General features: G+C 61.2%; 59 protein-coding genes, 1 tRNA gene and 2 pseudogenes (2 of these 62 only partly in view). 30 read left to right on the forward strand and 32 right to left on the reverse strand.

Going from position 1 to position 56,174, the window contains the following annotated elements; genetic code table 11:
* The 6 genes from H6851_02160 to miaA form a co-directional block, all read right to left on the reverse strand.
* A protein-coding gene (locus H6851_02160; GenBank protein MCB9942417.1) for a fused MFS/spermidine synthase crosses the window boundary here: on the reverse strand, positions 1-302 show its 5' portion. It extends 1,930 nt beyond the left edge of the window; the window shows 302 of its 2,232 coding nt (coding positions 1-302); it begins with the start codon at positions 300-302; the stop codon falls past the left edge of the window.
* Positions 303-501: 199 nt separating this feature from the next.
* Positions 502-1,089, reverse strand: a complete 588-nt coding sequence (locus H6851_02165; GenBank protein ID MCB9942418.1) for a J domain-containing protein — start codon at positions 1,087-1,089, stop codon at positions 502-504.
* Between the two features lie 133 nt (positions 1,090-1,222).
* Positions 1,223-2,242, reverse strand: coding sequence for a ketol-acid reductoisomerase (gene ilvC, locus H6851_02170; GenBank protein ID MCB9942419.1), 1,020 nt, complete (start codon positions 2,240-2,242; stop codon positions 1,223-1,225).
* Between the two features lie 70 nt (positions 2,243-2,312).
* A complete protein-coding gene (gene ilvN, locus H6851_02175; GenBank protein MCB9942420.1) occupies positions 2,313-2,825 on the reverse strand; it encodes an acetolactate synthase small subunit in 513 nt (170 codons plus the stop codon).
* 52 nt (positions 2,826-2,877) lie between these two features.
* On the reverse strand, positions 2,878-4,629 hold the full coding sequence (locus H6851_02180; GenBank protein ID MCB9942421.1) for an acetolactate synthase 3 large subunit: 1,752 nt from the start codon (positions 4,627-4,629) through the stop codon (positions 2,878-2,880).
* Between the two features lie 256 nt (positions 4,630-4,885).
* On the reverse strand, positions 4,886-5,851 hold the full coding sequence (gene miaA / locus H6851_02185) for a tRNA (adenosine(37)-N6)-dimethylallyltransferase MiaA (GenBank protein ID MCB9942422.1): 966 nt from the start codon (positions 5,849-5,851) through the stop codon (positions 4,886-4,888).
* Between miaA and serB the strand changes: the two genes are divergently transcribed.
* The 5 genes from serB to H6851_02210 all read left to right on the forward strand — a co-directional run bounded on the left by serB (position 5,839) and on the right by H6851_02210 (position 10,511).
* Positions 5,839-6,759 carry a phosphoserine phosphatase SerB gene (gene serB / locus H6851_02190; GenBank protein ID MCB9942423.1) on the forward strand — a complete coding sequence of 307 codons (921 nt, stop codon included), beginning with the start codon at positions 5,839-5,841 and terminating at the stop codon, positions 6,757-6,759. The genes miaA and serB overlap by 13 nt on opposite strands.
* Before the next feature lie 263 nt (positions 6,760-7,022).
* Complete coding sequence (locus H6851_02195; GenBank protein MCB9942424.1) at positions 7,023-7,466, forward strand: hypothetical protein; 444 nt, start codon at positions 7,023-7,025, stop codon at positions 7,464-7,466.
* 10 nt (positions 7,467-7,476) lie between these two features.
* Positions 7,477-7,626 carry a hypothetical protein gene (locus tag H6851_02200; GenBank protein ID MCB9942425.1) on the forward strand — a complete coding sequence of 50 codons (150 nt, stop codon included), beginning with the start codon at positions 7,477-7,479 and terminating at the stop codon, positions 7,624-7,626.
* A gap of 13 nt (positions 7,627-7,639) precedes the next feature.
* Positions 7,640-9,469 carry a carbamoyltransferase gene (locus H6851_02205; GenBank protein ID MCB9942426.1) on the forward strand — a complete coding sequence of 610 codons (1,830 nt, stop codon included), beginning with the start codon at positions 7,640-7,642 and terminating at the stop codon, positions 9,467-9,469.
* A 22-nt stretch (positions 9,470-9,491) separates the two neighbouring features.
* Positions 9,492-10,511, forward strand: a complete 1,020-nt coding sequence (locus H6851_02210; GenBank protein MCB9942427.1) for a hypothetical protein — start codon at positions 9,492-9,494, stop codon at positions 10,509-10,511.
* 19 nt (positions 10,512-10,530) lie between these two features.
* On the opposite strand, the gene H6851_02215 is transcribed toward H6851_02210, so the two are convergent.
* On the reverse strand, positions 10,531-11,850 hold the full coding sequence (locus H6851_02215) for a TRAP transporter large permease subunit (GenBank protein MCB9942428.1): 1,320 nt from the start codon (positions 11,848-11,850) through the stop codon (positions 10,531-10,533).
* A gap of 124 nt (positions 11,851-11,974) precedes the next feature.
* Positions 11,975-12,757, reverse strand: coding sequence for an enoyl-CoA hydratase (locus H6851_02220; protein MCB9942429.1), 783 nt, complete (start codon positions 12,755-12,757; stop codon positions 11,975-11,977).
* 109 nt (positions 12,758-12,866) lie between these two features.
* Here H6851_02220 and H6851_02225 point away from each other — a divergent pair, with 109 nt between their 5' ends.
* From H6851_02225 to H6851_02240, 4 genes are all read left to right on the forward strand, one after another.
* On the forward strand, positions 12,867-13,595 hold the full coding sequence (locus tag H6851_02225; GenBank protein ID MCB9942430.1) for a ParA family protein: 729 nt from the start codon (positions 12,867-12,869) through the stop codon (positions 13,593-13,595).
* Between the two features lie 161 nt (positions 13,596-13,756).
* Positions 13,757-15,211 (forward strand): S8 family serine peptidase, encoded by a 1,455-nt coding sequence (locus H6851_02230; GenBank protein MCB9942431.1) that lies wholly within the window; start codon positions 13,757-13,759, stop codon positions 15,209-15,211.
* Between the two features lie 5 nt (positions 15,212-15,216).
* Complete coding sequence (locus H6851_02235; protein MCB9942432.1) at positions 15,217-15,528, forward strand: hypothetical protein; 312 nt, start codon at positions 15,217-15,219, stop codon at positions 15,526-15,528.
* 644 nt (positions 15,529-16,172) lie between these two features.
* Positions 16,173-16,796: a hypothetical protein gene (locus H6851_02240; protein ID MCB9942433.1), complete on the forward strand. Its 624-nt coding sequence runs from the start codon at positions 16,173-16,175 to the stop codon at positions 16,794-16,796.
* A 238-nt stretch (positions 16,797-17,034) separates the two neighbouring features.
* Here the strand turns inward: H6851_02240 and rpsA are convergent, their stop codons facing one another.
* The 3 genes from rpsA to aroA form a co-directional block, all read right to left on the reverse strand.
* On the reverse strand, positions 17,035-18,762 hold the full coding sequence (rpsA, locus tag H6851_02245) for a 30S ribosomal protein S1 (protein MCB9942434.1): 1,728 nt from the start codon (positions 18,760-18,762) through the stop codon (positions 17,035-17,037).
* Positions 18,763-18,837: 75 nt separating this feature from the next.
* Positions 18,838-19,476 (reverse strand): (d)CMP kinase, encoded by a 639-nt coding sequence (locus H6851_02250; protein MCB9942435.1) that lies wholly within the window; start codon positions 19,474-19,476, stop codon positions 18,838-18,840.
* Between the two features lie 41 nt (positions 19,477-19,517).
* The gene (aroA, locus tag H6851_02255) at positions 19,518-20,843 is read right to left on the reverse strand and encodes a 3-phosphoshikimate 1-carboxyvinyltransferase (GenBank protein ID MCB9942436.1); all 1,326 of its coding nucleotides are present in this window, start codon (positions 20,841-20,843) and stop codon (positions 19,518-19,520) included.
* Between the two features lie 176 nt (positions 20,844-21,019).
* On the opposite strand from aroA, the gene H6851_02260 reads away from it, so the two are divergent.
* Both H6851_02260 and H6851_02265 read left to right on the forward strand, forming a co-directional pair.
* The gene (locus H6851_02260) at positions 21,020-21,439 is read left to right on the forward strand and encodes a TIGR02300 family protein (protein ID MCB9942437.1); all 420 of its coding nucleotides are present in this window, start codon (positions 21,020-21,022) and stop codon (positions 21,437-21,439) included.
* Positions 21,440-21,495: 56 nt separating this feature from the next.
* Positions 21,496-21,571, forward strand: a tRNA-Ala gene (locus tag H6851_02265).
* Here the strand turns inward: H6851_02265 and H6851_02270 are convergent.
* Both H6851_02270 and H6851_02275 read right to left on the reverse strand, forming a co-directional pair.
* Positions 21,534-23,096, reverse strand: coding sequence for a recombinase family protein (locus tag H6851_02270; protein MCB9942438.1), 1,563 nt, complete (start codon positions 23,094-23,096; stop codon positions 21,534-21,536). The two genes, H6851_02265 and H6851_02270, sit on opposite strands and share 38 nt — an antisense overlap.
* Positions 23,093-23,455, reverse strand: a complete 363-nt coding sequence (locus H6851_02275; protein MCB9942439.1) for a hypothetical protein — start codon at positions 23,453-23,455, stop codon at positions 23,093-23,095. The genes H6851_02270 and H6851_02275 overlap by 4 nt, the downstream gene beginning before the upstream one ends.
* A gap of 410 nt (positions 23,456-23,865) precedes the next feature.
* Here H6851_02275 and H6851_02280 point away from each other — a divergent pair, with 410 nt between their 5' ends.
* Positions 23,866-24,153: a hypothetical protein gene (locus tag H6851_02280; protein ID MCB9942440.1), complete on the forward strand. Its 288-nt coding sequence runs from the start codon at positions 23,866-23,868 to the stop codon at positions 24,151-24,153.
* A gap of 11 nt (positions 24,154-24,164) precedes the next feature.
* Here the strand turns inward: H6851_02280 and tnpA are convergent, their stop codons facing one another.
* The 8 genes from tnpA to H6851_02320 all read right to left on the reverse strand — a co-directional run bounded on the left by tnpA (position 24,165) and on the right by H6851_02320 (position 29,104).
* On the reverse strand, positions 24,165-24,596 hold the full coding sequence (gene tnpA, locus H6851_02285; GenBank protein MCB9942441.1) for an IS200/IS605 family transposase: 432 nt from the start codon (positions 24,594-24,596) through the stop codon (positions 24,165-24,167).
* Between the two features lie 111 nt (positions 24,597-24,707).
* A complete protein-coding gene (locus tag H6851_02290) occupies positions 24,708-25,850 on the reverse strand; it encodes a type IV secretory system conjugative DNA transfer family protein (GenBank protein ID MCB9942442.1) in 1,143 nt (380 codons plus the stop codon).
* On the reverse strand, positions 25,843-26,172 hold the full coding sequence (locus H6851_02295) for a hypothetical protein (protein MCB9942443.1): 330 nt from the start codon (positions 26,170-26,172) through the stop codon (positions 25,843-25,845). The genes H6851_02290 and H6851_02295 overlap by 8 nt, the downstream gene beginning before the upstream one ends.
* The gene (locus H6851_02300; GenBank protein MCB9942444.1) at positions 26,169-26,543 is read right to left on the reverse strand and encodes a hypothetical protein; all 375 of its coding nucleotides are present in this window, start codon (positions 26,541-26,543) and stop codon (positions 26,169-26,171) included. The genes H6851_02295 and H6851_02300 overlap by 4 nt, the downstream gene beginning before the upstream one ends.
* A complete protein-coding gene (locus H6851_02305; GenBank protein MCB9942445.1) occupies positions 26,540-27,097 on the reverse strand; it encodes a hypothetical protein in 558 nt (185 codons plus the stop codon). The genes H6851_02300 and H6851_02305 overlap by 4 nt, the downstream gene beginning before the upstream one ends.
* Positions 27,094-27,393, reverse strand: a complete 300-nt coding sequence (locus H6851_02310; GenBank protein MCB9942446.1) for a hypothetical protein — start codon at positions 27,391-27,393, stop codon at positions 27,094-27,096. Before H6851_02310 ends, H6851_02305 begins: the two co-directional genes overlap by 4 nt.
* On the reverse strand, positions 27,393-27,917 hold the full coding sequence (locus H6851_02315) for a hypothetical protein (protein MCB9942447.1): 525 nt from the start codon (positions 27,915-27,917) through the stop codon (positions 27,393-27,395). Before H6851_02315 ends, H6851_02310 begins: the two co-directional genes overlap by 1 nt.
* A gap of 2 nt (positions 27,918-27,919) precedes the next feature.
* Positions 27,920-29,104 carry a hypothetical protein gene (locus H6851_02320; GenBank protein ID MCB9942448.1) on the reverse strand — a complete coding sequence of 395 codons (1,185 nt, stop codon included), beginning with the start codon at positions 29,102-29,104 and terminating at the stop codon, positions 27,920-27,922.
* Between the two features lie 264 nt (positions 29,105-29,368).
* Between H6851_02320 and H6851_02325 the strand changes: the two genes are divergently transcribed.
* Entirely contained in the window at positions 29,369-30,784 is a 1,416-nt protein-coding gene (locus H6851_02325; GenBank protein MCB9942449.1) for a hypothetical protein, read from the forward strand.
* Between the two features lie 76 nt (positions 30,785-30,860).
* The gene (locus H6851_02330) at positions 30,861-31,796 is read left to right on the forward strand and encodes a hypothetical protein (GenBank protein MCB9942450.1); all 936 of its coding nucleotides are present in this window, start codon (positions 30,861-30,863) and stop codon (positions 31,794-31,796) included.
* 22 nt (positions 31,797-31,818) lie between these two features.
* Here H6851_02330 and H6851_02335 read toward each other — a convergent pair whose 3' ends face one another.
* Together H6851_02335 and H6851_02340 are read right to left on the reverse strand one after the other, a co-directional pair.
* Positions 31,819-32,064, reverse strand: coding sequence for a toxin-antitoxin system HicB family antitoxin (locus H6851_02335; GenBank protein ID MCB9942451.1), 246 nt, complete (start codon positions 32,062-32,064; stop codon positions 31,819-31,821).
* Positions 32,061-32,483 (reverse strand): putative toxin-antitoxin system toxin component, PIN family, encoded by a 423-nt coding sequence (locus H6851_02340; protein MCB9942452.1) that lies wholly within the window; start codon positions 32,481-32,483, stop codon positions 32,061-32,063. The genes H6851_02335 and H6851_02340 overlap by 4 nt, the downstream gene beginning before the upstream one ends.
* Positions 32,484-32,962: 479 nt before the next feature.
* On the opposite strand from H6851_02340, the gene H6851_02345 reads away from it, so the two are divergent.
* The 4 genes from H6851_02345 (at position 32,963) to H6851_02360 (ending at position 36,750) form a co-directional block, all read left to right on the forward strand.
* Positions 32,963-33,874: a DUF1738 domain-containing protein gene (locus tag H6851_02345; GenBank protein MCB9942453.1), complete on the forward strand. Its 912-nt coding sequence runs from the start codon at positions 32,963-32,965 to the stop codon at positions 33,872-33,874.
* Positions 33,875-33,973: 99 nt separating this feature from the next.
* On the forward strand, positions 33,974-35,707 hold the full coding sequence (locus H6851_02350; protein ID MCB9942454.1) for a ParB/RepB/Spo0J family partition protein: 1,734 nt from the start codon (positions 33,974-33,976) through the stop codon (positions 35,705-35,707).
* 186 nt (positions 35,708-35,893) lie between these two features.
* A complete protein-coding gene (locus H6851_02355) occupies positions 35,894-36,097 on the forward strand; it encodes a hypothetical protein (GenBank protein MCB9942455.1) in 204 nt (67 codons plus the stop codon).
* Positions 36,097-36,750, forward strand: coding sequence for a zeta toxin family protein (locus tag H6851_02360; GenBank protein MCB9942456.1), 654 nt, complete (start codon positions 36,097-36,099; stop codon positions 36,748-36,750). Before H6851_02355 ends, H6851_02360 begins: the two co-directional genes overlap by 1 nt.
* 51 nt (positions 36,751-36,801) lie before the next feature.
* Here H6851_02360 and H6851_02365 read toward each other — a convergent pair whose 3' ends face one another.
* Positions 36,802-37,362: a recombinase family protein gene (locus H6851_02365; GenBank protein ID MCB9942457.1), complete on the reverse strand. Its 561-nt coding sequence runs from the start codon at positions 37,360-37,362 to the stop codon at positions 36,802-36,804.
* Between the two features lie 184 nt (positions 37,363-37,546).
* Between H6851_02365 and H6851_02370 the strand changes: the two genes are divergently transcribed.
* The 3 genes from H6851_02370 (at position 37,547) to H6851_02380 (ending at position 41,583) form a co-directional block, all read left to right on the forward strand.
* Positions 37,547-37,885 carry a hypothetical protein gene (locus tag H6851_02370; GenBank protein MCB9942458.1) on the forward strand — a complete coding sequence of 113 codons (339 nt, stop codon included), beginning with the start codon at positions 37,547-37,549 and terminating at the stop codon, positions 37,883-37,885.
* On the forward strand, positions 37,886-38,527 hold the full coding sequence (locus H6851_02375) for a hypothetical protein (protein ID MCB9942459.1): 642 nt from the start codon (positions 37,886-37,888) through the stop codon (positions 38,525-38,527).
* Between the two features lie 218 nt (positions 38,528-38,745).
* Positions 38,746-41,583 (forward strand): hypothetical protein, encoded by a 2,838-nt coding sequence (locus tag H6851_02380; protein MCB9942460.1) that lies wholly within the window; start codon positions 38,746-38,748, stop codon positions 41,581-41,583.
* Here the strand turns inward: H6851_02380 and H6851_02385 are convergent.
* Positions 41,580-41,906, reverse strand: coding sequence for an IS1 family transposase (locus tag H6851_02385; protein MCB9942461.1), 327 nt, complete (start codon positions 41,904-41,906; stop codon positions 41,580-41,582). The genes H6851_02380 and H6851_02385 overlap by 4 nt on opposite strands.
* On the reverse strand, positions 41,843-42,139 hold the full coding sequence (locus tag H6851_02390) for an IS1 family transposase (GenBank protein MCB9942462.1): 297 nt from the start codon (positions 42,137-42,139) through the stop codon (positions 41,843-41,845). Before H6851_02390 ends, H6851_02385 begins: the two co-directional genes overlap by 64 nt.
* Before the next feature lie 373 nt (positions 42,140-42,512).
* Between H6851_02390 and H6851_02395 the strand changes: the two genes are divergently transcribed.
* On the forward strand, positions 42,513-42,911 hold the full coding sequence (locus H6851_02395) for a hypothetical protein (protein MCB9942463.1): 399 nt from the start codon (positions 42,513-42,515) through the stop codon (positions 42,909-42,911).
* Between the two features lie 329 nt (positions 42,912-43,240).
* Positions 43,241-43,849: pseudogene (locus H6851_02400) on the forward strand (IS630 family transposase).
* Between the two features lie 48 nt (positions 43,850-43,897).
* On the opposite strand, the gene H6851_02405 reads toward H6851_02400, so the two are convergent.
* Entirely contained in the window at positions 43,898-45,118 is a 1,221-nt protein-coding gene (locus H6851_02405; protein MCB9942464.1) for an IS256 family transposase, read from the reverse strand.
* A 58-nt stretch (positions 45,119-45,176) separates the two neighbouring features.
* Between H6851_02405 and H6851_02410 the strand changes: the two are divergent.
* Positions 45,177-45,815 (forward strand): annotated as a pseudogene (locus tag H6851_02410) (transposase).
* Between the two features lie 121 nt (positions 45,816-45,936).
* Here H6851_02410 and deoA read toward each other — a convergent pair.
* From deoA to H6851_02435, 5 genes are read right to left on the reverse strand one after another with little or no spacing between them, the layout of a single operon-like run.
* Positions 45,937-47,235, reverse strand: coding sequence for a thymidine phosphorylase (gene deoA / locus H6851_02415; protein MCB9942465.1), 1,299 nt, complete (start codon positions 47,233-47,235; stop codon positions 45,937-45,939).
* A 21-nt stretch (positions 47,236-47,256) separates the two neighbouring features.
* Positions 47,257-48,039 (reverse strand): deoxyribose-phosphate aldolase, encoded by a 783-nt coding sequence (gene deoC, locus H6851_02420; protein ID MCB9942466.1) that lies wholly within the window; start codon positions 48,037-48,039, stop codon positions 47,257-47,259.
* Positions 48,039-49,262, reverse strand: coding sequence for a purine-nucleoside phosphorylase (locus tag H6851_02425; protein ID MCB9942467.1), 1,224 nt, complete (start codon positions 49,260-49,262; stop codon positions 48,039-48,041). The genes deoC and H6851_02425 overlap by 1 nt, the downstream gene beginning before the upstream one ends.
* Positions 49,259-50,233 carry an ABC transporter permease gene (locus tag H6851_02430; protein ID MCB9942468.1) on the reverse strand — a complete coding sequence of 325 codons (975 nt, stop codon included), beginning with the start codon at positions 50,231-50,233 and terminating at the stop codon, positions 49,259-49,261. The genes H6851_02425 and H6851_02430 overlap by 4 nt, the downstream gene beginning before the upstream one ends.
* Positions 50,234-50,235: 2 nt before the next feature.
* Positions 50,236-51,339, reverse strand: coding sequence for an ABC transporter permease (locus tag H6851_02435; GenBank protein MCB9942469.1), 1,104 nt, complete (start codon positions 51,337-51,339; stop codon positions 50,236-50,238).
* A 269-nt stretch (positions 51,340-51,608) separates the two neighbouring features.
* Between H6851_02435 and H6851_02440 the strand changes: the two genes are divergently transcribed.
* From H6851_02440 to H6851_02465, 6 genes are all read left to right on the forward strand, one after another.
* Entirely contained in the window at positions 51,609-51,785 is a 177-nt protein-coding gene (locus H6851_02440) for a Flp family type IVb pilin (GenBank protein MCB9942470.1), read from the forward strand.
* Positions 51,786-51,887: 102 nt separating this feature from the next.
* Complete coding sequence (locus tag H6851_02445) at positions 51,888-52,457, forward strand: prepilin peptidase (GenBank protein ID MCB9942471.1); 570 nt, start codon at positions 51,888-51,890, stop codon at positions 52,455-52,457.
* A gap of 6 nt (positions 52,458-52,463) precedes the next feature.
* Complete coding sequence (gene cpaB, locus H6851_02450) at positions 52,464-53,351, forward strand: Flp pilus assembly protein CpaB (protein MCB9942472.1); 888 nt, start codon at positions 52,464-52,466, stop codon at positions 53,349-53,351.
* Between the two features lie 14 nt (positions 53,352-53,365).
* Complete coding sequence (locus H6851_02455; protein ID MCB9942473.1) at positions 53,366-54,826, forward strand: type II and III secretion system protein family protein; 1,461 nt, start codon at positions 53,366-53,368, stop codon at positions 54,824-54,826.
* A 10-nt stretch (positions 54,827-54,836) separates the two neighbouring features.
* On the forward strand, positions 54,837-55,565 hold the full coding sequence (locus tag H6851_02460; GenBank protein MCB9942474.1) for an OmpA family protein: 729 nt from the start codon (positions 54,837-54,839) through the stop codon (positions 55,563-55,565).
* On the forward strand, positions 55,562-56,174 hold the 5' portion of the coding sequence (locus tag H6851_02465) for a pilus assembly protein CpaE (protein MCB9942475.1). It continues 602 nt past the right edge of the window; only the first 613 of its 1,215 coding nucleotides appear in the window; its start codon is at positions 55,562-55,564; the stop codon falls past the right edge of the window. The genes H6851_02460 and H6851_02465 overlap by 4 nt, the downstream gene beginning before the upstream one ends.

Below are 56,174 nucleotides of genomic sequence, written 5' to 3' on the forward strand. Positions count from 1 at the left end.
GCCGGCACCCACCCGGTGTCGGCGAAGGGATTGAGTTCGGGACGGGGCAGGATCGGTAACGCCAATAGTCCCAGAAGCAGTACCGTGCTGTGGACGATCAACTGGCGCCGGAGGGTCCAGCGCGCCGCCAGCAAATGCGCATAGAGATAGCCGGCCAGCAGTGCAGTCTGGAAGAACAGCATGGCCGTTGTCCATACCGCGGGACTTCCGCCATAAATCGGCAGGACCATTCGTGAGAACATAGGCTGAATGAGAAAGACGGCTACAGCACTGGTGAACAACGTGACGGCAAATATCTTCAACGGTCACCTCAACAGGTCCGACATACCCACGTAAAAGATGATCGACAAATGTCAAATTCATCTATTGGTTGAATATACCTATGCTCTTGCCTTCCGGTTTTGGCAAGAGTTCTGCGGTTGTGGAAATGGAGAAATTGGGAAAGAGCGACCGGCTGGATAAACCTCGCTCGTCACACGACCCGTCCAATCCGGTCCCCGATCAGAGATCGCGCAGGTATTGATAGGCCTCGATGATCGCGCGCAGACGCTCGCCAGCTCTCGCGTCGCCGGGATTGAGATCGGGATGGTTGGCCTTGGCCAGTACCTTGTACCGTCTCTTGAGTTCATCCTCGCTGAAGCCCTCGCGCAGGCCCAGCCGCGACATCATGTCCATGGTCGTGCGATCGGGCTGCTGTGCTGCCTGCCAGGCGGCCTGCTCCCGGGACTGCTGTCTCGTGCCCGGCTCCCTGAACAGATCGAACGGATCGTGGAAGATGTCGTTGAAGCTGCCCGATGCAAACGGCCAGCTCGGTCGATGCCATGTGGTATCCGCCCGCCGATGTTCCTCGACCTCTTCGTCACTCATCCCCTCGAAGTAATTCCACTTCAGATTATATTCCCGGACGTGGTCAAGACACAGGAGCATGAAGTCGCGAAGCTGGTCGCGGGTCCGGGGAGCGCGGAACTCGCCCGTCTCCTCACAGCCGGGCCAGTCGCAGCAATGCCGGGCCGTCTTGGACCCGGTTTCCTCAAGACGCAGGGCTTCGAGGCGCTCATGGAGGCGCGGACGGGCGTTTCGCGTAGTCATGGGCGGGAATATGCAATGCAGGGAGAGACGTTACAAGGCACGGAAACGCCGATCATGAACATGAACGCGAACCGCCCGGCACAGGCCTGTGCCGGGCGGTCGCTCGCAGCAGGAAAGCCGTCGCGGCGAAAGATCAGTCCTTCGTGCCGGCAACGAGCTTGTTCTGGCCGATCCACGGCATCATGCCACGCAGTTTCTTGCCGACCTCCTCAAGCGGGTGCTCGGCATGGCGGGCACGAATGGCCTTGAACGACGCCTGGCCGGCCTTGTTCTCCAGCACCCAGTCGCGAGCAAAACGGCCTTCCTGGATGTCCGCCAGCACCCGCTTCATCTCCGCCTTGGTCTCGGGCGTGATGATCCGCGGACCGGTCATGTAGTCACCATACTCGGCCGTGTTGGAGATCGAGTAGCGCATGTCGGCGAGCCCGCCTTCATAGATGAGATCGACGATCAGCTTCACTTCGTGAACGGTCTCGAAATAGGCCATTTCCGGCGCGTAGCCCGCCTCGGTCAGCGTCTCGAACCCTGCCTGGATCAGCGCGCAGAGGCCACCGCAGAGCACCACCTGCTCGCCGAAGAGATCGGTCTCGACCTCCTCCTTGAATGTCGTCTCGATGATGCCTGCCCGCGCGCCGCCGATGGCCGCGCCATAGGAAAGGCCGATATCGTGCGCATTGCCGGTGGCATCCTGATGGATAGCCAGCAGTGACGGCACGCCCGCTCCCTTCTGATACTCGGCACGGACAAGATGGCCCGGCCCCTTCGGTGCGATCATCAGCACGTCGAGATCGGAACGCGGCTCGATCAGGCGGAAGTGGATGTTGAGGCCATGGGCGAACATGAGGGCAGCGCCTTCCTTCATGTTCGGCTCAAGGTCTTCCTTGTAGATATCGGCCTGAAGCTCGTCCGGGGTCAGTACCATGACCACATCAGCCCACTTCGCCGCTTCGGCCGGGGTCATGACCTTGAGGCCGGCACGCTCAGCCTTGGCGCGGCTGGGGCTGCCCTCGCGCAGGCCGACCACAACCTCGGAAACGCCGGAGTCCTTCATGTTGTTGGAGTGGCCGAAGCCCTGGCTTCCATAGCCGATGACGGCGACCTTCTTCGACTTGATCAGGTTGAGGTCGGCATCGGCCTCGTAATAGACGCGCATCTTCGCTCCCATACGCTTTTGCTGTTCGGTATCGGGGACCCGCGCCCATGCGGGCCTCCCGGACAGTCGGTCAGTCTCCCCGGGGTTCCAGGATCCCCGCCCCGCGGCCGATGGCGACGACACCGGCGCGGCTCACCTCGGCGGGCTGAATCATGTTGATGAACGCATCGAGATCTTCGCTCGTGCCCGTCGCCTCGAAAATGAAGGATTCGACCGTGCGCTCGACCAGCCGCGCACCCATGAAGTCCGCGATGCGCAACGCGTCGATCAGTCGGTCGCGGTTGCCGAACACCTTGACGAGCGCGAGTTCGCGCTCGACGGGATGCCCTTCGATGGTCAGGTCACGGACCTGGTGCACAGGAACACACTTGTCCAGCAGAGCCTTGATCTGCTCGATCACGAACTCGGTGCCGGTGGTGACGATGTTGATGCGCGAGAGGGACCGGCCATGGTCGACCTCGGCCACGGTCAGGCTTTCAATATTGTAGCCCCGACCCGAAAACAGGCCGATGACGCGGGCAAGGACACCCGGCTCGTTGTCGACGAGAACGACAATCGTATGGCGTCGCTCGAATTCACTCATGATCTTCTTCTTACTCGGATTGGAGGTGATGACAGCTGGCGGCCCGCTTGTGTCAGACCAGTACCATTCCCGACTCCGAGATCGGTTCATGAGCTCCATTTTCCTCGGGACTCATCCGGATCTCATTATGCGCTGCACCACCCGGGATCATCGGATAGACGTTCTCCTTGCGGTCAACGATGACATCCGCGATCACCGGCTTCCTGATCTTGATCATTTCCCTGATCAGATCGTCGACATCGCCGGGCTTTTCCGCACGCAGGCCCACCGCACCGAAAGCCTCCGCGAGCTTCACGAAATCGGGCAGGCTCTCCATGTAGCTCTCGGCATGGCGGTTGCCATGGAAGAAATCCTGCCACTGGCGAACCATGCCCATGTAGGCATTGTTCAGTATGAACGACTTCACCGGCAGGCCATGTTGCATGCAGGTTGACATTTCCTGCATGTTCATCATCCACGACGACTCGCCCGCGATGTCGACGACCAGGGCATCGGGATGCGCGAGTTGCACGCCCATGGCCGAGGGGAAGCCATAGCCCATGGTGCCAAGTCCGCCGGAAGTCATCCAGCGGTTCGGCCGGTCAAACTTGAAGTGCTGCGCCGCCCACATCTGGTGCTGTCCCACCTCGGTGGTGATGTAGACGTCCTGATCGCGAGTGAGTTCGTAAAGCCGCTGGATTGCATATTGCGGCTTGATCGCCCCATTCATGTCCTGACAGAAGCGCAGCGAGTCACGCTTGCGCCATTCGTCGATCTGTCCCCACCAGCTTGCGATACGCGCAGGTTCATGGCTGTTCGACCGCCGCCGCCAAGCTGCCAGCAGGGCCTCCAGCGAACGCATCGCGTCACCAACGATCGAGATGTCGACCGCCACGTTCTTGTTGATCGACGAGGGGTCGATATCGACATGGATCTTGGTCGAAAGCGGTGAGAAACCGTCGATCCGGCCGGTCACACGATCATCGAACCGGGCACCGATATTGAGCATGACGTCGCAGCCATGCATGGCCATGTTGGCCTCATAGGTACCATGCATGCCAAGCATGCCGACGAACTGCCTGTCCGTGGCCGGAAAGCCCCCGAGCCCCATCAGGGTCAGGGTGACAGGATAGCCGGTCTCGCGAACGAACGCCGTGAGCAGTTCGGACGCCTTCGGCCCGGCATTGATGATGCCGCCACCGGCATAGATGATCGGCCGCTCTGCCTTGATCAGCGCATCGACAGCCCTTTCGATGGCATTCTGATCCGGCTCGACCCGGGGATTGTAGGTACGGCGATGGACCTTGTCTCTGCTGACATAGGGCGCCTCGCCCATCTGGATGTCCTTGGGCAGGTCGATCACGACCGGCCCCGGACGGCCGGAACGGGCGATCTGGAATGCCTCATGGACGACACGGGCAAGATCCCCCGGCTTCTTCACCAGGTAATTGTGCTTGGTGCACGGCCGCGTGATGCCCACCGTATCGGCTTCCTGAAAGGCATCGTTGCCGATCATGTGGGTCGGTACCTGTCCGGTCAGGCAGACGATCGGAATGGAGTCCATGAGAGCATCGGCGAGACCGGTGACCGTGTTGGTCGCGCCCGGCCCCGACGTGACCAGCACGCAACCGACCTTACCGGTACTGCGGGCATAGCCCTCGGCGGCATGGACCGCCGCCTGCTCGTGGCGGACGAGAATGTGGCGGATCTTGTCCTGCTGGAAAATCGCGTCATAGATCGGTAGTACGGCTCCTCCGGGGTAGCCGAATATGATTTCCACGCCTTGCTCGGCCAGGGCCGTGAGCACCACCTGCGAACCCGTCATCGACGGGGTGTCGACGGTTTTGGGCTCGGTCTTGTCGGCGGTCATTCTAGGTGCTCCAAAGCTGGGTTATTCGGGATTCCTTCTCACGTTCCAGCCTGGCCGTTGAATCCTGGGTATCGCATTCTGTCCTCATCCACAGGCTGAGACAGACCCTTGTTGCGGTGCGGCATTCCCCCGAGAAGGCCCCGCAACGTATACAGGAGACCTTGGTCGGTCAACACGAAGTGGGCGCATTCCCCGGCAGCCGGCAATCTTTTCAGGCAACACCACCATTTCCCGTCTTGTCCAGCCGCATCAGCACCTTATCGACCAGTCCCGGCGTGCCGCCAAATACTTCCATGACCACAAATTCCGGCATCTGGCGGCGAAACCACGTCGATTGCCGTTTGGCATACTGGCGGACACGGATCGAGGTCCGTCCGATCACCGCTTCGAGGTCCATGCGACCACCGACGAAGGCCGCAATTTCAGGAAGCCCGTGCGCCTTGCCGATCGGCAAGTCGAGCGCGTCCGGATAGGCTTCAAACAACGCCCGCGCCTCCTCGACGGCCCCGCCGGCGATCATGTTCCGCATCCGCCGTTCGATCAACCGGTGCAGAACGTCGCGAGGCGGCAGCAGAGCGATGCCGGCGATATTCACCGGATCGGTCGCGATGATGCGCACAGGGGCCTGCCGCTGCCATGCCGCCAGCGAACGGCCGCTCTGGCGGATCACCTCCAGCGCCCGCATCAGCCTCTGGGGATCGCCCGCATGCAGCCTCCGCGCCATGACCGGGTCCTCCGCCGCCAGTACCGCATGGAGCTCCGCCGGCGGGATGGCGCGCACCGCCGACCGCACCTCGCCGGCGATCTCCGGCATCCGTGACATGCCGTGCAGCAGAGCATGCATGTAGAGCCCGGTCCCCCCGACGAGGATGGGCAGGGCGCCACGGGCCTGAATGCCTGCGATGACCGGTGCGGCCAGTTCCAGCCAGCGCATCGCGTCGATCGGCTCGTCCGGCTCCAGAACGCCATAGAGGTGATGGACAGCCCTCGCCTCCTCGGCGGCATCGGGCCTCGCCGTCAGAATCGGTATGTGCCGGTAAAGCTGTACACTGTCGGCATTGACGATTTCCGCTATGACACCGCGCATGCGCAGGTGCCCGACCAGATCGATCGCCAGTGCCGACTTGCCGCTCGCGGTCGTTCCGCCCAGGACCAGCAACGATGATGACCAATCCACCAGCTTCCTCGATATCCGTTAGAGAACCCACCGCCATATGCCTCATACGGCCTTGCAGCGCAGAGCCTCTTTCGCATGAGCTTGTCAACAACGTTGCCCGGACCGCGCGCGGAAGGAGCCGCTGGCTGGCCGAGGGCATAGCAGCGGAAATCGTCACCGAAGCCATGACACCCCGAACTGCCCGCGACCTGTTCGGCCGCGATCTCGAAGCGCTGGGCATGGACGTCCTCGCCCTGCCGGCCAGACGCCGGCGCAAGAAACTGATCGTCGCCGACATGGACAGCACGCTGATCACGATCGAATGCATCGACGAACTCGCCGCATCCATCGGCATCAGGTCGGAGGTCGCTGCGATCACCGAGCGGGCCATGGCCGGCGCCCTCGACTTCGAGGCCGCCCTGACCAGCCGCGTGGCTCTGCTCGAAGGCGTCCCGCAGACGGCCATCGAAGAGGTGATCCGCGAGAAGTTGCGTCTGATGCCGGGCGCTCGCCGGCTCATGGCGACCATGCGCGCGCACGGGGCCACGACCGCGGTCGTCTCCGGCGGGTTCACCGCGTTCACCTCCCACGTGGCCCGGGTCCTCGGGCTGGACATCCAGCGCGCCAACAGCCTCGAGGTCCGTGACGGCCGGCTTACCGGACGCCTCGAAGGCCCCGTCGTCGGTCCGCGGGCGAAGCTCGACGTCTTGCGGGAACTGGCGGCCACCCATGGACTCTACCGGGAGGATACCATGGCCGTCGGCGACGGCGCCAACGACCGCGACATGATCGCCGAAGCCGGGCTTGGAATAGCCTACCGGGCCCGACCGGCCGTTCAGGCCGTGGCCGATCTCTGCGTCAATCATAGCGACCTCGAATCCCTGCTGTTCATCCAGGGATATAGCAAGGCGGAGATCTGCGAGGATTGATGCCCGTTCCGGGACAACCCGGTTCAGGGCCGGCCGGCGTGATATACATGGAACAACATGGACATCGGGCACGTTTTTGATCGTATCGAGATACTCTTGAATCGTTCCCGGCATAGGAGTAGATGTCGCCGCTTGATATTCTCAGGGACGACATTCTACCGAATTGGATCGGGAATGGTTGCGGGCATGACGGATCGTCGCGGACCGAGCGGTGATCAACCCGGTGACCGTCGGATTCGATCACTGCCAAGCAACCGGGGAAGATGATGTCCGCAACCCATGAAGCCTTGCGTGAACACGTCGAGGTCAAGAGTTCGTCCAACCGATCCTTCGGCCTCACCGTCGGCGGCATTCTCATTGTCCTGGGCCTGATTCGCGCGGCATTCTCCGATCATGGCCTCGATGTCTGGAGCATCCTCATCCTTGCCATTGGCGCGGCATTGCTCGCTGCCGCCCTGGTCGCACCCGACAGTCTCGCCGTCGCCAACCGCGCCTGGACGAAGCTCGGCCTGCTCATGGCCCGGATCATCAACCCGATCGTGCTCTTCGCGATCTTCGCGATCACCATCGTTCCCATCGGCCTGTTCATGCGGATGACCGGCAAGCGGCCGCTGGCGCTCAGCCCCGACCCGGAAGCCACCACCTACTGGATCGATCGCGGCAGGAGCGAGTCGTCGATGGCCGAAAGCCTGCGTAACCAATTCTGAGGTAAGATCTATGGATTTTCTCGCCGAGCTGTGGCGCTTCATGCGCGTCCGCAAGAAATTCTGGCTGCTGCCCATCCTCGTGGTCATGGGTGTGTTTGGCGGCCTGCTGGTCCTCACTCATGGAACAGCCGTCGCACCGTTCATCTACACCCTGTTCTAGGCGAAAGAGTTCCATGCATATTCTCGGCATTTCCGCCTTCTATCACGACAGTGCGGCAGCACTGGTGCGCGACGGCGAAATCGTTGCCGCGGCGCAAGAGGAACGTTTCACCCGGATCAAGCATGATTCCGCCTTCCCCACCCACGCGGCCGGCTATTGTCTCGAAGCCGCAGGCATCGACATGGGCGATGTCGATCATGTCGTCTTCTACGACAAGCCGTTCTTGAAGTTCGAACGGCTGCTGGAAACCTACCTGTCCTTCGTGCCGCAGGGCTTCACCTCCTTTCGCACCGCCATGCCGGTATGGGTGAAGGAAAAGCTCTTCCAGAAGAGCATGTTGAAGAAATTCATGGCGCAGCTCGCGGGAGCGGACAACTGGAACGGCAGCCTGCTGTTCACCGAACATCATCAAAGTCATGCGGCCAGCGCCTTCTTCCCCTCGCCCTTCGAGGAAGCGGCCATCCTGACGATGGACGGCGTTGGCGAATGGTGTACCACCAGCCTCGGCATCGGTCGCGACCGGCATGTCGAAATCACCCGCGAGATCCATTTCCCGCATTCGCTCGGGCTGCTCTATTCGGCCTTCACCTTCTACACCGGCTTCAAGGTCAATTCCGGCGAGTACAAGGTGATGGGCCTCGCTCCCTATGGCGAGCCACGTTTTGCCTCCACGATCCTCGAACACCTCGTCGACGTGAAGGAGGATGGCAGTTTCCGCCTCGACCAGCGTTATTTCGACTATTGTACGGGCCTGACCATGACCAACGGGGCCTTCGACCGGCTCATGGGCGGCCCGCCGCGCAAGGCCGATGAACCGCTGACCCAAAGGCATATGGATCTCGCCGCCTCCATCCAGGCGGTGACCGAGGAGGTCGTGTTGCGGCTGGCGCGCTCGATCCGCAAGGAAACCGGCCAGCGCCACCTGTGCCTTGCTGGCGGTGTCGCGCTCAACTGCGTTGCAAATGGCAAGATTCTCGCAGAAGGGATTTTCGACGATCTGTGGATCCAGCCGGCCGCCGGTGACGCCGGTGGTGCGCTCGGTGCCGCGCTCGCCGTCGCCCACGAGATGACCGACGCTCCCCGTCCCACCGGCCATGACCGCATGCGCGGCTCCTATCTCGGCCCCTCCTTCTCCAACGACGAGATTCGCGGCCGGCTGGAAAACGCGGGCGCACATGTCGAAATGCTCGACGATGCCGCCCTCATCGAGCGTACGGCCGAAGATCTGGCCCGGGGCCGGGCGATCGGCTGGATGCAGGGACGCATGGAATTCGGTCCGCGGGCGCTGGGCGGCCGCTCGATCATCGGGGACGCCCGTTCGCCCACCATGCAGAAACTGCTCAACCTCAAGGTCAAATATCGCGAGAGCTTCCGGCCGTTCGCTCCCTCCGTTCTGCGCGAGGATGTCGGCGACTGGTTCGAGCTGGATGCCGACAGCCCCTACATGCTGCTGGTTGCGGGCGTGAAGAAGGACCGGCGAAAGGCGATGACCGAGGAGGAACAGGCGCTGTTCGGCATCGACAAGCTCAACATCGCGCGCTCGGACATTCCCGCCGTGACCCATGTGGATTATTCGGCACGCATCCAGACCGTGCACGCCGACACCAATCCGCGCTACCATGCCCTCATCAGCCGCTTCAGGGAGCTCACGGGCTGCCCCGTGATCGTCAATACCTCGTTCAATGTCCGCGGCGAACCGATCGTGTGCACGCCCGAGGATGCGTTCCGCTGCTTCATGGGGACGGAGATCGAGCATCTCGCAGTCGGCAACTGCTACCTGTCCAAGCCCGAGCAGGACCCGTCGCTGAAGCTTGACTACTCCTCGGCGTTCGAACTCGACTGACAGCGGGTGGAATGAGATCGCGATGGGCCGCAAGGTTGCAACAGCCGCATTGGTGATCGTGGCGCTGGTGGCGAGCCTCGCCGTGGTGGAACTGGGCCTGCGGGCGATGGGACGGGTGCGCAATGTCGGCCCGAGCTTTACCGAATTCGATCCGGTCTACGGAAAGTGGCTGAAGCGAGATGCCACCATTCGTCGGACGACACCCGAATTCACCATGACACTGGTGACCAATGCGCAAGGGTTTCGCGGTCCCGATCTCCCGGAGAAGGTCTCGCGCAGTATCGTTTTCACCGGCGACAGTTTCACCATGGGTTATGGTGTGGATCAGGGACAGGACTTCCCCTCGCTGGTGCGCAAGGCGTTGATGGAGATCGACGGGGATCATACCCCAACGGTCATCAATACTGGCGTCGGGAATACCGGTAACGGGCGCACGCTTCGCTGGCTGCAACAGGATGCCGAACGCTACCATCCGGCACTGGTCGTCATTCAACTGACCGGGAATGATTTCGAGGACAACCTTGAAGAAGGAATGCTGTCACTTGGAGAAGATCGCCAGTTGCAGCAGCTCAGCCCCCACGACCCTGGAACCGCCCGCTCGGTACAGGCTGTGATCGACGATGTGCCGTTTCTGGCGGAACTGCACCTCGTCGGCTTCGCCCGCGAGGTGGTGCAAACCCTTCGCCAGTTCCGGGATATTGCCGACAATAGGAATATCCCGAATTCGAATAAATCCGCATCATCCGAAGATCCCGACAAGCTGACCTATGCCGCAGTGCGCGCAATCCTGTCACTATGCCACGAACGGGGATGGCCGGCGCTGGGCATGGCCGTCGACGTCGAGGAGCCCAGGCTGACACGCCTGCGGGCGCTGTTCGACGAGGACCGCACCGACCTGATCGTCATTCCGCTCAAGACTGCCCGGCCCGACCTGTACTACGTTCAGGACGGCCACTGGAACGAACAGGGACAGGCCTACGCAGCCGGACAGGTCCTCGACTGGCTTGCCGGCCATCCCGCCATCCTGCCTCCCCGGCCGTGACCGGGCAGGAGCTGCTCAGTCAGCCACCGGGTGTCTGGCGCATGTTGTCCGGCAGGAAGGTGGCAAGCTCCGGGAAGGCCACCAGCAGGGCGACCATCACCACCATGAGCAGGAAGAAAGGCAGGGCCGTCCGGGCAACATACGGGATCTGATGGCCGGTCATGCCCTGCATGACGAACAGGTTGAAGCCCACCGGCGGGGTGATCTGCGCCATCTCGACAACGACGACGATGAAGATGCCAAACCAGATCATGTCGATCCCGGCACCGCGAACCATGGGTTCGACGACTGCCATGGTCAGCACGACCGAGCTGATGCCGTCAAGGAAACACCCGATGACGATGTAGAACAGGGTGAGCGCCAGGATCAGCGCATGGGGCGACAGGTGCATGTCGGCGATCCATGCCGCCAGCGCCCGCGGAAGGCCGGTGAAGCCCATCGACAGCGACAGGAAGGATGCTCCCATGAGGATGAAGGCGATCATGCACGAGGTCTTGACCGCCCCCATGAGGCTCGTGCGGAAGCTGTTCCAGTCGAGCGACCCCTGGACCAGCGCCAGCACCAGCGCGCCGACCACGCCGAAACTCGCGGCCTCGGTGGCGGTGGCGAGACCGGTATAGATCGACCCCAGGACACTCATCACCAGCAGCACCACGGGAATGAGATAGCGGCTCTCCACCAGTTTTTCCCTGAAGCTGCGCCGGGGTTCCTCCTCCAGGGCGCTGACCTCCGCACGGTTGGTGAACGACCAGAAGGCGACATAGCCCATGAACAGGGCGGCCAGCGTCAAGCCGGGCAGGATGCCGGCGATGAACAGCTTGGAGATCGATTCGTTGATGGTCACGCCATAGACGATGAGCGTCAGCGACGGCGGGATCATGAGGCCCAGCGTGCCGGCTCCTGCGAGCGTCCCGATGATCAGGCGTTCGGGATAGTTGCGGCGGCGCAACTCGGGAATGGCCATCTTGCCGACCGTGGTCATGGTAGCGGCCGAACTGCCCGAGACCGCGGCAAAGATGGTGCATCCGACGATGTTGGTGTGCAGCAGCCGTCCGGGCAACCGCGCCATCCATGGGGAAAGTCCCCGGAACATGTCCTCCGACAATCGTGTACGGAACAGGATCTCGCCCATCCAGATGAACAGCGGCAGGGCCGTGAGCGACCACGAGGATGCCCCCGTCCAGATGGTGGTGATCATGGCATCGCCAGCGGGACGGCTGGTGAACAGTTCCATACCGACCAGGGCCACTCCCAACAGCGAAAGCGCCACCCATATGCCGGTCCCGAGGAAAAAGAACAGGGTGACCAGAAAGATGACGGTCAGATAGACCTGCTCCATGTTGCCTCCGGAGTTCCGCTATTGAGGGCCACGCCCCTTCCCGACAGAGATCCTAGTGACCAATGCCGGAATGTGCCAGCCGCGGATGATGCACGTTCCCCATTGCAGCTGGCACCATCCTCGCTCAGGCAGCGTTCCACACCGGCTTGCGTTTCCCGGTGAAGGCTTCCAGCCCCTCCTCGAATTCCTTGCCCAGGGCATTGTCGACGATCACATCGGTGGTCATCGCGTAGGCCGCCTCCATCCCCAGCTCCAATTGGGCGTAGAAGGCCCGTTTGCCCAGGGCCAGCACCGACGCGGGCTTGTCGGTGAGACGGGCAACCATGCGTCCGACCGCGTCATCGAGTTCGCCCGGCGCGACCACCTCGTTGACCAGCCCTTCGGCAAGCGCCCGCTGCGCATCGATGAAATCGCCGGTCAGCAGCATCTCCATGGCCAGCTTGCGCCCGACATTGCGCGACAGGGCCACCATCGGTGTCGAGCAGAACAGCCCGAACTTCACGCCGGATGTGGCAAAGCGGCTGATGTCGGAGCAGATGGCAAGATCGCAGGCGGCAACCAGCTGACACCCGGCTGCCGTGGCTATTCCGTCGACGCGGGCAATGACCGGTTGCGGCATCCGGGTCAGCTTCATCATCACGCGCGAGCAATGCGTGAACAGTGCATGGACCGGCCCATAGCTTCGATCCGCACCGATTTCCTTGAGGTCGTGACCGGCGCAGAAGGCCTTCCCATTGCCGGTGAGGACCACCACACGCACGCTCGCGTCGACGGCAAGTTCGTCTATCGCCCGTTCGAGCTCGGTCAGCAACTCACCCGACAAACTGTTGAAAGCTCTGGGCCGGTTGAGGGTCAACCGGAACTCCTCGCCGCGGCGTTCCTTTAGGAGAAGCGCTTCCTCGGTCATTTTCATACCTCGTTATGATGGCGGTCACTTTGGGGGTTGTCACGATTGGCGTTTCCGGCCCAATCTTACCATTACGCAACGTTGCGGGATCAGACGTGAGGAACGAACCGTGCAGATTTTCCGCCGGCGAGTCAAAGGTGCGCCGCGAATTATAGTCGTCGGCAATCTCAAGGGCGGCACCGGCAAGTCCACGATTGCGGTCAATACGGCCTGCGCCCTTGCCGACGAAGGGCACAAGACGGTCATCATCGACACCGATCCACAGAAGAGTTCGACGCTGTGGTCGAACGGCGGCCTGCTGCCGGCGGCCGTTGCCGAATTTCCGTTGCGCGACCTCAATGCCGCCGGCGAGTGGATCGAGGAACTCGACATCCTGCGTACCCGCTACACCCGGCTGATCATCGACCTGCCGGCAGTGGTCTCACCGGTTCTGGCCTCGGCATTTCTCGTGGCGGATGTCATCCTCATCCCGAGTTCAACCTCGGAAGTCGATGTTCAGGCGACCAAGCGGACCCTGCGCTATGTCGGACAGACGAGGCGCGAACGGGCCTCCGCCCCCCCCAAGGTGCTGATCGTGCCGAGCCAGGTCCAGAAGGGCTGGTTCAACGATGGCGGTGTTCGGGAGCAGCTTGAAGGCTTCGCCGAGGAAATTGCCAAGCCGATCCGCTACGACAAGACCTTCGGCCGGGCCTTCCAGGCTCGCCGCTGGATTGGCGAATTCGCCTCCGGCTCCTCCGGGCACCGGGATATTCTCGCCCTTGCGAGGCAGGTCGAGGCATCGCTCAAGCAATCGTCCCAACCGGCTCCCCAAATTCACCATGTCCGTGCACCCGCCTGACTGAATTATCAATCAACAGTAACAGTAACCGACGTCTTCAACACCGCACGGTGTCTGCCAGAATTCGGGCATTCGAAGGTTGAACATTATCTACCTTTGATGTTATTTTAGCTTCCGTTGTTTTTCCTATGATTTATAATTTCATGTTTGGGAGAATCATTGTGGCGAGATCCAGATTGTCGCGTCGTGTCGAGAAGATCCTCGATGAGGGACAGGGGGCGTTGCGCAACGTTATTGTTCAAAGGCGCATTCAGGACAGCGAGACCGTAGCCGCCCTGTCGAGGATCGGCGATGTGCTCACCAGAAGGCTGTTCGTCAGCGACAAGTCGCAGATGCTGCCCAATGGCGGCAACGAATCGGCCAGCCTCTCGGCTAACGGCCCCGATCGAAGCCTGCTCGGCCATTTGCGCGACCGGCTCGAACAGCATCGCCATGCCACGAGCGGCGTTCTCGACCGGGTTGCCGCCAAGGCAAGGGGCGAGACCCGCAAGCTGTGGATCGCCGACAGCATCGTCGCGGAACTCGACAAGGACGACGTGGCCGCACTCGCCGGGGCGGATGGCGGCGAGATTGATATCTTCGAGAACGCCAAAGTGTCGCTTCCGGCCTTCAATGCCAGTGGACTGCCGATGCAGGCGTCCGACGAGCGCGGCAGCGCCTATGGTCTCCAGCTTACCAACGCCCTCGCGGCCTGGGGTGCCTACGGCGCCCGTGGTGGTGGCGTCCGCGTTGCCGTCCTCGATACGGGCGTCGATGGCACGCACCCCGACCTCGCCGGCAAGATCGACGCGTTCCAGGAATTCGACGGCAATGGCAATCCCACCGGCAGCACCACGCCTCATGACAGCGACCGCCACGGCACCCATGTTGCCGGCACCGTGCTGGGCGGGAATGCCGGCGGCAGCTGGATCGGCATGGCGCCAGAAGCCCGACTGCTCGCGGGGCTCGTGCTTCCGGGCGGCAGTGGGACGGTGGCACAGATCCTGGGCGGCATGCAATGGGCCGTCGACAACAATGCCGATGTCATCAACATGTCGCTGGGCGGCCTGACGCTGGAACCGGATGTCCGCTCCCCCTACAATCAGGCGATCATCACAGCACTCATGGCCGGCATTCCGGTGGTCTGCGCCATCGGCAATGACGGTCATATCGTCTCCGGACCGCCCGGGAACGACCCGTTCGCGTTCTCTGCGGGGGCTACCGATTCCGACGACCGCGTCGCCGGCTTTTCCGGAGGACGCACCCATCGCTTCATCGACGATGACGGCGTACCGCCGACCTTCGATCCGTTCGTCTACATGAAGCCCGACGTTTCGGCTCCGGGGGTCGATGTGCTGTCATCGGTACCTGGTGGTGACTGGCAGCGTTTCAGCGGCACTTCGATGGCCACCCCGCATGTGGCCGGTGCCATCGCCCTCATCCTGTCCGCGACCACGATCCGGGAATCGCAAAACGGGACCGATCGGGCGTTCCTGCTGCAGGACCTGCTGGCAGGCACCTCGCGGGATTTCGGTGAGACCCGTACCGACCAGCGCTACGGAGCCGGCCGCATCGACGTCCTCGCGGCCATCGCCGAAGCCCATCGTCAGGGCTTCGCCTCCCAACCGGTCGCCTGACCTCCATGGGCCAACCCGATCCCGAGAAGATCACCGATGCCGAATTGCGACGGCTTGCCCTTCGCGGCGGCATCGGCCTGCGCAGCATCCTTGTCGCACCGTACCGGGCGGCCATGCCGGACGCGTCGCCGCAGGAGGCTCTCGACATCCTCGAGGCTGTCCTGCGCGCACGCGGCCTGACCGTCGCCTGCCGCCTCGATCAGGCCACCCGGCTCGTCGTCGAGGTCGACGTCGCGACACTGCTTGACCTGACGTCGCTGACCGAAGTCGGCCGGATCGACGACAACGGCATCGTCCGGGCCATCGACGGGAAATGAGGGAAGGAGTGAATATCCCCCGGCTCGTACCTGTTTAGTGAGTTGCCTTGCTTGAGGCGCGGCTTTTGGAGATGGCGGCTCGGCTGGAGGAGGTCGAACCGCGGGCGATCGCAAGCGGCCTGGTCGGTGCAAGGGGCATCAAGGATCTCGCCGGAACCGGTCCGGGGATGGCGGCACGGTGAATGAGTGGATCGATGTTCCGCTGGAGCGTTGCTTGGCGTGTGATACGGCCCTAGCGGCAGCAATGGACAGGGCGCTTACGCAGTGGATCGTGGAGGTTCCGCCGATCGTGTCGCGAATTGTACAGCTGACAACGCACCGCAATCATTGTACGGTATGCGGTCAGTCTGCGTCGTCGAGCCATCCCCTGCAGGTCTCTGGCGCGAGCGGATCGGCTTCGACGCATCTCGGGCCACGGGCAGACGATCGCAACGCGCTCCTGACCCGGATCAAGGCCGAGCCGCGCTCCACACCAATGAAACAAGCTGGTTTGTCGGCGAGCCGAAATCCAGCCTGTGGATTCTGACCAACAAGGCCGGGACTTATTACAAGATTGTCTCTTCGCGCAGCAAGGCCGCGGCCATGGAGCTGATGGGCGACTAGAGACTTTCCCGTTCAGGCGGAATAGCCTGAACGATCAGGAAATGCGTCAAAACAGACAGATAGAGCCAGTTTTCCGATTTCATCTAATCGGGAAACTGCTCTATCGTGGCGTTCTCGTTTCCTACTGCCTCAACATTTACGACGACCTGACGCCGAGCCAGCAGAACTGCTACGTGCATCACCTGAAGAAAATCAGCGGGGCCCTTGCCGGTGCCGATGCCGGATCGGCATGGCTTCTGGAACTGCGTGGCCTGCTCAAGGGTGCCATGGCTCTCAAGGCAGCCCAAGGCGATCTTCCTGCCGGTCAGTTCGCCAACACGCGGCGCGCCCTTGATGCCAGCGCCGACCGGCTTCTGGCCATCTCACGCCCGGGCGGCGGGGCGCGAATACGAAAACGCATCGCCAAACAGCGCGACCATCTCTTCGCATTCCTCGCATTGGTGGGTCAGATATTCGTGTTTGTCGGTGATATACCAGATGAGGCGAACAAGGTCGCAGATCCGACCGCCGACGGTTTCGAGAACACGGACGATATTGCACAGAGCCTGTTCCGTCTTGGCCGAGGAGGTCATGTATTTCGAACCTGCCATGGTCATTCCAGCCGATCTGGCAGCAGATATACAATGTGCCGTTGTTGCTGCGTATGCCATTGGCATAGCCTTTGACCGGCGGCCAGCCATCGGGCCGGATGATGTCATGCGCCAAGTGCATTGATCGCTTCATGTGGAATGGCCTGCAATTGAAAACGGCACCACCCTTTCGGGCAGCGCCGCTTCCTTTTCCCGCTACAGGGGCGATGGACTCGCCAGCACGCCGGCCTTTTCGAACCGGGACGCCGCCTTACCCATCCGCAATGTCGACATTCCCGCCATTCGGATGTTTCCACCCGAAAGACACCGGAAACTAGTTCTCGTTCTGCTCTTCCTGCTTCTGCCGGATGGCGGCACCCAGGATGTCGCCCAGCGACGCACCGCTATCGGAGGAACCGAACTCGGCCATGGCCTGCTTCTCGTCCTCGATCTGCAGCGCCTTGATTGACAGGGTCATGCGACGGCTCGTGGCATCGATATTGGTGATCTTGGCATCGACCTTCTCGCCAACGGCATAGCGGTCGGGACGCTGCTCGTCGCGGTCGCGAGAGAGATCGACCTTGCGGATGAAGCCGACGGCACCCGAAGATGTCTCGACCTCAATGCCACCCGTGGTGATTTCCTTGATCGTGCAGGTCACCCGGTCGCCGCGCTTGATGCCGGCGGTGGCCTCCTTGAACGGATCCGCCCCGAGCTGCTTCATGCCAAGGCTGATGCGCTCCTTCTCGACATCGACATCGAGAACGACCGCCTTGACCACGTCACCCTTGTTGTAATGCTGGACGGCCTCTTCTCCACTCTCCTCCCACGACAGATCGGACAGGTGAACCATACCGTCGATGTCATGTTCGAGGCCGATGAACAGGCCGAATTCGGTGATGTTGCGGATCTCGCCCTCGATCACCGTTCCGGCCGGATGGGTCTCAAGGAAGGAATCCCACGGGTTGGCCATGGTCTGCTTGAGGCCCAGCGAGATACGGCGCTTCTCGGGGTCGACCTCGAGAACCATCACCTCGACCTGCTGGCTGGTGGAGACGATCTTGCCAGGGTGGATGTTCTTCTTGGTCCAGCTCATCTCGGAGACGTGCACCAAGCCCTCGACGCCAGGCTCCAGCTCCACGAACGCACCGTAATCGGTGATGTTGGTGACCTGACCAGTAAATTTCGCGCCAACCGGATATTTGAGCTCCACGCCTTCCCAAGGGTCGGCCTCAAGCTGCTTCATGCCGAGGCTGATGCGCTGGGTTTCGCGATTGAAGCGGATGACCTGAACCTTGACCGACTGGCCGACACCCAGCACCTCGTTGGGGTTGTTGACCCGCTTCCAGGAGATGTCGGTGACGTGCAGCAGGCCGTCGAGGCCGCCGAGATCGACGAACGCGCCGTAATCGGTGATGTTCTTGACCACACCGTCGAGGATCTGGCCTTCGCTCAGCGTCGACAGCAGTTCCTCTCGCTGCTCCTTGCGGCTCTCCTCAAGGACTGCACGACGCGACACGACGATATTGCCACGGCGGCGATCCATCTTGAGGATCAGGAACGGCTCCGGCTTGTTGACCAGAGGAGTAACATCGCGCACCGGACGGATGTCGACCTGCGAGCCCGGCAGGAAGGCCACGGCTCCGCCAAGATCGACGGCAAAGCCGCCCTTGACCCGGCCGAAGATCGAACCGTCGACCTTCTCCTGTTCATTGAAGGCCCGCTCAAGGCGATTCCAGCTTTCCTCGCGGCGCGCCTTGTCGCGGCTGAGGACCGCTTCGCCCGTCTTGTTCTCGAAGCGTTCGACATACACTTCAACGGTGTCGCCAACCTTCACCTCGGGCGCCTGGCCCGGGGCTGCGAACTCCTTGAGCGCGACCCGGCCTTCGGACTTCAGGCCGACATCGACAAGCGCTTCCTCGCTGTCGATGGAGATGATCGTACCCGTGACGACGGTTCCCTCGATCTTGCCGCCGGCTCCGCCGAAGCTTTCGTCAAGCATGGCCGCGAAATCATCGATCGATGGGCTCCTGGCCTCGCTTGCGGCCGTTCCTTCAGTCATTCGTACTCCAAAATGGATCTGCTGCATGGCCATGAGGCCCGAAGCAGGGTTAGGGTTGCACAAACAGGCCCGGGATCATGCCGATGCACCGAGCTTCTCGTCGACGAGGTTCCTGATTGCCTCGAATGTCTGATCGACACTGAGATTCGAGGTGTCGATGACCGTCGCGTCTGCCGCAATCGTCATCGGCGCAACCGCCCGTGCCTCGTCACGACGGTCACGCTCCCTCAACTCATCGAGAACGCGCGCGTATATAGGCTTGTCACCCCGCTTTAGCAACTCCTCGTGACGCCGCCGCGCACGTTCTTCGATACTCGCGGTGATGAAGAACTTGAACCGGGTCTCCGGTACGATCACCGTACCGATGTCACGGCCGGCCACCACGCTGCCACGGTCGCGGGCGGCGATCTGTCTCTGGACGCCGAGCAGCGCCTCGCGCACGGCCGGTATGGCCGCAACGATCGAGGCCTGGTTGCCAATACCCTCGCCGCGCAGGCGGTCACCGTCGAGGTCCTCCGGTGTCAGGGCCTTCGCCTCGTCGACGGCAGCGGTCTCGTTGGCGGCAGCGATGCCCTTGTCGAGAAGGCGCCGTGCCACGGCCCTGTAGAGCAGGCCGGTGTCGAGGAAGCGCAGGGTATAGTGCCCAGCGAGCCGGCGAGCCAGCGTGCTCTTGCCGGACCCCGCCGGACCATCGATGGCGATGATCAGCGGGATGATGGGGCATGCGATCGGATCATGTCCGTCAGCTGCACCGTTCACTGTCCGGGTTCCCGGCTGATGGCTGCACCAAGTCCGTTCATGGCGGACTCGAAGCCCGGGAAGCTCGTGTAGATTGCTTCCGCACCCTCGACAGTCACCGGTGCGTCGCCCAGTCCGCCAAGAAGAAGGAAGCTCATGGCGATGCGGTGATCCAATCGGGCGTCGATGAGCGCCTTTTTCGTGGTTGTGCCACCGTGCACGATGAGGTCGTCGCCCTCGACCCCCGCTTTGACACCGCAGGCCGTGAGTCCCTCGGCCATCACGGCCAGGCGGTCGGTCTCCTTGACCCGCAGTTCGGCAAGCCCGCGCATGACCGTCTCGCCCGAGGCGAAGGCGGCCACGACTGACAGAACGGGATATTCATCCACCATCGAGGGAACTCTCGACGCGGGGACTTCAATGCCGCGCAGGTCTCGGGCCTCGACCGTGAGATCGGCGACAGGTTCGCCGGCCATCTCGCGTTCGTTGGCAAACGTGATGGATGCACCCATTTCTCGCAGGGTGGTGATGAAGCCGGTGCGCAGCGGGTTGATGGAGATGCGTTCGATGACGACGCTGCCTTCGGCGCGCAGGACGGCGGCTGCCAGCGGGAAGGCCGCCGATGACGGGTCGCCCGGAACCATGAAATTCTGTGGTGACAATTCAGCCTGACCCGTCACGCTGACCCTGAGTCGCCCGTCGGCCAGCGGCTCACTGTCGATGACGGCTCCCATTGATCGCAGCATCCGTTCCGAATGATCTCGGGAAGGAAGGGGTTCGATGACCGTCGTGCGGCCTGAAGCATGCAGCCCCGCCAGCAGGATCGCCGACTTGACCTGGGCCGACGCCACCGGGCTTTCGTATTCCAACGGCAGCAGTTCGGCACTGCCGCGCATCGCCAAAGGCAGTCTTGCGCCATGTCGGGTCATGAAGACAGCCCCCATGCGTCCCAGTGGCTCGGCAATTCGCTGCATCGGCCGGGAACGCAGGGAGGAGTCACCGGTGATGATGCTCGTCATCGGATGCCCGGCAAGGATGCCCATCAAGAGGCGTGATCCGGTTCCGGCATTACCCATGTCGATCACGTCGGGCGATTCGGCGAAACCGCCGACGCCACGTCCATGCACCGCCCACTGACCCTTGCCGGTACGTTCGACAGTGCAGCCCAGAAGGCGCATCGCTTTCGCCGTCGCCAGCACGTCCTCACCTTCGAGCAATCCGGAGATCCGGCTTTCGCCGACGGCGAGGCCTGCCAGCATCAGGCTGCGGTGGGAGATCGACTTGTCGCCGGGAACGCGGACCGTGCCCCCGAGCGCGCCATGAGGCTCGGCACGCAGCTGCATCGGTATTCTCTACTTTCAGTTTATACGGTTCAGGGAACCAAAGGGCCGCCGACCGGGCCTTTTGAACTGGAATTTGCTTTTGACAGGTCCGATCGATCATGGCAATTGCCGATTCCGCCGATGCCCGCCGACGAGGCGGGCCACTCCCCGCAATGTCATCAGACCCGGAGACGAATTTGCCGAAGCCAGAGTGGGGGACCAAGCGCACGTGTGCGAACTGTGGCGCGCGGTTCTACGACCTTGCCAGAGCGACGATCATTTGTCCCGCCTGCAGTGCGCCCTACGACCTCGAATCCGCAGGTCGGACCCGCCGCTCGCGCGGGACCTCACGTGTCGTTGCCGCTGCGGTCGAGGAGGAAGTGAAAGAGGTCGAGGAGGTCGACGAGGAAGAGATCGACGAGGAGGATGAGGAGGACGAAGATGTTGTCGCCACCGACGCCGAACCGTCGGGTGATTCCGATGACGATGAACCCGTGACCGACGACGAGGAAGACGAGGAAGACCAATCCTTGATCGAGGATGCATCCGAGCTCGGTGACGACGACGATGTATCCGAAGTGATCGACGGCGATATGACCGATGAGGAACAGATCTAGAATTTGAATTTTGCACTTGCGTCCGGGGCGAGCTTTGCTTATCCACCGGGCCGGACGGGGCCGTAGCTCAGTTGGGAGAGCGCCTGAATGGCATTCAGGAGGTCGAGGGTTCGACTCCCTTCGGCTCCACCATCATCCCGTTTCCCCCGCTAAAATCCGCTAAAGTCTTGAAAGGTAAGGTGGTTTTTGGTGTTCGATAGCCCTCGTTGCGGCTGTATGAAATCCGCTCGGAAAACGCCAGTCTGAGCACTGTCCGTTGCAGGGTGATGCGGCCGGATCTCCAGAGATTCCAGGGGTTTGCGAGAAATTTCAGGCTGAGTTCGATAAACTCCTCGAACCTGCCTTGCGGAAGCTCGCCGTCTTGCAGTTTTTCCGTCAGGGACAGGCGCCGGCGCTCCAGTTGCTCGATCTTTGTTTCGTAGGCCTTGACCACACTGTCGTTGGTCGCGGCGATGATCCGCTCGAGCAGGCGCTCGGTCTCCGCTTCAATGTCGGCGAGGTCCTTGCGGAAAGCCGCGAGCCGGGCTTTGGTCTGCTCGCTGCGCTGTTGCCAGGCATTCTTGAACATGAGCGTGGCCAGCTCGATCAGACGCCGCGTCGGTTGCAAGGAGCGGACGATTTCCTCGAAGGCACCCTCGATTTCCGCTTGCGGGATCGACTTGCGGCAACTCGGACAGCCGCGCGTGTCGCACAGATAGTACGGGTACTTCTTCGTCTTGCCCTTCGACCAGCAGGCGGTGAGGGGCTTGCCGCAATCGTCACAGAGGACGAAGCCGCGAAGGGGAAAATCCTCGCTGATGTTCTTGCGGGCCGGAGCCTTGGTGCCGGACGCGCGGCGCTCCTGCACCTTCTCGAAGGTCGCGAGTGAGACCAGCGGTTCGTGGTGTCCCTTGACCCAGTCGATGTCCCAGTCCGCGTGGCAGAGAAAGCCCGCATAGATCGGCCGGGTCAGCAGCCGTGTGACCTCCTGCTGGCGGACGGTGCCGTAGCCGTTCTTCGGGAAGGCGGGCCGGCTTTCGAGGAAGCGCTTGACCTCGGCCTGACTGTCCAGACGGCCGCAGGCGTAGGCTTCGAGAGCCTCGGTGACGATGCTCGCCACCGGTTCGTCGGGCACCAGCAGCTTGCCGTGGGTCGGAGTTTTGGCATAGCGATAGCCGACCGGCGCCTGAAACACCCAGTAGCCGTTCTGCATCCGCGCACGCATTTTCTGCGTGACCTGCCGCCCGTTCTGCTCGCGCTCCAGGGCCCCTTGCGCTGCCAGAATGGTCTCGATGAACTTGCCCTCGGGGCTGTCGTCGAACTTGAAATTCAGGCATTCGACGCGGGCCTTGCGGGCGCGGAACGCCTTTCTGAGTTGCAGATGAAACTCGGTGTCGCGGGCAAAGCGCTTGAGATCGTCGAAGATGACGACATAGCTTTTTTCCGGCTGCGCATCGAGATAGCTCAAAAGAGCGATCATGCCCGGACGCTTCATGAAATCGCCGCCGCCGGAGACATCGTCGGGAAACACGGCCTCGACCGCATAGCCATGCGCCTGCGCATACTCCCGGCAACGGGCTTCCTGCGATTCGAGGCCGTGACCGTCGCGAACCTGTTTCTTGCTCGACACGCGGCAATAAATGACCGCGGCCTGCTTTTCAGTGGATGGATGGGTCAATCCGGCCTCCTTTCTGACGGCTCGGGCGATGTCGCCGTTCCGTCGGCGGTTTCTTGTTGGTTGTGATCGGTCGAGCCTAGCATATCCGGCGCGGTGTTTGCGACAAACTCGCCGAAATCGCGCTGTTGTTCACAGGCCTGCTGCAGCGGGTGCAGGCCGAAGCCGAGATCGACGAAGGCGACCATGATCGACCAGAGGGTTTCGATGAACTCGCGTTTTTCCGCGTCGGAAAGATCGCTGTCTTCGAGATATTTTTCGTACAGCGCCCAGTCGATGGTGAGTGCCGGGCGTTCGGCGGTGGCGGACGCACAGGCGTGCGGTTCGCTGTCGTCTGGTTTATGAATAGCCATGGCCTGCAACTTATGAACTCGTCGGCCGCGATCCTGAGCCTCATCGCATGGCTCTCGGCCGCAACCATGAGTGTCGGCAAACTGGCTAGACATGTCGCGTTAGTAGTGGTAGCTTCTAAGGCTAGTTTATTGATCGAAAGTGCAATCGAAGGTGGTAGTCGATGGGCAAATTTCGGATAATGGTTGGTTGAGTGAGTTCCGATAACGCCGAGGAGCTATCGGGCCCTCTAAAAAACAAGCGGCAGAGGGGTGCGCCGTTAGTAATCGGAGCCGAAAGGAGCAAAGGTGACGACCGGCAGCTCACTACTCCAGACTTGCCGATTGCAGGTGGCAAAAGGGGAGGCATCCATGAGGAATTTCGAAAGGGTGTCACGCTGTGGGGTCGGCTACAACGATCGTTGTCCGGAACTGTCAGTGGCTTGCCAGTCGGCAGTCGCGCGGGCAAGCACAGCTTTCTCAAGACGATTTGTGGATCGATTGGATTTACCCTGCCAGTCGCGGGTTTCATTGCGTCGGTATTGTTCTCGCAGCGAGATAATGCGGCGCAGGCTGCGGCATTGTTCCTTGCATTTCCGCAAGCCGCGTATGGACTCGCCTTGGTGGCATTGCTAAGTAAATATCCCCCGGCAGAGCCGGGGGCTTTGGTTGAGAGCCGCTCAAAGCGGCGGTTTGCGGCGCTGCGCGGCCGCAATCCGTTCGCCGCCTGAAGGCGGCATGTTCAGGGTAACAGCGCGAGTTGATCGAGCCGGCGATCTTCCTTCTCCTGATTGCGAATGTAGTCGCGGATGACCGTTTCGTCTCGCCCGACCGTGCTGACAAAATATCCTCTTGCCCAGAAATGTTGGCCAACGAAATTGCGTCGGCGTTCGCCATAAACACGGGCTAAGTGAATGGCGCTCTTCCCTTTGATGAAGCCGACGACATTGGAGACAGCATATTTGGGGGGAATGGCGAGCATCATGTGGACGTGATCCGGTAGCAGATGACCTTCTATGACCTTGCTCTCCTTTTGTTTGGCTAGCTGTCGAAAAACCGCGCCGAGATGTGGGCGCAGGCCTGTATACAGCGTCTTGCGTCGGCATTTCGGGATAAAGACGACATGATATTTGCAGTCCCAAACGCTGTGACTTAGGCTCTGATACGTGTCCATCGCTGACGTTCCTTCCGTATGCGTGGTGGCAAACGAAAGAAACCCGGCGATGGACTGCCGGAAACGTCAAACTCGGGCTGCCGCCCCGGCATAGCCGGGGGATCTCCTATTTTAGTTTAGTCGATCGGTCCGAGACCCTTCATCTGTCATGCCCTCGCCCATGGCCCGGCTGACGCGTTCCGCCTCCTCGAACGAGGAGAAGCCGAACCACTGCTTGACCACCGCATTCTCCTCGATGGTCGCGGTCTCCTTCTCGCCATAGCGCCGCTGGATCTCGGAGCGGGACTGGGCGATCATGTGGCAGGTGCCACCATAGCCGCGCATGGTGGTGAGCGCGCCGATCAGCGCCTTCAGCGGAGCATTGGTGAACTCGTCGAGAATGTAGTGGACGGGTCCCGCCCGTCCGGTGAGCGTTGCCTCGACGAAGGATTGCAGATGCAGGGCGTAATGCGGACCCAGCCGCGCCATGTGACGCTGCGGGCCGACAATGAAGATGATGTACTTTTCGCGGATGAGCTCGGCATGTGTCAGGAATGCGTCCGCGCCCGCCCGGTGCAGCGGGCTGTCGGCGCTGTAGATGCGCAGGGCCTTGAGCGCCGCGCCGCGATGCTGGCCGTCATGTTCCTTGTCATGCTCGCGCATGTCGAGGATGTGGCTGGCCAGAGCCGCCAGAACCTCGTCGCCTTCCTCGACCTCGATCCGCGCGGCGGACAGGAGCGTGTTCGTATCGGCAATCAGTCCCCAGATCCCGCCGGGTGTGACAAGGGACGAATCCCGCTTGAGCAGCGAGCGCATGGCAAACTCGATGATCGAGCGCGGCTCGTCGCGCCAGTACTGGTTGCGGGCATCGTCGGGCGGATCGCTGATGAGCGCGTGATTGGCATTCTCGGCGGCAAAGACAAGCTCGCCATTGGCAGCCTGATACGCGGCAACCACACTGCCCAGCGGCGTGAGCGATACGGCGTAGGGATTGTCCCGGCCGAGCACGGCAAAATCGTCGATGATCGCCACCTTGCGGCCGTAGGTCCGGCAGAGACCGGCGCATTGCGCCGCGATCTCGCCATCCTTGGCGTCATTGACGATGATCGCCCGTTCGCGGTCTTCGATGAGCGAGAGCAGCCACGGCACGGCCCCGCTGGTGGTCTTGCGGCTGCCGGCGGCGGCCAGCAGCAGGGAATGGGCGGCGGGCCATGGCGCGAAGATCGGCTTGCCGTCGAAGCCCAGACCGATCACGCGGCGTATTTTGTCAGTCATCGGTCATGCCCGCCCGCCTGAGCGCGTTCCCACCCGCCAGTTCCGCCGGACGCAGGGCCTGCCCGCGCGCCAGCAGGGCCGCGATCTCCCGCTGGCGGGCATGGATGCGGACCATGGTGGCGATGGCGCGGACGAAAAGCGTGACCGAGGCCAGCCCCATGACACAGGCCAGCACGCCCATCGCCCACCACTCCGGCCGTGTCGGCCAGATGTTCCAGCCGAGAACGCCGGTCGCGACCGAACCGAGGAACTGGCCATTGACGGCCAGCACCGCGCTCCACGGGATGCGGGCGAGACGCCGCAGTGCATCCTGCTCGCTCATGATCCGGCGCTCCCGTTCGCGGACCGCGCGGCCGCGACGATCTCGCGGCGGATCCGGCCGAGATGGCGGTAGGTTCCCCACACCGCACCCGACAGCTCGCTGCCGCGCAGATCGCGGCTCAAAAGCTTGAGCTGGCCGGTGAGGAGCCCGGCGGTCAGAACAATTCCGGCCGCCACGCCCAGCGCGCGGATCTCGTTCTCAAACAGCAGATCGGCGAAGGACCAGGCAAAGCCGCCGCAGCCCGCCGCCAACAGCACGCTGCCCGCCAGAAGCGGGCGGCGGACAGAGACGACCGTGAGCGCGGTCAGCAGATAACTGTCGCGATGGGTGTGGACGGCATGGCCGTCGATGGTGACGGAGCCGAGGATCATGACCCGGCCCTCCCGGTGCTTGTCCCGGCCATTGAACAGGCCGGGCCGCTCAGCGTGCGCGTCAGTTCGGAGGCGAGATGTTTCATCGGCATTGGGGAGACGAGCCGGGCAGATCCAGCATGAAGGGCGAGCGCGACCCGCTGCTCCTCGATGAACACCGAGGAGGCACAGGCGCAGCGCGACCCGGCAGTGGCCGCCGCATGCGCAATGCGTTTTTCTTCGGCCTCATGCCGCAGACGTTCCTGCTCGCGCAGGACGACTGCACCGGGACCGCCGAGATCGGGATTGCCGATCTGGCGGCAGATCTCGTCCAGCTCGGGCATGATCCCGCCCAGCATCGACCGGCAGTCCGTGTCGGGCAGAACCGTCGGCGGTGTGCGTTCCGCCTCGACCTGCTGCTCAATCCCGCTACGGCATTGTTCCTGCCAGCCCGAGCGGGCGATCATCCGCTCGCCCACCAGCGGCCCGGTGACAAAATAGCTCACACCGGCCCAGGCGATGGCGGCGACAAGGGTGCCGCCGCCCACCGGCAGGCTGTCGGGCTGGAGCATCATGGCTCGTCCCCCGCGCCGCCGGTGCCGATGTCTGCACTGTCTTCGCTCCCACCCTTGGGCTCGTCCTTGAAGTAGCGGATGACCGGGCACTTGCCGTCGTCAGGCACGACCCGCTGCTTCGTCTTCAGGCCGATATACTCGCACAGCAGGTAGTAGCGGCCGCCATGCGCATCGCGGTAGGCGTAGTTGAACAGCAGATGCGGCGCACCGTCCTCGGGCGTGCCGGTGAGCAGGCTCAGGGCGGCCGCGAGCAATGCGGTGGCGTGCAGGCGGACGGATCTTGCTGGAGAGCGCATCACTCGTTCTCCCCGTCGAAGTCGAAGCGGCAATATTGCCGTGCATAGGCGGCAAGCTTGTCCGGCGTCGTGCCGAACAGGGCGGCATGATCTCTCGCGATCTTGTCCGGGGAGACGAATTGCGGCGCGCCCGGCCCGTCCTGCTGACCGAGATCGATGCGATTGCCGAAAACCGAACCGGTTTCCTTGCGCTGGAGGTAGCACCATTTCTTCGCGGACCGGTCGGCGATCAGATCGCTGACGGAGCCGTAGGCCGTGCCGGTCATGATCAGCAGCCCCGTTCCGGGCACCTTCTCCTCCTTGAAGAAGTTCAGGGTGCTCATCTGTTCGAGACGCCCCATCACATCGTCCCGGCGGGTCTGATCCCCGGTCTCCTGTTCGACCGGCGGCGGACTGGACGTCCGGGGCTGATCGAACGTCGCGCGGGTAAAATCCATCACGACAAGCCCCACGGCACCGGAGACCATGACGGTCGAAATCGCCGTAGCAACCATGAGACCGAGGACTCTTGTGAGCCTGTGCATAATCAGGATTCCTTCTTCTGATCAGTGGATTTTTTTGACTTGCGGCGGTCGCGGCGATCCTCTTGCGTCACCTCGATCTCACGGAACGCGGCGACCAGAATGATGAGCAGGCCGGCCGGCGCGATGCCGATGAACAGCGCCGCCGTCCAGTTGGTCATCAGCGGCTGCCAGTAGGTAAAGATCGCGGTCATCGGGTCTTCCGGACGCGGCAGCGCCCCGGTGATGTCGCTCTGATCCCCGAGTTCATCGAGAGCGGTGCGCAGCGTCGCTGTGACCGGCGCGATGCGGCCAGCGATGGCATTGACCTCGTCGGTCTGCGTCTTCTGATAGCCCGTTGAACCGGAGCTGCTATCGGCGAGCGAGGCTTCGAGGCTGGCAAGCGTGCTGTCGAGCGACTGCACGAAGTCGCGCTCGCGAAAGGCGGCAAAGGCCTCATCAGCACTGTCGGCCGCATAGGAGACCTCCGCCATGCGCTCGCGGATGGGACCTTCGCGATAGGTCGCCGCCTTCATCGCCCGCAGCGCCTGCGTCAACGGGTCCTGCAAGGCACCCATGCCGGCGACACCGGCCTGCAGATCCTCGATCAGCGCTTCGAGCAGGGGCGCGATCTGGCCATAAGCCGCCGAAACCTTGCCGTGCCCGCTGCGGCCCGACGAGCTGCCATAGGCGATCTCGTTCTGTTCGAGTTCGCGGAATCGCCTGGCCTGCGCACGCAGGGCCGGTTTGAGACGCGAGGCGATGGTCGTCCGCTCGACGGTCGCCGCACCGCGACCCTCATAGGCCTTGGCGACACCGACCAGCGACATCTGAGACGCCCGGCTTCCCGACAGGGCCAGCATGTTGAACGGCGCATCAATCCCCGCCATCAGGCTGACCATGATGCCGCCAGCAAGCAGCGCCGTGCGCAACTGCCGTCCGCTCAGCCGGTAGACAAGGCCGAACAGATAGTTCCACGTGATCCAGGAATAGAGCCCGACCGTCGCAGCAAATGCCAAGGCCTGGCCCTTCTGGATCAGCGTCGCGCCGGATTTCATCAGCGGCACGCTGACGCCGTAATAGGTCAGCAGCATCGATCCGGCGCTCGGGATCGCGAGAAGGATACTCGTGTAGCACTCTTTGTTCGCGACCTTCTCGGAGAGAACCTGCTCTTTCTCCACGGCGGCGTTCTTGCGCCGGCTGTGAAACATCCGTTTGAAGATCCTCTCGGCACGAATAATGAACGAATCCCGATCAACGCGTTCTGGATCTGTCTTCAACGAACGCGCCTTGCGCGGTTTTGGAGGAATGGACTTCAAGATCTGTGCTCCTTTTCCGGTTTCGAACCGGCGCCCCGGCCGCGTGGGATCGGGCCGAGATTGCGGCGGTTTCTGACGACCGCCGTTGGAGCACGGCTTTCAGCCACCGCTTCCTCGCGCAAATCTCGCGCACCGCTCTTGACAAGCCGGAGCGACATGGTTCGCCTTCAGGGCGAAGGGGATCTTGTCGAGGAGGACGGCCCGTTGATCGTGAACACACCTGCCGCCGTCGCATTTCTGGCGGCGCGCATCCGCGAGGTGATGGCAACAAAGCGCTATCGGCGGCGTCCCTGGTCACGGAAACGGATCGCCGATGACATCACCACCAGCGAAATGATCGAAGGCACGTTGTCGGACACGACGCTTGGACGCTTTCTCGATCCCGCTCAGCCGCAGCAGCCAAGTGATGCGACAGTGACCATGGTGGCCGGATTCCTGCTCCATCACCGCTACATGCGCAGGGAGGAACTAGACTGGATCGGGCAGACAGCCACACTTGGTTCAGGCCTCTCCCTGATCGACTTCTTCGACATTCCCGAAACCGGAAGCCATGCGAAATTCCTGGACGATCTGGGCGGCCATTATGTCGGCGTTCGCGTGAGCGAACCTTTCGTCCTGCAAACGCGTCTCATCCTGCATGGCATCACCGGGCAGCGTCTGCTCGCGGCGACCGAGATCATGACGCTCTTCCGGCGGCCGGGCATCGCAAGGGCGCTCTCGCAGGCGCAATTTTCGGATATACGTCCCGAGATCGCGCTGCGCCGGATCATCGACACATTCGATCTGCGATCCGAGCACGAACAGACGGCAACCGGATGGCTGTTCGCATCCACCGATCTGATGGCACTCTTTCTCAAGGCCTCGGATCGAGGCCGATCCTCGATTGTGAGCGTCGACGAGGTGACAGGCGACGATGGAGAGATCGTCAGCCTGACGGGCAGCCGCAATGACGGCTGGGTGTTCAAGGATTCGGAAGAGTCCGAGATGTCGGAACCGGCAGCGTTTCAGGCCCGGCCGGACAGGCTCATGCGCCGCCTTGCCATTGATCCACAGTTTTCTCGGGTGAATTCCTTTGAAAAGATTGCCTCGACAGGCGAGCGCAAGTTAGCCTCGAACATGAGGCAGCGGAGCTTTTTCGACACCGCCGCCGAGCGAGGAGATTTGGTCAACACCACCGCAAGAAAGCTGTTCAACGAAGCTGCGACCGCCGACGGGAAACTGGAAGTCGCTCTGGCGTGGAGCGAGTTGGAGCTGTTTACCAGCGCGCTCGAAAGCGGTGCGGATGCCAACATCACGCCGAATGGAAGCGAGGAGCCGCTCATATTCGGACTCGCGAAGAACGGTCGTCTCGAATGGGCCAGAGCGCTCCTCGAAACCGGACGGTGCCGGATGGTCAAGGACAGGAACGGATGTTTCCCGAGTTTCCACGCCGCCGTTCTTGCCCGCAGTGTCGCCGGGGTATCAGGGGCCGAGGATCTCGCTGCCAGATATGGCATGCTGCACGACCTGCTCGTCGCCGAGGAAGACCGGCAGAACGTGTTCGACCAGGGCTCGAAACCCGCAGGACCGTGACCATTCTCCCGGTTGACAGAAAATCCTGACTGACAATGACTGACCGCATGGCGAAACCCTTCATGCGGACGGGATCATGGCGGACGACAGCGATGATGACGATGACAATATTCGTCCCATCCGGAAATATCGCCCTGACAAGAAATCACTGGAGATGGCGAGACGGATCGCCGAGGCGCAGGGCCACGCCTTCGACCGTGAGGCCACGCGCGAACTGGGCGGCAAGCTGCACGATGTCATCTATGCCGATCTTGTTCGGGTGCTGGAGATCGATCCGGCAACGCTCGACTTCCGCTCGGGCGTGTTTCCCGAGGCACGGGCGTTCACGGCATCCAGCAAGGACGGTAAGCCGGCCGTCGTGCTCGACACGGTTTTCGAATTCTGGATGTTCTCACTCGCCCATCTCGTCTGCATCTGCACGTTCACCGTGCCCGAGGCGCATGAGCGACGGTCCATCGTGGCGAATGTCGAGCGTCTGTTCGAACTGTTCAGCTATTCGGGACGATTCGAAGATATCCGAGAGCATATGGAACCGTATATCGAACACCCTGAATATGGAACTGAGATCCTCAAACTATCAAATCTACTCACGCGCGGCATGACCGTCTTCGTTCTCTGCCACGAACTGGCGCATGTGCAGCTCGGTCATCTGGATACATCCGAAACCACAGCCGAGACGGAACTTCAGGCCGATGCCCATGCGGTCACGCTGTTCCGCCGCGTCAAGGACTACGGCCGCTCCGATAACAAAACCTACATCCATATCGACCCGAAGATGGCCGGTGCGCCCTTGATCCTCAGCATGATCTTTGAACTCTACGAGGCCTGGCTGACCTCACGCGGCGTTGTTCTCGGTGATGTCTCGAAACATCCACCGGCCTCGCAACGGACGGCGCAGTTGCAAAAACTCATGGGGTCAGAACTCAACGAGATTGCGCTCAACATCACCATCGGTGCGACGGAAGCCATCAAGGACATCGCGCGCTGGCTCGGGCTCCCCGCGCTCAAATAGACGCAGTGGGAAGTTTTGCGCTCTACAGACGAACATCATCCAGCCGCGGTTCCATACCGCCCTCGCGGCGCAGGATCTTCCGGGCCGCGTCGATGTCGGCGTCTTGACGCCGCTTTTCGAAGAAAGCTGCGGTTTTCATGGCCGAGAGCTTTTCGGCGACGGCCGTCACGACGAACTGGTTGATGCTCGTGCCATCGTCCTTACTGGCCTGCTCCACCGCCGCTTTGAGCGATGCCGGCAGGCGAAGCGGATAGGTACTGTTTTTCATGTCTTGATCCTCCTCAAGGCTTCTTGCGGCGAGATCAGGGCAATGCCGAACTGCTCCGGGGCCTTGCCGAAATCCCGTACATTGAATGTCACCAGAGCGTCCGCCTGTCCGTTGATCGCGGCTTCGAGAACCATCTCGTCGGCCGGGTCACGCAATTGCGGACGCCAGAGATAATGCGCCTCGACCGGATCGCCGACCGCGCACAGCGCGGTGACGACCGTGCGTACCTGCTCGATGCTCAGGCCGGATTCGATCCGCTGCGCCGGATCGGAGGTCACCGCCTCATATTCCAGCACCAGCGGTACGGACAGGACCGGCGTGAAGGCGCCATCGAACGCGCTCTCGATCAGTGCGGCAGACGCGCCTTTCGGGCTGCGCAGGGCCGCAACGACAACATTGGTGTCGAGGACATATCTCATCTCTTATAATGTAACGTTATATGTGATATCATTCAAGAAAAATAGTCAACCTCTGGGGCACGTCCTCCGTTGTCGGACCGGGTGCTACTCGGCTGCGCCTCACGGAACCTCGCCTTTGCCGAGTTTCCGTCATTCGGTCACGCCCCCTCGCGCGTGAAGGAAAGAAGGAGGCGGCCCAATCGGGCCGCCGCTTTTTTGCCTGGCGCGTGGCGGGGCCACGCTTGAACCCAACCTGCCAGCTTAATCGAAAACCGGCGACGCTTTCGCTGTGGGTCAATCATCTTCCGCCGCTTTGCGGTCTCCCGAGAAGATGATGGACCCATCGCCGGACTTCGATCTCCCGACCGGGTGCGGACCTCGCTGACGCTCGGGCTTTCCTTCCCTGTCTTTCGGTCGCTCGCCGCTGGGCAAGGGTTCATGCGCGGTCTTCTTTTTTTTCAAAGGTGGCTGACGCGGGAAACCAACCAAGCGAGGACATCATGAAAACCGATCTCTATCAACGCGTCACCGACAAGATCGTCGCCGATCTTGAAGCGGGCGTGCGCCCGTGGATGAAGCCATGGAACGCCGACCATGCGGCGGGGCGGATCACCAAGCCCCTGCGCCACAACGGCCAGCCCTATCAGGGCATCAATATCATCATGCTCTGGTCGGCGGCGGTCATCAAAGACTTCAACGCGCCGATCTGGATGACCTTCCGGCAGGCCAAGGAACTCGGCGGGCATGTCAAAAAGGGCGAGAAAGGCGAACTGGTCGTCTATGCCGACCGCTTTCGCAAGACGGAAGTCGACGAGGCCACAGGCGACGAACAACAGCGCGAAATCCCCTTCCTCAAAAGCTATACCGCGTTCAATGTCGAGCAGATCGAGGGCTTGCCCGAACAGTACTACGCCCTTGCCGAGGCGCAGGCCGATCCCGTGGAACGGATCGAACAGGCCGAGGCGTTCTTCGCCGCCACCGGGGCCGATATCCGCCACGGCGGCAACCGGGCGTTTTATCGTCCCGCCGACGATCTCGTGCAGATGCCGCCGTTCGAGACGTTCAGGGACGCGGAAAGCTACTACGCCACGCTGGCGCATGAATGCGTCCACTGGACCAAACACGAGAAGCGTCTTGACCGGGATCTGGGGCGCACGCGGTGGGGCGATGAAGGCTATGCCCGCGAGGAACTGGTGGCCGAACTCGGCAGCGCCTTTCTGGCCGCCGATCTTGGCCTCGATCTGGAACCCCGCGACGATCACGCCGCCTATATCGCCTCATGGCTCAAGGTCCTGAAAGACGACAAGCGGGCGATCTTTCAGGCTACGGCGCACGCCCAGCGCGCCGCCGATTTCCTCCACGGTTTGCAAGCGAAGACAGCCGACAACCCGGCCATGGCCGAGGCGGCATAAACGCAGGATGGCAGCCCCTTGCCCCCGCGAACCGACCAAAAAACGCGGGGGCTTCGGGGTGCAATTCCGCGCCGACAACGAAAACCCATGGAGACAAAAATGAACCTGCAACAGATCAGCCTCGACCAACTCAAGACCACCTCCGTCAATGTCAGGAAGAAAGGCGGCAAGGACATCGCCGACCTTCTGCCCAGCATCCGCTCGCTCGGGCTCCTGCAGCCCTTGCTCGTGCGGCCCAACTGCGAGGGTTTCGAGATCGTTGCCGGGCAGCGGCGCTATCATGCGCTGTGTACGCTGGCGGCAGAGACGGACGGCATAGCCGAGCCCGTGCCCTGCATCGTCATGGAGGACGGCGAGGATGCCAAAGCGATAGAAGCTTCGCTCGCCGAGAACCTCGCCCGCCTGCCCATGGACGAGATCGACCAGTACCGCGCGTTCGCGGCGCTCGTGAAGCAGGGGCTGGATGCCGAGGAGATCGCCGCGCGGTTCGGCGTGACAGAGCGGCTTGTCCGCCAGCGGCTGGCGATTGCCAATTTGCACGGGCCAATTCTCACCGCCTATCGCCGTGGTGAGGTCGACGCCTCCACCGTCCGCCTTCTGACCATGGCGACGACCACCCAACAAAAGGCATGGTGGAAGCTGCACCAGAGCGAAGACGAATGGGCACCAACCGGATACCAGCTCAAAAACTGGCTGTTCGGCGGGGCGCAGATTCCGACCGACAACGCCCTGTTCGATCTTTCCGACTATTCCGGTGCGATCATCGGCGATCTGTTTGGCGAGGAGGAATATTTCGGCGAGGCTGAGACCTTCTGGACGCATCAGAACGCGGCGATTGCGGCGGCGAAGGAACGCTATCTCGCGGACGGCTGGGCGGATGTCATCATTCTCGACATCGGCGAGCATTTTCCGGCGTACGATCATGTCGACACGGCGAAGGAAGACGGCGGCAAGGTCTTTGTCACGGCCGGGCGTGACGGAGCCGTGGCTTTCTACGAGGGGCAAAACTGTCCCGCAAGGACCCACATCCGCGCACGGGAGAAAGCGGAAAAATCGGGCGGGACGGGCGAAGCGGCAACGGTGAACAAGCCCGAACTGACCAAGGCCATGCAGAACTATCTGGACCTGCATCGGCACAGCGCCGTGCGCACGGCCTTGCTTGCCGACAGCGGTATCGCCCTGCGGCTGGTCGTGGCGCAGATGATCGCCGGATCCGATCTCTGGACCGTTCACGCCGAGCCGCAGAAAGCAGCGAGCGAGGCGATTGCGGAAAGTCTGGCGGCAAACGGAGCCGAAACCGCTTTTGCCGACGAGCACAAGGCGGTGCTGGAACGTCTCGGGATCGAGACCGGAGGCCGCGCCTCACTCGTCCCGCTCAAGGGCGACTGGCAGAACACGCCCGACCTGCACGACCTCTTCGCCTGCCTGCTGGCGATGAGCGACGAGGATGTCATGCGCGTTCTGACCTTCGTTGCCGCCGCGACGCTGGCCAGCGGCACGGCCATGGTCGAGGTTCTGGGCATGTTGCTCGGCGTCGAAATGGCGCAAGGCTGGCAGCCGGACGACACCTTCTTCGACCTCCTGCGCGACAAGCGGGCAATCAACGCCATGGTCGGCGAGATTGCCGGACAGGATGCGGCCAACGCCAACATCGCCGGGACGGCCAAGGTGAAGAAGAAAATCATCGGCAATTGTCTCGACGGCACGCGGCAAGCGGAAGTCGAAAACTGGCAACCGCGCTACATGGCCTTCCCCATGCGCGGCTATGTCGAGAACGGCGGGATCGCCGCCATCGACCGCTGGCAGGCTGTTCGCCAGCACTATGCGGGGTAGCCAACAGCGCACTGACCCGCCCGGCGTCCATCAGCCGGGCGGGTTTGTCTGTTCGCCAGAAAAAAAACCGCGGCCCTGCCGGGCCGCCTGTTTCGCTCGCCTCGCCTCATCGGGCGAGCGATGGGGAATGCGTTGGTCCACAGCCGCGAAATTTGCGCGCCGCGTTCGATGTGGTATCATGGCATCATGAGTGAAAACCGCGTCAATCTGAACGATCCGTCCTGCGAACCGACCGACGAAGACTTCGAGCGTCTCTTTCGCGCCGCCGGTGATGAGGTCCGCGCCGAAAGTGCCCGCCTCAATGGTCGGGCGGACGGCCAAACCGGGCAACAGGGCGACCGAGGAAAGCAAAGCCCGCATGCGCCGGGACCACGCTTCGACAAATCCTGATGGCCGGGCCGCTCAGACCGGTCATGACCGTCATCGCCGGGCCGAACGGGTCCGGGAAAACTACCCTGACAAAAAAGCTGCTCGGACATGAATGGACGCGCGGTGCCGCCTACATCAATGCCGACGAGATCGCCCGCGACCGTTTCGGCGACTGGAATTCGCCGCAAGCCGTTGTCCAGGCCGCCGAATACGCCGACAAGCAGCGCGCCACCTATATCGAAAACGGTGAGAACTTCGCCTACGAGACCGTCTTCTCGACGCAAAAGCGGGTCGACGATCTGACACGGGCGCATGATGCCGGGTTCTTCCTGCGCTTTTTCTTCGTCGCCACGGCCGATCCCTCCATCAACATCGCCCGTGTGAAACGCCGCGTGCAATCCGGCGGGCACGATGTTCCCGAGGAGCGGATCGTCGAGCGCTATCACCGCTCCGTCGCCAATCTCCTGCCTGCGCTACGGATCGCCGATCGCGGCTATGTCATCGACAACTCCGCCGACGACCGCGACTCGCGAATGCTCTTTCGCACCGTGGCGGGCTGGATCAAGCGGGTCTACGGCACGGAACTGCCGGGCTGGTCGAACGCCGCATTCTCCGCACTCCCTCGCGATGAGGCCGCACCGGGAGCCCTGCCGCGCCCGCCCGGCCCGTCTTGAAGCTGGGCAAATTCCACTCGACAGCGAAGTGACTGCCAATACTCGTCTGGATCAGACCTCCCGCCGCAGAGCCCGCGTCAGCGTCCAAGGCGCGACGTCGAACTCATCGGCAATACTGGCGACAGTGACGTGATCATCTTGCAATCGCCGCCGTGCATCGCGGAGCTGCGCTGATGAGAGCTTCGGCGGCCTGCCGATCCGCTTGCCGCGCAATCTTGCAGCGGCCAGCCCTTCTTTCGTCCGTTTGGAGATCATCCGCCGCTCGAACTCGGCAAAGGCCGCCATGACCGTGTAGGTCAGCATCCCCGCTGGCGTCGAGGTATCGACCTGCAGCGAGACAATCTGAAAGTCGATCTCGCGGGCGCGCAGCTTCTCCGCTTCGAGCAGCGCATCGACGGTCGAGCGGTAGGCCCGGTCCAGATCCCAGATCACCAGCGTATCGCCAGGCCGGAGTTTTGCGATCACGGCCTCATAGACGGGACGCGCCGTGGTTGCCGCCGACATTTTCTCGATATGCAGCTCATCGCACAGGTTTGAGAGGCCCGCGATCTGCCGATCGGGCCGCTGTTCCTGCGTCGAGACCCGCAGATATCCGATTTTTCTGTTCTTCATCAATATGTTGCCGTCCGGGTTGCGATCCGCGCTCAAGGCTCAGAATGGACCCTTTCCGTGCGTTCCGCTCCGGCTCCCGCCGAGGAGCAACCCGTCTCCACAACTGCCATGGAGAACAGTCAATTCCGAGAAGATTATAGCATATTCATGGTTGCTATGAAAAATTTAACGAAAACGGTCGGTTATGATGCGAGAAATCGCAGCCATATCAATGTATTCAATGGCCGCCATGGCGGTGAATGCTTCGCCATTGTCGGCGCAGGAAGCCATGACGGCCGGAAGTCTCGGTGATCATTTCACCAACCGAGAAGAATCCGCCTATCTGGCCGGGGTAATTGAAGGTCTCGGCTACGCCCGTTTCTTGAAGGATGACAAGGACGAAACGGGTATGAAGTGTATCAAGGACTGGTTTTACGACGGCGAAGGCACGCAGGCGAAAATCCTTGATGCGTTCGATCTTTACCCGGACTATCCGGTTGGTCCAATCCTCTGGGCACTCAGCAAACAGCAGTGCGGGGAGTGAATGACGCCGTTTGAAGCGACAAAGAGTGATATTCTGATCCGGCGCACTGATCGCGACCGGCAGGCGCTGGATCGTCTGCACCGCGACAAACGGGAGCGCGAGAAAGACGAAAAACGCCGCGATACGGAAGACGGTCTTGTCGACATGGCACTCGTCGCGATGCAGGCGCTTGAACAGGAACTCCGTGAAACCATTGAAACGTACCAAACCGCGACGGTGCTTGCGTTGGAGGAAAACCGCAAGGCTCTCGAAGAGATTGAGCGGCAGCGGCAGGAGATGCTGGATCGTGCCTACGTCATGGATGACGGTCGCCGAGTATTCAAATCCCGGGACGGCGAGCGTGTGTTCGACGAATTCGGACAGCAAATCGGCAAGGACGAACTCGACCCCGATATGATCCCCAACGACCAAGATGTGTGGGAGGATTTCGACGAATTCAATTCGGGAAGGGACCGCCTGAAAGTGGAACGCGAGCAACTCCTGGACTATCAGGAGTTTCTCGACGAAGGGGAAGCGAAGCTCGACAAGGGCGGATTAAGCGACAACGAGAAGAAGACACTACGTCAGGAACTCGAAAGTGCCATGCCGATGTCCGTCCGCAAGCAGGTCACCGCCGCCGATCCGACCAGGCCCGAAAAATAACACCGCCGACCTCGGCGCCGCCTTCCGTGATGTTGCCGTATCTCCGTCACAGTATGCGGCAAACCCCGCACTGGATCCCGCCGCACCGGGGATGTAGTATTGTTCAAAACTTTCGCCCCCTTGCACAGCGTCCTCACGCACAGAACCGCATAAAAGAAGAATTATTTACTGCTTTTGTTCTTAAATGTACGTGATATGTTCGTTTTGGAGGCGATCAGATGCTTTTTGATGCAGATGCGGATTTTATTGCTACTCTAGATAGCTTGACACTGGTCGAACTAATGAAGCGCCTTCTGCTGGCAGAAAGCCGTCTTGCCGGAATCTCGCTCAATGATGTCCATGTCCCTCTCCAAATTACGGTCCCCGACGGCGGGGAAGATGGGCGTATTGAGTGGAAAGGAGGATTGGAGCGCACAGACTATTTTCCTGCCAAATTCACGATCTTCCAATGCAAAGCCCAGAAACTAACTGCAACCAACATTAGGAAAGAGATACTCAAAGGAACGTCAAAGGGAAAGCCTGCAAGCCTTAGCGAAGCCGTATCCGAAGTTCTCTGTCGACGAGGTGGATATGTAATTTTCTGTCGAGAGCCCATGACCGGGGAAAAGCGCGCCGCCCACATCAAGACAATAAAGACAGAGATCGCTAACGGTGGGGGAGATCCTCAAGTAGCCGCAATCAATGTCTACGATGCGAACGCCATTGCTGATTGGGCAAATCGGCATCCAAGTGTAGCCCTGTGGCTTGCTTCTAAGCGCTCCGGCCGAAATTTGGCGGGATTTCAGACGCATGATTCGTGGGGGCGTTCGCCCGAAATAGAACCGCCTTGGAAACTGAGTGACAAGCCACAATTCAGGCCAATCAATCGCAACGTTCCCCTTGAAATGCGCAATGATCCAGATCTGAGTTCTTGGACATTCCCGCAGGCCTCGCGCGAAGTTCGCGCCTTTTTGGAAGCCGATGATGGCGGAATAGTACGGGTCTTTGGCCCATCAGGTTTTGGAAAGTCACGCTTCGTTTATGAACTTTTCCAAAGTGGGAATGACCTGGACGCGAAGATAGAAGCCGCGTCGCTCATCTATTGTAACGCTTTGATTCCCGGCGCTGAAGTCGCAAAACTTGCAATTGAAGCGGCAGATGCTCAGATGCCGTTAATACTGGCAGTCGATGAATGCGATGATGGTCTTCACCTCAAACTGGCAGATATTGTCAAACGAAGGGGATCTCTCGTTCGCTTGATCACCATCGATATCGAAACAAAAATCCGTCAAGCCACAAACACCCTGACCATCAGTGTCGAGAAGTCAGACGACGATCTTATTAGAGAAATTGCGCACGGTGTTGCGCCCTCTCTATCTGCGTCCGCACAGACCTTTATAGCTGAGTTTGCGGAAGGGTTTCCGCGGATGGCCGTTTTGGCTGCTCAACAGGAAGGCGACGGGCGGCGATCCCTCGATTCTGTTGAGCAAACTATCGAACGCATACTCTGGGGAAACAAATCCCAAGTGCCCGAGGCGCAGCGCGTTCTGGAGACAGCCGCACTCGTTGATTGGCTTGGTATTGAAGGGCGTGTAAATGAGCAAGCTCGGTTCATGGCCGCAGAAGTTGCAATGGTCTCGATGAATCTTTTCGTCGAACACATTCTCTCGTTCGCGCAACGTGGCATCATCACACGCAGAGGCGATTATCTGCAGGTAGGACCGGTCCCATTGGCCGCGCGCATGGGATTGATGCGCCTATCCGTCATGACACCCGGCCAATTAATTCGCTTTTTCGAAAAGGCAACCGACGAAATTCGATCCAGTTTTCTCAGTCGTTTACGATGGCTCGATACTTCGCCAACCGCCTTGACGTTTGCCGAGCTGTTGCTCCATGAAGATAAGCTCGGAAATTTCAACGAACTCAACTCCGAAAGCGGCTCAAAGATACTTGATAGGTTGGTGCATGTTGCGCCGTACTTGGTCAGTCAAACGGTTGATCGCGTCTTTGGCTCGCTTACGACGGAGGAATTGAAGAAGGTTGCCGGTGCTCGGCGACATCTGGTTTGGGCGCTCGAAAAGCTAATGTTCCGGGATGAAACGTTTGATCAATCGGTCCGGCTCCTGAAAAACTTGGCGGTTGCTGAGACCGAAAACTATGCAAACAACGCTACAGGTATCTTTCTTCAGATCTTTCAGTTGTACCTCAGTGGCACTGAAGTCGATCCACTCAGAAGGCTCGCCATTCTCGATGAAGGCCTCGCATCAACGAATGAGCACGAGCGCCGCCTCTGTGTAGATGCTCTGGGAAAGATGTTAGATACCGCTCATTTCAGCAGAGGCGGTGGCGCAGAGCGCATCGGAAGTGCTGATGCACGCAAGGACTGGCGGCCTAAGATCTATGGTGAAATTTGGGACTTTCATCGAGCCGCAATCAATCGCCTAGTTTCGATCGCCGTGAGTGACGAGGATCCGCATGCGATGCTGGCGAAGCAGCATCTCGGATCGCATGTTCGCGGTCTGTTGAGCAACGTCCCGCTGGCCGACATCAAAGCGATGATTGTGAAAGTGACTGAAAAGACGGGCTTCTGGCCCGAAGCTCAGGAGGGTATCTCTCATTGGCTTTACTTTGACCGCTCAAAAGGACTTCCCGAACATATCGGATCTGAAATTCGGGCGATGTATGATGAATTACTTCCGATCGATCCCGTCGACCTTGCAGCGCTCTACACGCACGGGTGGCCTGCGGATCTTCACAATCCTGACACGCAGTACGAACGCGAAACAACCATAGAGGCGACACGTGACTATGATTACAGCAGCCGCGAAGCTTCATCCGTAGCCCGGTATATTGTAAAAGACAAAAAGCTTCTCACTCGTGCGGTTGAGCGTATAGCTTATTCAAAAGGCCATAACACGTTCATTTTTGCCAAGTCACTTGTTGAAACGTGTCCAGAGCCGCGATATTTGGTGAATTTTACAATCAAATTGGCGGAAGACCGCGTAAACGCTATCAATCAGGATTTTTTCGGCGGCATTATGGCAGGTGCTGATGAACGCGATCCTAGGATTTGCTAACTAAATAGCTTTTTATTATGCGCCTGCATGAAGAGCAGCGCGGAGAGGTAGGCCATGCGCGGGCATTTGGTGGTGCATCGTGTTTTGCGGCGGGATCGGGCGAGATGATGACGGACGTTGGCGTTGAGGCTTTCGAGCCGTTGCGTGTGCATCTTGCCGGTGAAATGTGCGCCTTTCGGCAGCACGGCCGCGTAGGCGGCGAGATCGTCGGTGAAGGTGATGCGCCCCTGGGCTTGGGGAAACGATTTGAGAAAGCTCTTCAGGTCGTCGGCGCTTCGTCCGCCCACATGAACGCCGAGGATACATCTTGTGAGATAACACATCGATATCCACAGCCAGCATTCGTTTTTTTGGCATGAACGAAGTGCCACATCTCGTCGATCATCGCGATCTTCGGCGGCGGACCGGGCCTGCGCATCCGCTCGACCTCCTCGCCAAAAGCCCGGATCCATTTGAGAACGGCGACATTCGAAACACCCAGAACCCGCCCGATCGCGCGAAAGCCCATGCCCTCGAGATAGAGCTGCAACGCCCGACGTCTGATCCCGTCTCCCATCCCGTGCCTCGTACTGCGCGTATATTTGCAGCCGCACGACTTGCACAGCCAACGCTGAACCTCACCGATAAACCCCGCCTTCGTCCGGACCTCCGAACCGCATTTCGGACAATGCATCATATTCCCCCGCTCAGCCACTCTACGCGAGATGTAGCAAAAAATCAGCCGGAAGGCTATAACGTTAGCAAAGCCCGATCCTAAACTTGCGAAATTTCTCCTTCAGAAAACCCTCAAGTCTGAAAAACTCAGGTCTAAAGCAATCTCACTCCTCAAATCCCGCGCAACTCAGGAAGACGACATTGGTCTAGTGATCAATCTGTTAAAGAGTAAAGACATTGAACCATGGCAATGTCAAAACTTGGGACTTTTTCGCTTGGAAGAGGCAATTTTTTTGCCGTTGCTCAGAGAGCTCGAATCTTCTGGTAGCGACGGCATTTGGACAGTACTGGACGTTATCGACATTTACTTGTCTAGCGACCGCAAGCCATCCGCCAAACTGATTGATCTGGTGCGACGCGCGCTTCTTCAGCCACAGCTTATCGCCGATGGCCCAAGGAGCAATATGGATAGCCATCGCCTCGAAAGTTTGGTCGAGCGACTTGGGGCTCTCGACTGTATTGACAAGGATTTCGCCAGCAATCTGGCTAATCAGTGTCTCGGTATTTGTCGGCGAGATATCAACTCTAAAGTGTATTTTTTTTCGATCGTCCCGTTCGAAAGATTTTGGGACAGCTCATGTCACTGTATCCTGATCAAATTTGGCAGAAAATAGCCAACGCACTTACAAGTCAATGTCGACATGCGCGGCATCGCGTAAGAATGCTTTTGGTGGACACAGGCTACGACGATGACCATCTCGCGCGCGGTCTTACGTTCCACATCCCGGCTGAGGAGGTTCATACTTGGGTTCGAGCCAAGCCGTCGGAGCGAGCTGCTATAGCCGTCGAGTGGCTCACTATTGCGGAGCGCAAACCAGATGGAAGCCTTTTTTGGCATCCTGAAATTGTAGCATTGGTGGACGAGTTCGGCGATCAACCCGACGTCCTCTCGGCGCTAGTGGATTGAGCGAGACATTTACCTCCTTTTGGGCTATGTGTAGTCATGCGCAAACACCCCCTCCTTCAGCTTACTCCCGAAGCCCGCAAACGGCTTGAGGGGATCGTGTCTCATCCTTCGACACCGCAGCGTCATGTCTGGCGGTGCCGGATCGTTCTTCTGAGTGCCGACGGGCTGGGAATGACGGCGATCTGCGCGGCCAGCGGCACATCGAAGAAAACCGTCTGGCGCTGGCAGGCGCGGTTTCAGGCCGAGGGCGTTGATGGTCTGCTGCGTGAGAAGACCCGCCCGCCGGGGACGCCCAAAACCGATGCCGGCAAGGTGGCGGAGGTGATCCAGCTGACGCAGGAACCGCCACCTCACGCGGCCACGCACTGGACGTTGCGCGCGATGGCGGCAAAGGTGGGGCTGGCGGCCTCGACGGTGCGGATGATCTGGAAGGAACATGGCCTCAGCCCGCATCGCTGGCGGCAGTTCAAACTGTCGCGCGACCCTGAATTCGCGAAGAAGCTGAACGATGTCGTCGGCCTCTATGTTGCCCCGCCCACTCATGCGGTTGTGCTGGCGGTCGATGAAAAGACGCAAATTCAGGCGCTTGACCGCACCCAGCCCGGGCTGCCGCTGAAGAAGGGTCGCGCGCAGACCATGACCCATGGGGCCTGTCCGGAATTTCGTGTACGGGCGATGAATTGATCATGATTTTCAGGCGGCCCGGAGGCGGTCTTCGAAGAGAATGGCGAACTGTGCCTTGGCCATGGCCCATTCGCGTGGCGGCATTCTCCACTCCTTTTCGGCCAGGTTCAAGACCAGGAAGAGCAGCTTCATGGCGCTCTCGTCATTCGGGAAATGACCACGGGTGCGCACCGCGCGGCGCAGTTTGCTGTTCAGGGCTTCGATCGCGTTGGTGGTGTAGATGATCCGGCGAACGTCGTCGGCAAAGGCGAAGAACGGTATCACGGCCTGCCAGTTGCGACGCCAGGACATGGCGATGGCCGGGTATTTTTGCCCCCAATCGCTGGCATCGAACGCCTCCAGCGCCGCCATTCCGGCGTCGGCATCCTTGGCCCGGTAAACGGTCTTCAGTTCGGCGGCGACGGCCCGGCGGTCCTTGTAGCTGACGAAATCCAATGAGTTGCGGATCAGGTGCACGATACAGGTCTGCACTTGGGTCTGCGGGAACACGGCCGTGATCGCGTCCGGAAACCCCTTCAGGCCATCGACGATTGCGATCAGGATATCCTCGATGCCCCGGTTTTTCAGCTCATTCATCACCCGCAGCCAGAATTTCGCGCCCTCTGTCTGTTCGATCCAGAGCCCGAGGATCTCCTTCTGGCCGTCGAGCCGAACACCGAGCGCGACATAGACCGCCTTGTTGCGGACCATCCCCTCGTCGCGGATCTTGACCCTCAAGGCATCGAAAAAGACCAGCGGATAAAGGCTTTCCAGCGGCCGGTTCTGCCATTCGGCAACCTCGTCCAGGATGTCGTCGGTCACCGCACTGATCAGCTCGGGGGAGACGTCAACGCCATAAATCTCGTCCAGATGACCGCGGATCTCCCTGACCGTCATGCCGCGGGCGTACATCGAGATGATCTTTTCGTCGAAGCCCGGCAGTCGCCGGCGATATTTCGCGATGAGCTGCGGCTCGAAAGTCGAAAGGCGATCCCGCGGCACGGCAATCCCCAGTTTGCCGCTGTCCGTGATCACCGTCTTCTTGCCATAGCCGTTGCGGCTATTGCTGCCACCATCCGCCACCTCAGCGGCTAGGTGATGGTCCATCTCGGCATTCAAAACCCGCTCGGCGATCGAGCGCTTGAGATCATCCAATAACCCACCCTTGTCGAACATCGTCGACGGGTCACGGCCGGCCATCAACTGGTCGACGAGTTCATCCGACAAAACAGGCTTCTTGCGTGCTGGCATGTGATGGTTCCTCTCTTTCCATCATCATCGCCCGTACACGAAATTCCGGACAGGCCCGGTCATCGCGTCCGATGAGACCACCACCCGGATCGACGGCGTCACGAACTGGCATTGGACCTTCGTCACCGATCACACTGTCCTGCACGAGATCGCACCGCGCCGGGCCAGATCGGTGGCAGAAGATGTTCTGGGCGATCACCGTCCCGAAGTCTGGGTGTCGGATCGCTATGCCGGACAGCAGGAACTGGCGGCCTGCCATCAGGTCTGCCTCGCTCATGTCCTGCGCGACGTTCAATACGCCATCGACCGCGGGGATGAAGGCTTCGCACCTAAATTGCGCAAATTGTTGCGTTGGGCGATCCGCGTCGGTCGGCGACGAGACGAACTCAAGGACATCACACTGGCCCAGTACCACGCCAAGGCCGAACGCCAGCTCGACGCCCTCCTGGCGATCCCGCCCGCATGCACTGCCGCTCGCGAATTGCAGGCCCAGGTCAAGGCCTGGCGCGGCAAGTATTTCGTGTTCCTGACCGACCGCCGCGTGCCCGCCACCAACAATATCTGCGAACGCGAAATCCGCCCCTCGGTCGTCTTCCGCAAGGTCACAGGCGGTTTCCGCTCGGATTGGGGTGCACAGGTCCACGCCGGATACCGATCCCTCACAAGCACCGCCAAAACTGCAGGCCAAACCGCCTGGCAAACCATGACCGACCTGACCGGGCGCGTCCTCATCCAGCCCGAAGAACCCCTGTCACTGCCAACTCGGTGAGTAGTTACACGAAAATTGCCATTCGTTCATATCCTGTCACCGGTTACTTTCAGGAGGCGGTAACAGTCTCCAGAATCACGGGTGCGGGCGGGAGCAAGCCTTCCTTGAGCGTGAACGCCATGCCGACCATGCCGACGGCCTTTTGCGCAGTGGCCTCGTCGCGGGCGTGAACGATGGCGAGCGGATCTCCTGCCGCCACGGATGCTCCCCGCGCCAGCACCGATGACAGACCGACAGCGAAGTCGACGTTCTGGTCCGCGCGGACGCGCCCGCCACCGAGCTCGATCACGGCCAATCCCAGCATGCGAACGTCGATCGACCGGACATGGCCGCCGCGCGGTGCCGCCACGGGCCTTTGAACCGGTGCTACGGGCAGTCTGTCCGTATGATCGAGGATATCGGTTCCGCCCGACGCCCGCACCATGGCGCCAAAGCGCTCGGCCGCGGCACCGTTTTCGAGCGCACGGACGAGGCGGTCCCGCGCATCGGCAACGCCATTTGCGACAAGCAGATTTTCCCCCAGCGCCAATGTGATCTCGAGCAGGCGCGGGTCGCGATGGTCCCCGCGCAGGAACCTTGCCGCCTCGGCAACCTCCAGCGCATTGCCGGCATTGCAACCCAGCACCTGGTTCATGTCGGTAATCAATGCCGACGTGGGAAGGCCCGCGCCGTTGGCCACATCGACCAGCGAACGTGCGAGGGCACGGGCGTCGTCGGGGTCGGCCATGAACGCGCCGCTTCCCGTCTTGACATCCATGACCAGCGTCCGGGGGCCGGCAGCAAGCTTCTTGGAAAGGATGGATGCGGTGATCAGCGGCAGGCTCTCCACCGTGGCCGTGACATCGCGCACCGCATAGAGACGGCGATCCGCGGGCGCCAGATCGGCCGTGGCGCCAACGATCGCACACCCCACATCGCGAACAATGCGGCGGAAATGTTCCGTATCGGGAAACGTCACGTAACCGTCGATACTTTCGAGCTTGTCCAGCGTTCCGCCCGTATGCCCGAGGCCACGGCCGGAGATCATCGGCACGTAGAGGCCGCAGGCGGCCAGCAGCGGCGCAAGGATCAGGCTGACCTTGTCGCCCACTCCGCCCGTCGAATGCTTGTCGACCACGGGACCAGGCAGGTCCGACCAGTCGAGCACTGCACCGGATGAGCGCATCGCCAGGGTAAGGGCCACGGTCTCGGCCGTCGACATGCCGTTCAGAAAGATGGCCATGGCCAGCGCGCCGACCTGGCTGTCCGAAAGACGGCCGTCGGCGATACCGTGAACGAGCGCGTCGATCTCGGTGTTTTCCAGCGCCTTGCCGTCACGCTTCCTGCGGATGAGTTCCTGCGGCAGCATCATGGCCCGTCCCCGTCCCGTTCAGCGCACCGCCAGCAATCCATCCAGCAGGCTCGACGCGCCGAAACGCAGATGATCGCGGCTCACCCAGTCTTCGCCCATCACCCGGTCGACCATCGCGAGATAGGCAGCAGCCTCGTCCGGAGTGCGGATGCCACCGGAAAGCTTGAGGCCGACGCGCCCTTCGGCTTCCTGGACCACGGCCAGCAGCAACGCCGCCGCTTCAAGCGTGGCACCGACGGGAACCTTGCCCGTCGACGTCTTCAGCATGTCCGCACCTGCCATGACGGCCGAACGGGCGACTGCCGTGATCAGGGAACTTTCCCCAAGCGTGCCGGTTTCGACGATGAGCTTGAGTTTCACCTGGGGACCTATCGCCGCCCGGCAACATTCGACCAATTCACCGACAAGGCCGATATCGCCAGACATGACGGCCTTGAGTGGAGCGACCACGTCGATTTCGTCGGCACCGTCGGCTACCGCCGCCGCACTGTCGTCCGCTGCCTGAAGGATATCGTCCCCACCGTGGGGAAAAGCCACGACCGTCGCCAGCCTTACATTCGAGGAAGCGAGCCGTGCCCGGGCCTGCGGAACGTGCTGCGCATGGACACATACGGCAGCGACATCGGCAGTGACAGCCGAATTGCACAGGCGCGCGATATCCGCCTCGGTTTCATTGCCCGACAGCGAGGTCAGATCGACGAGCGGAACAATTCGACGAGCGGAGATGGCATCGGCCTGCGTCGCGCGCGCCCGAGCGACAAGGTTGTCAATGGTGTCACGGTTCGCCGCCTGATCAGTCATCATGAAAAAATCTCCGTGAAAGCGCCGATCAACCGGGCCACTCGCGGTACGGCCCGCTGGCCCTGCTCAAGAGTTTCGGCATGGCTGAGCTTGCCGGCATCGAGACCGGCAGCACGATTGACCACGATGGAGAGCGCGGCAAGCGGCAACCCGGCATGGGCCGCGGCAATCGCTTCGGCCACCACCGACATTCCGACCACGTCGCCGCCCAGAAGGCTCATCATGCGGATCTCGGCCGGTGTCTCGAACGACGGTCCCATCCAGCCGGCATAGATCCCATGTTCGAGAGGGATACCCGACGCCACTGATGCGCGATCGAGCAGGTTCCGCAAACGTCGGTCATAGGCCTCGCTCATGTCGGGGAAGCGCGGTCCGTAGTCGTCGTCGTTGACACCGGACAGCGGATTGATGCCCGTAAGATTGATATGGTCGTCGATGCAAACGATCGTGCCGGCGTCAAACCCGTCGCGAATCCCGCCGACTGCGCTGGTGAGCAGCAGGGCATCGACGCCAAGATCCCTGACCAGGCGGACCAGCCGAACCGGCGCCTTGATGTCGCCCTCGTAAAGGTGCGAACGCCCCTCGATGCAAACCACCGGAAGATTGCCGGCATGCCCGAGGACGAGACGGCGTCCATGCCCCTCCACCGGGCGGTCCGGACCGGGAAGCAATCTTGTCAGGTCGAAGCTGTGCGCCACATGGATCTGGTCCATGACCGGCGCAAGTCCCGACCCCAGAACCAGCCCCAGCCGTGGACGAAGCGCGTGCGCCGCTTCCAGCACGTCATCCATGGCGCCCGGAGCAGAACTCTGTCCTTCGCCTCCGCCACCGGATTTGACCAAATCGGCCGGCCCGAAGGCCGCGGGAAGCAGATCGCCGATACTCATCGTCAGACATTCCCCACTCGTGCCCACCATATGGACGGGAGCAATGGCAGTGGCGTGTTCGTACAGCAATTGCCTGCAACCGCCACAGGGCGCACATGGACGCTCTCCGCTGCCGGCGACAGCGACTTCGGCGATCCGGCTTTCGCCCGCGGCGATCATGGCCGATACCGCGCTACGCTCGGCACAATGCCCCAATGGATACGCGGCATTCTCCACGTTGGCCCCCGTGAATACGGTTCCCGATACTGTGCGGATGGCACAACCGACGGAGAACTTCGAATAGGCCGCATAGGCGCGGGCACGGACCCCGCGTGCAGCTTCGAGAAGATCGCTCATCGTTCCTTCACATAGGGTTGGCCGATGGCGCGGGGAGCGACCGCACGGCCGACAAAGCCCGCCAGCAGCAGGATGGTGAGCAGGTAGGGCAGGGCCTGAATGGCCTGTGTCGGAATTTGCCCGACCCCGGGAATATCGACGCCTTGCAAACGAGCCTGCAGGGCATCGGTAAAGGCAAACAATAGGCAGGCGAATACCGTCGGAACAGGTCTCCACTTGCCGAAGATCAACGCAGCGAGCGCCAGATAGCCCTTGCCGGCCGTCATGTCGCGAATGAACCCGACATTCTGCGCGATGGACAGATAGGCGCCGGCGATACCGCAAAGGAGACCGGTTACCATCAGCGCCTTGTAGCGCATGAACGTTACCGATATTCCGGCGGTATCCACCGCACTGGGATTTTCTCCCACCGCTCGCAAACGCAGGCCGAACCGCGTCCTGTACAACACCCAGGAGACCAGTGGCACGGAGAGGACAGCGACATAGACCAGGATGTTGTGCCCGCTGATGACCTCGACATAGAGAGGACCCAGGACCGGAATGTCGCCGATGGCCTCGCGGAACGGCAGTTCTACCGGCTGGAAGCGCGCGCCCGTGCCCTGGACCGGTACCCGTCCGGCCTGATGAAACCACGCGTCGGCAAGTGTCGGTCCAAGCCCGGCCACGGTGATGTTGATGGCCATCCCCGAAACGACCTGGTCGCCGCGATGGGTAATGCTGGCGAAGCCGTGGACCATCGCCAGGGACAGGGACACGATCACGGCGGCAAGAAGGCCGATCCACGCCGACCCGGTGGCCGCAGCCGCGGCGGCGGCGGCGAACGCAGCGCCCAGCATCTTGCCCTCAAGACCGATGTCGACCACCCCCGAGCGTTCGGAAAACAGGCCGGCAAGGGCGGCGAGGATGAGCGGCGTGGCGAGGCGGATGGTGCTGTCGAGCAGAAGCAGGAAGGAAAGATAGCCCGTATCCATGATCAGGCGGCTCCCGCAAGACCGGGTCGCATGAAGATCCGCCGCAGTTGTGGCCGGAACATGTGTTCGAGCGCGCCCGCAAAGAGAATGACCAGTCCCTGGATCACGACCACCATGTCGCGGTTGATCGCCGGCATGTCGAAGGAAAGCTCGCTGCCGCCCTGATACAGGGCACCGAACAGGAGCGATGCCAGCACGACCCCGACGGGATGGTTACGCCCCATCAGGGCGACGGCGATCCCGACAAAACCGTATCCTCCGGTGAAACCGAGAAGGAGACGATGCTGCGAGCCGAGGAGTTCGTTGAGCGCCATCATGCCCGCAAGCGCACCGGACAACGTCATAGCCAGCATGATCTGCCATTGTGGCGAAATTCCACTGTAGATAGCGGCTGGCTCACAGCGACCGACCACGCGCATATCGTAACCGCCACGGGTCTTCCAGACGAAAAGCCAGACCAGCACGCAACAGACGAGGGCGATGAGCAGCGAGGCATTGAGTGGCGAACGCTCCATGGAAATACCGAAATACGCGGCGAGTTCATGAAGAGGCGGCAACCAGATATTGGCACCGAAGGTCACGCTCTCGGGCGATTGCTGGCCCGGCTTTATGAGTACGTTCACCATCAGATAGGTCATCAACGATGCCGCGATGAAATTGAGCATTATGGTGGTGATGACCGTATGGCTGCCGCGGCGGGCCTGGAGCCAGCCGGGTATGAACCCGTAGACGCCACCGAAAAGGGCGGCAGCGGCAATGGCGAGCGGCACGCAAACGAGCGTGGGCCAATGGCCGAAATAGAGGCCGACCAATCCTACCCCGAGCCCGCCGATATAGGCCTGTCCCTCCCCGCCGATATTGAAGAGGCCGCAATGGAAGGCAACCGCCACGGCAAGACCGGTGAAGATGAAATTGGTGGCATAGAACAGGGTGTAGCCGACGGCTTCGCCGTAGCCGAAGGCCCCCTCCACCAGCAGGCGCATCGCTTCGAGAGGGTTTTCTCCCAGGATCACGACCACAACCCCGGATGCAAGGAATGCCAACGTCAGATTGACGAGCGGCAACAAGCCCAGATTCACCCAAGCCGGCAGCTTTTCCCCCTGCATGCCTTTCTTCCCGTCAAAGCACGTTCCTGTCGCAAGCGAGCTTACCAGCGTGCCAACGACATGGCGACAGGCACGATGCCCGGGAAAGGTGGCGGATTGCGATGACAGGCCGTACCGGCGCCTCGAACTACCGGTCCGCGATGTACTGAGAAATGATTCCAAATGGTCACGATGAAAATCGGCTTAGTTTCCGAGCCATTTACGTTTTCGAAAGGTTTTCAGGGCACATTCACCTTCGATGGGGTCTGTGAATGAAAGGAGTGCTTCAAATGAAGACCATCAAGAACCTCTTGAAGGACGAATCCGGCGCCACCGCAATCGAGTACGGCCTGATCGCCGCCCTCGTCTCGGTCGCGATCCTGCTCATCCTGAGCCAGCTCGGCGACCAGCTCGTGACGACCTTCACCAAGATCAAAACCCAGCTAGAGACCGCCAACACGCCTTGATCGGGAAGGGTCGGCGGCTGGACCCGCCGACCCGTCTCCATGATACCCGCAAATAGCGGAAAATTCTCTCCATCACACCGTCAGCTTCCGGAGCCTGCATTGATGACCCTTTACTGGAGTGAGGCGATAATCGCCATCATGGCACTCGGTCTTCTGGCGGTTTCGGCTATTTCGGATGTGACGAACCGGACCATTCCCAACTGGGCCTGCCTCGGAATTCTTCTTCTGTTCATTCCATTTGCTTTTTTTTCGCACGGCTCCGTTAACCTCGTTTCCAACCTGATCTCCTTTGCCGGTGTCTTTTCGGTCACCTTCCTTCTCTGGCGTTTCGGAATGCTCGGCGGCGGCGACGTAAAGTTGCTGAGCGCTGTCGCGATCTGGACCAGCGTCCAGATGCTGGGCCCGTTTCTGGTCATGGTGACCCTCACCGGTGGTATCCTGGCGATTGCCTACCTCATGCTGTTCAACTGGATCCCCTACCTGATTCCGTTTGCCGGAGTCCTCGCCACCGCAGTGTCGCCACCGCCGGAACCTGCGAATGAACCCGGATCCGGCCGGGACGAAGGAGACGGTTCCCCGCCGGCGAAGCTCCGCCTGACAGTACCTTACGGCGTGGCGATTGCCGTCGGCGGCGTTTGGGTCGTTCTTCAGCATGTGCCCCTGATTGGATAAGCCAAAATGCTTCAGCGCCTGATGATTCCTCTCATTGCCCTGATCTTCGCCGGCGCGACCGCCTACATCGCGCGCAACTGGATCGAGGAAAAGGACACGAAGCCGGCTGTAGCCACGGCCGCCCCGGTGCCGGAAGTCAAGTACAAGAAAGTGCTGGTGGCATCGAGTGCTCTCGGCATTGGTTCATTTGTCAAACCGGACAGTCTCGAATGGCAGAAGTGGCCCGATGTCGATGTTCCGGATTCCTATTTCGTCGAAGGCGAGCGATCCAAGACAGAGCTCGACGGCGCTGTCGTCCGCCTGCCCATTGTCGTCGGCGAACCGATCACCGAGGACAGCATGGTCAAGCCCGGCGACCGCGGATTTCTGGCGGTCGTGCTCGACCCCGACATGCGCGCCGTGTCGATCCCGGTCGACGAGGCCTCGAGCAATGCCGGCCTGATTTCCCCGGGAGACCGGGTCGATGTCATTCTCACCCAGAACGTGACCGTCAAGGGCCCGAAGGACGAGGATATCGCGAGGCGGGTCAGCGAGACCGTCCTGCAGGATGTCAAGGTCATTGCCATGGGCCGACAGATGGATCCGGCCGGCCTTGCGCTTCCCGACCAGCAGGGACGGAACTCCAACGGCCAGGCGCGGACCACGACGCTGGAGGTGACACCTCGCGGAGCTGAACTTGTCGCGGTTGCCACCGAACTGGGCAAGATCTCGCTGAGTCTGAGAAGCCTTGCCAGCAGGCGTACCCCGGAAGATCGGGTCGTGTCGTCGGTCCCTACATGGGATAGCGATGTCAGTCATGCCCTTCAACCCACCAATGGGAAGAGCTCTGAACTCGTGGTCATACGCGGCTCCAGCTCGTCTTCCGTCGATGTTCCAGCCGGCACCGGCAAGTGACAGGATTGAATACGATGTCCACCTCCAATCCCCTGTATGTTCTCGCCAGCGGCTTTCGCAGGTTCGCGTTCCTGCCTGTCATTGCGTTGCTCCTCGTCACCCCGCTGTCAGTACCGGCCCATGCCGCCGAATCGAAGTCGATCAAGCCGGATCCGGTGGAAAAACTCGAGAGTTTCGAGATCGAGCTCCGGTCGGGCCGCATCTTCCAGCTGGATGTGCCCGCCTCCGCCGTATTCGTCGCCGATCCTTCGATCGCCGACGTGCAGGCGCACTCGCCCTCACTGTTCTACGTCTTTGCCAAGAAGACCGGAAAGACGACGATCTATGCCGTGGACGAGCACGAATCGGTGATCTTCCAAAGGGACGTCATCGTCGTGCATTCGTTGAGCCGACTCAACGACGCATTCAAGAACGCCATTCCCGGTTCGGACATTCGGGCGACATCGCTCGAATCCGGCATCCTGCTCACCGGCTCGGTCACTCGTCCGGTTGAAGCCAGCGATGCGGAAGATCTGACAAGGCGCTTCATCGGCGATGACGAACTCGTTCTCAACCGCATAAAGATCCGCGGTGCCAACCAGGTGAATGTCCGGGTACGCGTCGCCGAGATTGCCCGCGATGCCGACAAGACGCTGGGAATCCACTGGGATGCCGCAGCGCAGTTCGGCGACATGAGCTTCAATCTCCTGACCGGGCGAAGCTTCCTCACCAACAACCGCTCCACCTTCACCAGGTTTTCGGACCAGGCCGGCGAGGCTGGCACATTTCTCAGCGGCTATTCCGGCAGCGATGTCGTCATCGATGGTCTGATCGACGCCCTGGAACGAGAAGGTCTGGTTGCTGTGCTCGCCGAGCCCAATCTTACAGCACTGTCCGGTGAAACTGCGAGCTTCCTCGCCGGCGGTGAATTCCCCGTTCCCGTCGGTCGCGACCAGGATCAGGTCCAGATCGAGTTCAAGGAGTTCGGTGTCCGGCTGGCCTTCACACCGACGGTCCTCAGCGATGATCGCATCAGCCTGAAGGTATCTCCGGAAGTGAGCGATCTCGACTTCGCGAATGCCATCGAACTGGTCGGAACATTGATTCCCGCCCTGCGCACCAGGCGCGCAGAAACGACGATCGAGCTGGGATCGGGTCAGAGTTTCGCCATTGGCGGCCTGATTTCAAACAGTACCCAGAACAACCTGCAGAAATTCCCGGGACTGGGAGACCTGCCGGTTCTGGGACCGCTGTTCCGCTCGACCAGTTTCCAGCGCAGTGAGAGCGAACTGGTCATCATCGTCACCCCCTACCTTGTAAAGCCGGTCAAGGAGAACGAGTTGCGTGACCCGACGGAGCAATATCGCGCGGCCACCGACCTGCAAAGAATACTGGAAGGCCGCCTTTCCAAGCCCGCCATCACTCCGGGCGCCCAGCCGCCGAGCATCTCGGCTGGCGGACGACTGATCGGCCCTGCCGGCTTCCAGCTCGATTGAGGTGACCCCGATGACAAATCACAACTCGGCACGCACGATTGTCCTGATAGGCCTGATGACCACGGTCATCGCCGGCTGCACGCCACCGGAAACAGGTGACAGATATGTCGGGCTCACCGCGATGGCCAGTCCGCAGAGCCAGGAAATCCTGAGGCGCCATTCCGTCTATTTCGCCACGGATTCATCACGGCTCTCGGACAGCGAGCGCGAAGCCCTGGCCATCTTCCTTCGCACATCGGCAAGTTCGCCCAATGCGAGAATCCGCGTTCTCGGTCATGCCGATGAACGGGCATCGGATACCTATAACCTTGCACTCTCGGCCCGTCGATCGGACGCAGTTGCAGATTATCTCCAGAGTATCGCGCAAAATTCGACGACGGTCGAACGTTCGTATTTCGGCGAACGCGCTCCCGCCGCCCTGGGGAGCAATCAGGCCAGCTGGCAGAAAAATCGCCGTGTCGAGGTTGTCGTCCAGGATTATGCCGTCCAGGTACCGAGTTGCCCGGAATTCAACGTCCAGACAGGCACCAACATGCGCAATGCCACTCTCGACGGACTGGGCTGTGCCAACGCGACCAATCTCGCGCGAATGGTCGCCAACCCTGCGGATCTCGCTCCCGACCGTCCCGTCCTGCCCTCCGACATCGGCGCCGGCGATGCACCGCAAACTGTGCTCGCGATCGAACGTTATCGCACGGGCAAGGTTATCGAACTGAAAGACGGAGGGGTTAGTCAATGAGCAACAGCCTGACGACAGAAAGGCTGGGCAATGACCACCGGGCTCAGTTCCGGGCCTTCATCGGCGATGATGAGACACGAGCCGTCGTTGATCAGGTGATCCGGGATCTTGTCATACCGCATGCGGCCGTGCACAAGGGTGGCATCCGCAGCTGCATCGAATTCCTCAGCGAACATCGTTCGCCACGAATTCTTCTGGTCGACCTGACCCAGTCTGATCTCCCCCTGTCGGACATCAACGAACTGGCCGAAGTCTGTGAACCCGGGGTCACCGTGGTGGCCATTGGCGATCGCAATGACGTGGGCCTGTTCCGGGAACTCATGAACCAGGGTATCAGCGACTACCTGGTCAAGCCACTGACGCCTGCCCTGCTGCAGAAGTCGCTCCTGGGCACCGTCGATGGGCCGTCCCGCCCCCGACAAACCAACCGGCTCGGGCGTCTCGTCGTCGTCCTCGGCTCCAGAGGCGGGGTCGGCAGTACCATGATCACGGCCAATACGGCCTACAATATCGCCGAGGTACGACGCCGACGAGTGGCCCTGATCGATCTCGATCTCCATTTCGGCACGATCGCATTGTCGCTGGACCTCGAACCCAGCCACGGCTTCC

Source organism: Geminicoccaceae bacterium, from assembly GCA_020638465.1.
Lineage (GTDB): Bacteria > Pseudomonadota > Alphaproteobacteria > Geminicoccales > Geminicoccaceae > JAGREO01.

Coding starts and splice junctions, on each gene's coding strand:
- H6851_02380 (MCB9942460.1), top strand. CDS start 38,746: ATGCTTTTTGATGCAGATGCGGATTTTATTGCTACTCTAGATAGCTTG.
- H6851_02455 (MCB9942473.1), top strand. CDS start 53,366: ATGTCCACCTCCAATCCCCTGTATGTTCTCGCCAGCGGCTTTCGCAGG.
- H6851_02205 (MCB9942426.1), top strand. CDS start 7,640: ATGCATATTCTCGGCATTTCCGCCTTCTATCACGACAGTGCGGCAGCA.
- tnpA (MCB9942441.1), bottom strand. CDS start 24,596: ATGGACACGTATCAGAGCCTAAGTCACAGCGTTTGGGACTGCAAATAT.
- H6851_02360 (MCB9942456.1), top strand. CDS start 36,097: ATGGCCGGGCCGCTCAGACCGGTCATGACCGTCATCGCCGGGCCGAAC.
- H6851_02220 (MCB9942429.1), bottom strand. CDS start 12,757: ATGACCGAGGAAGCGCTTCTCCTAAAGGAACGCCGCGGCGAGGAGTTC.
- H6851_02425 (MCB9942467.1), bottom strand. CDS start 49,262: ATGAGCGATCTTCTCGAAGCTGCACGCGGGGTCCGTGCCCGCGCCTAT.
- H6851_02305 (MCB9942445.1), bottom strand. CDS start 27,097: ATGATGCTCCAGCCCGACAGCCTGCCGGTGGGCGGCGGCACCCTTGTC.
- H6851_02295 (MCB9942443.1), bottom strand. CDS start 26,172: ATGAGCGAGCAGGATGCACTGCGGCGTCTCGCCCGCATCCCGTGGAGC.
- rpsA (MCB9942434.1), bottom strand. CDS start 18,762: ATGACTGAAGGAACGGCCGCAAGCGAGGCCAGGAGCCCATCGATCGAT.
- H6851_02435 (MCB9942469.1), bottom strand. CDS start 51,339: ATGCAGGGGGAAAAGCTGCCGGCTTGGGTGAATCTGGGCTTGTTGCCG.
- H6851_02300 (MCB9942444.1), bottom strand. CDS start 26,543: ATGATCCTCGGCTCCGTCACCATCGACGGCCATGCCGTCCACACCCAT.
- H6851_02335 (MCB9942451.1), bottom strand. CDS start 32,064: ATGAAAAACAGTACCTATCCGCTTCGCCTGCCGGCATCGCTCAAAGCG.
- deoC (MCB9942466.1), bottom strand. CDS start 48,039: ATGACTGATCAGGCGGCGAACCGTGACACCATTGACAACCTTGTCGCT.
- H6851_02235 (MCB9942432.1), top strand. CDS start 15,217: ATGGGCCAACCCGATCCCGAGAAGATCACCGATGCCGAATTGCGACGG.
- deoA (MCB9942465.1), bottom strand. CDS start 47,235: ATGCTGCCGCAGGAACTCATCCGCAGGAAGCGTGACGGCAAGGCGCTG.
- H6851_02385 (MCB9942461.1), bottom strand. CDS start 41,906: ATGTGTTATCTCACAAGATGTATCCTCGGCGTTCATGTGGGCGGACGA.
- H6851_02340 (MCB9942452.1), bottom strand. CDS start 32,483: ATGAGATATGTCCTCGACACCAATGTTGTCGTTGCGGCCCTGCGCAGC.
- H6851_02375 (MCB9942459.1), top strand. CDS start 37,886: ATGACGCCGTTTGAAGCGACAAAGAGTGATATTCTGATCCGGCGCACT.
- H6851_02440 (MCB9942470.1), top strand. CDS start 51,609: ATGAAGACCATCAAGAACCTCTTGAAGGACGAATCCGGCGCCACCGCA.
- ilvC (MCB9942419.1), bottom strand. CDS start 2,242: ATGCGCGTCTATTACGAGGCCGATGCCGACCTCAACCTGATCAAGTCG.
- H6851_02430 (MCB9942468.1), bottom strand. CDS start 50,233: ATGGATACGGGCTATCTTTCCTTCCTGCTTCTGCTCGACAGCACCATC.
- H6851_02180 (MCB9942421.1), bottom strand. CDS start 4,629: ATGACGGGTTCGCAGGTGGTGCTCACGGCCCTGGCCGAGCAAGGCGTG.
- H6851_02460 (MCB9942474.1), top strand. CDS start 54,837: ATGACAAATCACAACTCGGCACGCACGATTGTCCTGATAGGCCTGATG.
- H6851_02210 (MCB9942427.1), top strand. CDS start 9,492: ATGGGCCGCAAGGTTGCAACAGCCGCATTGGTGATCGTGGCGCTGGTG.
- H6851_02445 (MCB9942471.1), top strand. CDS start 51,888: ATGACCCTTTACTGGAGTGAGGCGATAATCGCCATCATGGCACTCGGT.
- serB (MCB9942423.1), top strand. CDS start 5,839: ATGACCAATCCACCAGCTTCCTCGATATCCGTTAGAGAACCCACCGCC.
- H6851_02365 (MCB9942457.1), bottom strand. CDS start 37,362: ATGAAGAACAGAAAAATCGGATATCTGCGGGTCTCGACGCAGGAACAG.
- H6851_02240 (MCB9942433.1), top strand. CDS start 16,173: ATGCGTCAAAACAGACAGATAGAGCCAGTTTTCCGATTTCATCTAATC.
- H6851_02315 (MCB9942447.1), bottom strand. CDS start 27,917: ATGCACAGGCTCACAAGAGTCCTCGGTCTCATGGTTGCTACGGCGATT.
- H6851_02370 (MCB9942458.1), top strand. CDS start 37,547: ATGATGCGAGAAATCGCAGCCATATCAATGTATTCAATGGCCGCCATG.
- H6851_02290 (MCB9942442.1), bottom strand. CDS start 25,850: ATGACTGACAAAATACGCCGCGTGATCGGTCTGGGCTTCGACGGCAAG.
- H6851_02200 (MCB9942425.1), top strand. CDS start 7,477: ATGGATTTTCTCGCCGAGCTGTGGCGCTTCATGCGCGTCCGCAAGAAA.
- H6851_02350 (MCB9942454.1), top strand. CDS start 33,974: ATGAACCTGCAACAGATCAGCCTCGACCAACTCAAGACCACCTCCGTC.
- cpaB (MCB9942472.1), top strand. CDS start 52,464: ATGCTTCAGCGCCTGATGATTCCTCTCATTGCCCTGATCTTCGCCGGC.
- H6851_02405 (MCB9942464.1), bottom strand. CDS start 45,118: ATGCCAGCACGCAAGAAGCCTGTTTTGTCGGATGAACTCGTCGACCAG.
- H6851_02195 (MCB9942424.1), top strand. CDS start 7,023: ATGATGTCCGCAACCCATGAAGCCTTGCGTGAACACGTCGAGGTCAAG.
- H6851_02310 (MCB9942446.1), bottom strand. CDS start 27,393: ATGCGCTCTCCAGCAAGATCCGTCCGCCTGCACGCCACCGCATTGCTC.
- H6851_02165 (MCB9942418.1), bottom strand. CDS start 1,089: ATGACTACGCGAAACGCCCGTCCGCGCCTCCATGAGCGCCTCGAAGCC.
- H6851_02345 (MCB9942453.1), top strand. CDS start 32,963: ATGAAAACCGATCTCTATCAACGCGTCACCGACAAGATCGTCGCCGAT.
- H6851_02215 (MCB9942428.1), bottom strand. CDS start 11,850: ATGGAGCAGGTCTATCTGACCGTCATCTTTCTGGTCACCCTGTTCTTT.
- H6851_02325 (MCB9942449.1), top strand. CDS start 29,369: ATGGTTCGCCTTCAGGGCGAAGGGGATCTTGTCGAGGAGGACGGCCCG.
- H6851_02320 (MCB9942448.1), bottom strand. CDS start 29,104: ATGTTTCACAGCCGGCGCAAGAACGCCGCCGTGGAGAAAGAGCAGGTT.
- H6851_02355 (MCB9942455.1), top strand. CDS start 35,894: ATGAGTGAAAACCGCGTCAATCTGAACGATCCGTCCTGCGAACCGACC.
- ilvN (MCB9942420.1), bottom strand. CDS start 2,825: ATGAGTGAATTCGAGCGACGCCATACGATTGTCGTTCTCGTCGACAAC.
- H6851_02330 (MCB9942450.1), top strand. CDS start 30,861: ATGGCGGACGACAGCGATGATGACGATGACAATATTCGTCCCATCCGG.
- aroA (MCB9942436.1), bottom strand. CDS start 20,843: ATGCAGCTGCGTGCCGAGCCTCATGGCGCGCTCGGGGGCACGGTCCGC.
- H6851_02390 (MCB9942462.1), bottom strand. CDS start 42,139: ATGGGAGACGGGATCAGACGTCGGGCGTTGCAGCTCTATCTCGAGGGC.